Origin of the sequence: Paenibacillus caseinilyticus, from assembly GCF_027533645.1 — a bacterium.
Classification (GTDB): domain Bacteria; phylum Bacillota; class Bacilli; order Paenibacillales; family NBRC-103111; genus Paenibacillus_G; species Paenibacillus_G caseinilyticus.
Genome location: NZ_JAQAGY010000008.1, coordinates 1 through 55,645, shown reverse-complemented (window position 1 = coordinate 55,645; position 55,645 = coordinate 1). Strand labels below are relative to the sequence as shown.

The window sequence follows — 55,645 nt, the reverse complement described above, 5'->3', positions numbered from 1 at the left end:
GGCACCCGCAGCAATGCCGGCGGCATGGGCAAGAAAGGGGCGGCGAGCCTCGCCCTCAAGTCGGGAGCAACGGTGATACCGGCAGCGATTATCGGCGGATACAAGCCCTTCCGCCCGATGAAAGTGGTATACGGTCCGCCGGTCGATCTCAGCGAGTTCGCAGGCGGCGGCTCCGAAGGACTGGAGCAGGCGACGGACAAGATTATGACTACCATCCGCTCGATGGTGAAACAGCACGAATCGAAAAGATAAACCGTGGAATACTTAGGAAAAAGATGAAAGCTAGCTTTTATCCAAATACATTGTCGTCAAGTTGCTAAGGAGGTTATTTAACATGTCAGAAGAAATCAAAAACCAAGAAGTTCAAGAAGAAGTGCAAGGTGCCGAGGTATCGCAAGAAGAGTCCATGGCGGATGTAACATTCATCAAAAAAGGTGATGTCGTCAAGGGCAAAGTCATCAAAGTAGATGCAGACCAAGCGTTCGTGGACGTAGGTTACAAATATGACGGCGTTGTGCCGCTGAAAGAGCTCTCTTCCGTTCAACTCGACGATGCTTCCCAAAACGTGGAGCTCGGTCAGGAAATCGAGCTGAAAGTGCTCACGATCGATGATCACAGAGAAAAGCTGGTTCTCTCCAAGCGTGCCGTTGACGGTGAGAAGTCGTGGGACAAACTGGCTGCCGACATGGAGAATAAGACGATTCTCGAAGCGAAAGTGGCCGAAGTCGTTAAAGGCGGTCTCGTCGTTGATGTGGGCATGCGCGGTTTTGTACCGGCTTCCATGGTTGAGCGCACATTCGTTGAAGACTTCAGCGACTACAAAGGCCGTACGCTCCGCCTTCGCGTGAAAGAAATGGACCGCGAAAAGAACAAAGTCATCCTGTCCCAGAAGGACGTATTGGATGAAGAGTTCGAAGGCAAGAAGAAAGAAGTGCTTGAGAAGCTGTCCGTTGGCCAAGTGCTTGATGGTACGGTTCAGCGTCTGACCCAGTTCGGCGCATTCGTGGATATCGGCGGCGTAGACGGTCTTGTTCATATCTCCGAGATGGCTTGGCACCACGTGGAAAGCCCATCCGAAGTCGTGAAAGAAGGCGACAAGGTTCAAGTGCAGGTATTGAAAGTAGATCCGGCTAACGAGCGCATCTCGCTCTCTATCAAAGCAACCCAGCCAGGTCCTTGGCAGCAGGTAGCAGGCCAAATCAACACGGGCGACATCGTGACGGGGACGGTCAAGCGTCTTGTCCAGTTCGGCGCATTCGTTGAAGTGGCTCCAGGCGTAGAGGGACTGGTACATATCTCCCAGATCGCACACCGCCATGTAGCTACGCCTTCCGAAGTGCTGCAGGAAGGTCAAGAAGTTAAGGTGAAAGTTCTTGACATGAACCCGGACGAGAAGCGTGTCTCCCTCTCCATCAAGGAAACGGAAGAAGCGCCGGCCCGCGAGCCTAGACAAGAGCGCGAGCGTGGAGACCGTGGTGACCGTGAGAGAGGCCCAAGAAGAGAAAGAGAATCCGTCTCGCACGAAGAAGTCTCTTCCCTGAGCCTGACGCTCGGCGAGCGCTTTGGCGACAAGCTGAGCAAATTCAAGTAAGTTCGAAGGCGGAGCCGACGTTCTAGAATAACGAAAAGAGGAAATAGGGTGCGCATACCAAGGAAAATGGAGCATGTTCATCATGCTCTGCAGCTGGGCATCAGCGGAGCGCAAGGCTTCCGCGACATCCGGCTGCTCCCTAATTGTCTTCCCGGCATTTCCTCCGATCTCATATCATTAAGTACCGGAATCGGCGAACTCACTCTGAGCTCGCCGATTCTTATTAATGCGATGACCGGAGGAGCGCGGGAAACCGAGGAGATCAACCGGGAACTGGCCGTGGCCGCACGGGAGACGGGACTCGCGATGGCCGTCGGCTCGCAGATGTCGGCGATGAGGAATCCGGAGGTCGCTGCCTCTTACAGGGTGGTCAGGCAGACCAATCCGGATGGAATCGTCTTCGGGAACCTGGGAAGCGAAGCAACGCTGGAACAGGCACTCCGGGCCGTCGAGATGCTGAGGGCGGATGCCTTGCAGATTCATTTGAACGTAATGCAGGAGCTGATTATGCCGGAGGGGGACCGGGACTTTACCGGGATGCTGGAGAGGATTCGGGCGATAACCGAAGGCGTAGGCGTACCTGTCATCGTGAAGGAAGTCGGTTTTGGCATGGTGCGCGAAAGTGCACAGCGCCTTCTTCAGACTGGCGTCGCGGCGATTGATGTCGGCGGAGCGGGCGGAACCAACTTTGCCGCCATCGAGAATGCGAGAAGAACGCAGCCGATGGAGTGGCTGAACGAGTGGGGCTGCCCGACCGCGGTTTCGCTGCTCGAGGTGCTCGAAGCCCGGCGCTTCGAACCGGGCCGGGAGGCGGCGGTCATCGCTACCGGCGGTATCACCGGAGCCCTTGATATCGCCAAGGCGCTTCTGCTTGGAGCCTCCGCTGTCGGAATGGCCGGTGCGCTGCTTCGGGTGCTTCGACTGGAAGGCACTCCGGCGCTGATCGGCTTTATCGAGTCGCTGCATGCCGAGCTGCGGCTGGTCATGACCGCTCTGGGCGCTTGCTCCATCCGGGAGCTCGGCCGCTTGCCCGCAGTCATCACCGGCGAGACAGCCCATTGGTGCGCCGCCCGGAGCATTGATATCCGTACTTATGCGGGACGCGGCGGTTTGCTTCCCTGTGACTAAAACTAAATATGGAAAGCCATACTACAGAACAAGAAAGACAATAGCTTGTTTCTGCGGGTGAGAGCGAATGAATCCAGGGTATTTGTCCTTATTGCTGATCGTGGTATCGGTGATTCTGATCGCCAGTGGCTGGAAGGATGTACTAATAAGAGGTATTACTCGTACGAGTCTACTTCTTTTTTTTATGGGCTGGCTGCTCGGCATCCAGTGGACATGGGAATCAGGACGCTGGGAGCTGAACGCCGTGCTGCCTGTTCTTGCCGCTCTCTTCCTCGGGGTGCTGCTCCGCTCCCGTGGCTTTCTCTTGAAGCTGCATCTGCTGTCTGTAGGACTTCTTCTGGGATCCGTGCATTTTTTCTTGAAGGAGACGCTGCCGCTTGCTCCGATGCTCGTCTTGATCAGCCCCGAATGGACGACGGCACTGCTCGTCGGACTGCTGGGTGCGGTTCTGCTCCGTTCGCCAACCGGTCAGATCGGTTCGGTCACACTGGGGCTGCTGCTCGGAGAGGCCATGGATTGGTACGCACATAAGGAAGCATGGACCGGAACTATCGGGGGAGCTTTATTCCAGGATGGCTGGTGGCTGACTGTCTATGCGGTGAGAACCAGTTCCATGGTGGTTATGGCGCTGCACCGGACGCTGCGGTCCACCCTCCGCTTCCTTTGGCACAGTCTCAAAGGCGGCAGGGAATAGCTTATCCCCGGGAAGAAGAAGAGGAGGCTCGTTATGTGGCTGTGGATTGTGGAGCAGAAGTATAATGTCGGCATCATCCTGGGAGTCCTGTTCGGTGTTGTCTCGAGGCTTACCATGCTTCGAACCGATTATCGGCAGTACCCCACCTACCCGCACGGGAAGATCATCCATTTGTCGCTGGGCGTTATCGCCGCCGGCCTTGGGTCCGTTGCGGTTCCGGCCCTGCTCGATAAGAATTATACGGCGATGACCTTCCTCGCGATGGCGGCCCAGCAGTTCCGGGATGTCCGCAATATGGAGCGCCAGACGCTCAGCAAGATCGATTCTCTGGAGCTCGTACCGAGGGGGGCTACCTATATCGAAGGCATTGCGATGGTCTTCGAGGGCCGGAACTACCTGGTCATTTTCACCTCTTTCGTCACCGCGTTCTTCAGCATTCTGTTCGCCTGGTACTGGGGGATGGCCGCAGGACTGGTGGCGATGCTGATTACATTTTATTTTAAATCGGGCAAAAGCGTATCGCATATCGCGGAGATCCGTGTCGGCGAGGTGAAGATGGATGGGCCCAATCTGTTCGTAGACGATATCTATATTATGAACGTCGGACTCAGCGATACCCAGAGGGTAATCCGCGAGCAGGCCATCGGTCTGGTGCTAACCCCAAGGAATCCCAACGGACGGGTGACCCTCGCCAACCCGGGACAGCGTCAAGCACTCCTGCACGACGTCTCGACGATCATGGGCGTCTTCCGCGACGAAGGCGAACCTTCGCTGGTGCCGCAGGCCAAGCTGGATATGAAGGACGGCCGGCTCGCCGTACTGCTGCTTCCCCAGGAGAAGGACCCGGGCAAAGCCAGGGCGGTGGCTATGCGTTCTCCGATCCTGGAGAGTGCCGTGCGGATGCCTACGGAAGCGCATGTCGAGCCTGGCGGAAAGGCGGGAGCATAATGGGACGTATACTGGCGGTCATCACGATGGATAAAAGCAAGGTGGCGGGCGGAGCGCCGATCTTCATCGCGGCGAATCCCGAAGAGCAGCAGCAGGTCGCGTTCCGGCTGGAGAAAATCATGGACGCCTCAGCCCACGACCTGCAAAATGGCACGCTGATTATCGTCAAACACGGATAAGGGAGCAGGGGACCGGCAGGCAAACCTGTCCGTCCGAACTCCTGCTCGTTTACTTGCTCCACAAATTTTGGTATAATGGCGTAGCCTGAGCGGCCTCAGCGAGAATTGTGGAACCGCCGAGCCCGCCGGATAGGCAGTGTAGGAGAAGAAGTGCCCCACAGCGGTGCCGCATTGACCGAGTACCTGGTTTCCGTCCGTTTTGCTCCTAACGAGCTCCTTCGCGGATGCGGCAGGTACTTTATTTGTTGAATGGGCTGAAGCTGCCGCCCTGGGGGTCGTTTCACCAGAGAGAGAAAGGAATGAAGCACATGGCAAGGCCCGTTATTGCAATTGTCGGCCGCCCGAATGTGGGCAAATCTACGATATTCAACCGGATCATCGGTGATAAGCTGGCGATTGTAGAAGATAAACCCGGTGTGACCCGGGACCGTTTATATGGCAAAGGCGAGTGGCTGGATCAGGAGTTCAGCGTCATCGATACCGGAGGTATCGAAATTGAGGGGGATGACCATATTCTCCGTTCGGTCCGCGTTCAGGCGGAGCTTGCGATCGAAGAATCGGACGTCATCGTCTTCATGGTGGATGCCAAGGCCGGCGTTACTCCAGCCGACAGCGAAGTCGCCCAGATCCTGTTCCGCTCGCAGAAACCTGTCGTAGTCGCTGTCAATAAGGTGGATAACCTGCAGCGTGCCGACGACATCTATGAGTTCTATTCCATGGGCTTCGGCGAGATTGTGGGCATATCCGGTGCTCACGGCACAGGCATCGGCGACCTGCTTGAAGAGGTCGTGAAGCACTTCCCGGATACGGTGGAGGAAGAGTATGGGGAAGATGTGATCCGAGTCGCCCTGATCGGCCGTCCGAACGTAGGCAAGTCATCGCTCGTGAACGCGATCCTGGGCGAAGAACGCGTCATCGTCAGCGATCTGGCCGGAACGACGCGCGATGCCATCGACACCCCGTTCGAGAAGGACGGACAGAAGTACGTCATTATCGATACGGCAGGGATGCGCAAGCGCGGCAAGGTATACGAGAACACGGAGAAATACAGCGTTATGCGCGCCATGAAGGCGATCGAACGCGCGGATGTCGTTCTCGTGGTGATCGACGGCGAGGTCGGCATCATCGAGCAGGACAAACACGTGGCGGGCTATGCCCACGAAGCGGGTAAGGCAGCGGTGTTCGTCGTGAACAAGTGGGATGCGGTCGAGAAAGACGAGAAAACCATGCACCAGTTCGAGCAGAAGATCCGCGACCATTTCCTCTTCATGACCTACGCGCCGGTCGTATTCCTCTCCGCGAAGACGAAGCAGCGTCTGCATAAGCTGCTGCCGGTAGTGAACACGGTATCGGAAGCCCATGCCATGCGGATTCCGACTCATGTGCTCAACGACGTCATCTCGGATGCCGTGGCGATCAACCCTCCTCCGACGGACAAGGGACGTCGTATGCGGATCAACTATGCCACGCAGGTGGCGGTCAAGCCGCCTACGATCATCTTCTTCGTTAACGATCCGGAGCTCATGCACTTCTCTTACCAGCGTTACCTGGATAACAAGATCCGGGCGGCCTTTGGCTTCGAGGGCACCCCGCTTCGTCTGTTCACGCGGCGCAAATCGGAAGAAGAATAGGGGCGAAGGAATCGTGACAAGCTGGTTGTCGCTGCTGATCGGGTATTTGCTCGGCTCGATCAGCTTCAGCTTCTTGGCGGGCAAGCTGCTTAAGGGGATCGATATCCGCCAGCACGGAAGCGGCAATGCGGGAGCGACCAATACGCTGCGGGTGCTCGGCAAAGGGCCGGGGATCGCAGTCCTGCTGCTTGACGTGCTCAAAGGGATCGCCGCCGTATGGCTAGGCCACGTGCTCAGCGGCGGAGATACTCTGATCATGGTACTCGCCGGGGTGTCCGTCATCATCGGGCACAATTGGCCGGTATTTTTTGGGTTTAAGGGCGGCAAAGGGATCGCTACGACGATCGGCGTTATGGCTACGCTTGCTTTTCTGCCCTCCTTGTACGCCGGCTTGATCGCGATTGTGACCATCCTCATCACACGGTACGTTTCCCTGGGTTCCCTGCTGTTTACGGCATTTCTTCCACTATTTATTTGGGGAATGGGACGCTCCGTTGAAGTGCTGGTACTCAGCTTGCTCCTGTTTGTCTTTGCCTGGGTGAAGCACCGGACCAATATTGTGAAGCTGCTGCAAGGCAAGGAGAACAAGCTGGGAGCCAAAAAACCGTCATAACTTTGTGTACATAGGGGGCCCGAACATGTCCAATTCCACGAAAGTCGCCGTGCTTGTGGCCGGCAGCTGGGGCACGGCGATCGCCTCGGTCCTGGCAGCCAACGGTCATGAGGTACTGCTCTGGTCCCGCAATGAGGAACAAGTACAAGAGATCAATACACAGCATGTCAACCGCCGCTTCCTGGGGGAGGCGGTGCTCTCCGAACGCATCCGCGCGACCGTCTCGATGGAAGAGGCGGCCCAAGGGGCCAAGGCGGTCTTCATCGTAGCTCCTTCCTCCGCCATGCGGGAGATTGCAGCTTCCCTGCGTCCCCATCTCGGGGTGGGTACGATTGTCGTGCACGCCACCAAAGGGTTCGAGACCGGGACGCTGAAGCGGATGAGCGAGGTGCTGGCCGATGAGCTGCTGCCGCTGGATCCAACCCGCATTGTCGTCCTCTCGGGACCGAGCCATGCGGAGGAAGTCATTCAGCAGTGTCCTACGACCGTAGTGGTCGCTTCGCAGGATAAGGAGGCGGCCAAGGCGGCGCAGGCGCTGCTCACTAACTCTTACTTCCGGGTGTACACAACGCCGGACGTGGTGGGCATTGAAGTCGGCGGTGCGCTCAAGAATATTATCGCACTGGGAGCGGGATTGTCTGACGGCTTGGGCTTTGGCGACAATGCCAAGGCGGCGCTCATGACCCGCGGACTTGCGGAGATCGGCAGGCTGGGCGTAGCCATGGGGGCCAATACACTCACATTTGCCGGTCTTGCCGGGGTCGGCGACCTCGTCGTCACCTGCACGAGCAAGCACAGCCGCAACTGGCGGGCGGGCTCGATGCTGGCCCAGGGACTGTCGCTCAGCGAAGTGCTCAGCCGGATGGGTATGGTCGTCGAGGGCGTCAAGACGACGCAGGCGGCTCATAAGCTCTCGCGGCAGTACGGCATTGAGATGCCGATTACCGACGAGTTGTATCTGCTCCTCTTCGAGGGGAAGGATCCGCGCTCCGTGGTAGAGGATCTTATGGGGCGCGACCCGACCCACGAATCGGTGCAGGTCGCCGAATCTACCGGGGACGGCTGGAACTGAGGAGGGCATGCGCCTACACGCCCGGTCCTCTTCCCACATATACTGACTTAGACTTACCGCAGCAGCCGCATTTGGCGGCTTCGCATGAGGGTCCGGGGAGGATTGAGGGAAGATGTCTGGCAATAAGAACATGCCCAAGGACGTTTTGAACGTAGTGAAGAAGAAGACCGGCAAGAACGTGTCCGAGAAGGATATCTATAAACTGGCGAGCGGCGTGAAGCCTACTACAGTGCAGAGCGATGCGCAGCTGAAGCAGCTCATCAAGCAGGTATCCAGCCTCGTGAACGTTCCGGTGTCCGATCAGACGATGAACGAATTGATTCAGGCCATCAAGTCGAGCAAGATGAACACGAGCAATATGGAACAGCTGATGAAGATGATCATGAAGAAGTAAGAGGTTACAATTCCGTGGCATAAGCGGCCGGAAGGCGCGCTTGTGCTTTTTTTGTGATATGATGGAGAATAAGAGCTTTACGACTTTACGAATCAGAGATACAGGGGTTGGAACTTATGTCGCCGCTTGACAAAATGTGGGCATCTTTTATTGCGATCGGCTTGATGGTAGCTGCTTCGCTATTGATTTCATTCGCGAGATCCCGGACCCAGGGAGCCCTTCGGTTCATTCTGTCGCTGGTCGCTTTCCTGATGTTCATTCCGATTCTGCTTTATATGTTCGCATCATTGCTGTGAGGAGAGAAGCCAGACCTATGTTAACATTGAAAGGAAAACGGGGAACGAAGACCGTGAGCCTGGTCACCGGGTTCACGATTGTGGATATGGCGCTGAAGGCCGAGGTGGAATGGGGATTCTCATGCCTGCGGGGGACATGCTCCAGATGCCGGTGCCAGGTGCAGGAAGGAGCAGAGTTCCTGAATGCGCCTACGGATGAGGAGCTGGACAATCTGGGGGAGGACGAGCTGGAGCAGGGATTCCGGCTTGGCTGCCAGGCCGCGATTCGAAGCGAGGGCGATGTTACCGTCGCGCACAAGCCTTATTTCTGACAGACTTTGAATGACCGATTCATGCATCAAGCGCAACTTCAAGAGTAAGGGTGTAGCCGTTCATGAGACAAAACGATACCGATATATATTCCCGGGTGGAGGGTCCGCTGAGTCTTGCCCTGCAGGAGATTGGGGCTAGAAGCAGAGGGCTCGGCGCCTCTTGGCTGATCGGAGGAAGCACGGGGCTGCTGCTGCAGGACGTTCCGCTGGCAGCTCCGCCCCGGGACCTCGACCTCTATGCGGACAAGGAGGCTGCGGCTCTGCTCCATCAAGCGCTGCTGCCTTGGTCTACGGACTTGCAGGAGGAGAGCGAGACGGGGATGTACCGCTCGATCCTCAGCCATTATGAGATTGCAGGAGTGGCTGTCGAGCTCGTCGGGGCCTTCGAGGTCCGTACTGCTGTGAGCCGGTACTGTGTGGAAGCGGATTACCTGCGCGCGAAGCATGCCCTTCTGTTGGACATCGGGCAGGGGATCGAGACGGCGCTTATGCCCTTGGCACATGAGCTGCTGTTCAATCTGCTGCGCGGCCGGCCGGACCGGTATGAAGCGATCGCTGCCGTTCTGCGCAGCCGACAGGATCCGAGAGAGCTTGCAGCGCTGTCGGACCTGCTGTCACGGAACTGGTTCGGCACAGAGGCTGCCGCTTATTGCCGGGCCGTGCTGGGCCGGATTCCTTGGAATGGAGAGGCAGGGGGATGAGCATGAATGCGGAAGTGACTTTCCTGCCGGACGGCAAGAAGGTAACGGTAAGGCCGGGTACCAGTCTTTTGGATGCTTCCCGGCGGGCCCGGGTGACCATCCGGACCCGGTGTGACGGGAAAGCGGCCTGCCTGATGTGCAAGGTGCGTATACCGGAAGGATTAGAATCCGGACTGGCGGAGCCCGGCAAGAATGAACGTTTGAAGCTGGGCGGCCAAGAGAAAGAAGGGTTCCGTCTGGCATGCCAAGCCAAAGTAACGGGAACCGTCAGCGTCGAGATTCCCGAAGATCCGCTGAAGGCGGCGATCCGCAAACAACTCGAGAAAGGGCAGGAGGAGGACTGGTAATGAACTATCCGGTAAGACTGGGGGCGCTGCTCCTGCTCTGCGTGCTGCTCAGCGGCTGTCTCTATCCCAAGGAGATGCGAAAGCAGAATCAGGCGGCCAGCGGCGAGTACCTCCCTGTCGTGCAGAATGCGATCGACGAGTATAAAGCCAAGACCGGTGTTCTCCCTATTAAGAACAGCACGGAGACGACGCCGCATTATGAGAAATACCCGATTGACTTTAAGAAGCTCGAGGGGCGTTACTTGAGCGAGGTACCCTCCAACGCGTTCGAGAAGGGGGGGACCGCTACCTACGTTCTCGTGGACGTGGAGACGAAGCCTACCGTCAAAATGATGGACATCCCTTCGTTCCAGCATGTCCTCGAGCTTCAACGGGATGTGGATTCGTACAAAATCCAAAACGGTGCCCTGCCGTTCGGTGAAGCTTCCGCTCCGGGGTTCTACCAGATTGATTACGGCAAGCTGAACCGGGCGCAGCTGGAGGTGCCCAGCGTCTACACCCGCTCGATGCTGCTGCCGCTCCTCTTGACCGAAGGCGGCGAAGTCGTGATCGACTACGCGCCGGAGATCATGCGGCTGATCGACAAGAAGGGGCTTCAGAGCCAGCTCGACAGCCGGCAGGACCTTCGGGAGCTGCTGGTCCAGGAATCGTACTTTGTGCCGGCAAGATCGGCTCCGTACCGGTGGCAGGACGGCAGTCCTGTCCCGAGCGGGACGCTTCACGACTAACCGTTATTTGAGTCTACGCTCTATCATCCGGGGTCCGGGTGGTAGAGTTTTTTATTATAGATATTGAATATCCTCCGCTTCCCGCTCATATAGTTGTTTGGGATGAGTCAAGGGCGTGTGGGACGAAGTAGCGCTGCGGAAGGGCAGAGAAAAAGATATTTGTGGCGGCCGGCATCATAATTCGCTGTGTCATACATATATTTGTACTAGTCCAAAGCATGTACGAGTTTCGTCTTAAACAACCTGTAGGAGGGATTCTCATTGGAGAAAGTAGATATCTTTAAGGACATTGCAGAGCGTACTGGCGGGGATATTTACCTGGGGGTCGTTGGAGCGGTCCGTACGGGAAAATCGACATTCATCAAGCGCTTTATGGAATCGGTGGTGCTGCCGAACATTCAGAACGAAGCCGACCGGGTCCGCGCTACTGACGAGCTTCCGCAGAGTGCGGCCGGACGGACGATCATGACGACGGAGCCGAAATTCGTACCGAATAATGCAGTGCAGCTGCATGTGGCTGAAGGACTGAACGTCAATGTCAGACTGGTAGACTGTGTAGGGTATGTCATCGAGGGGGCCAAAGGATACGAAGACGAGAGCGGGCCTAGGATGATCAATACGCCTTGGTTCGACGAAGCGATCCCATTCCAGGAAGCGGCGGAGATTGGCACGCGCAAGGTCATCCAGGAACACGCTACGCTGGGCGTGGTGATTACGACCGATGGCTCGATCGCCGAAATTCCGCGGGCATCCTACGTGGATGCCGAAGACCGGATTATCGGCGAGCTGAAGGAGGTCGGCAAGCCGTTCATCGTCATTGTCAACTCCACCAAGCCGCAGAGCGATGCGGTGGCAGAGCTGCGCAGCGAGCTGCAGGCCAAACACGATGTGCCTGTCGTAGCGATGAGTGTGGCGAACATGAACGAAGATGACATGACATCCGTTCTGCGGGAGGTGCTCTACGAATTCCCGGTACATGAAGTCAACGTCAACCTTCCAAGCTGGGTCATGGTGCTGGAAGAGAACCACTGGCTCCGCTCTTCCTTTGAGAACTCCGTACGCGAGACTGTGCAGGATATCCGCAGACTTCGCGATGTCGACCGGGTAGTAGGATCCTTCGAGGAATACGAGTTCATCGATAAAGCGGCGCTGGCCGGCATGAACATGGGGCAGGGTGTAGCGGAGATCGATCTGTATGCACCCGACGAGCTGTACGACCGCATCCTGATGGAAGTGGTCGGCGTAGAGATCCGGGGCAAGGATCATCTGCTGCAGCTGATGCAGGAGTTCACGCATGCGAAGCGGGAGTATGACCACTTTGCGGAAGCGCTCGAGATGGTGAAGACGACGGGCTACGGCATCGCGCCTCCTACGCTGGCGGAGATGGCCCTCGACGAGCCGGAATTGATCCGGCAGGGCGCACGATTCGGCGTCCGGCTGAAAGCGACTGCGCCATCGATCCACATGATCCGGGTCGATGTGGAATCCGAATTCTCGCCGATCATCGGCACCGAGAAGCAGAGCGAAGAGCTCGTGCGCTATCTCATGCAGGACTTCGAGGACAACCCGCTGAAGATCTGGGAATCCGATATCTTCGGCCGTTCCCTTCATTCGATCGTCCGCGAAGGCATCCAAGGCAAGCTGGCGATGATGCCGGACAATGCCCGATACAAGCTGCAGGAGACGCTTGGCCGGATTATCAACGAAGGCTCGGGCGGTTTGATCGCCATCATTTTGTAAGAAGCCGATTTTCGACAAAGAGAGATAAATTCGAACAAATTTGGCGCTAAATCGTGACGATTTGCGAAAATGCACTCCAGCGGGTGCATTTTTTTGCGTTCTGACTTGAAAAAGCGTTAGTCCTGTATTACTATAATCTTGATTTGACTGGCGAAAACCCTGATTCCATGTATATTTTTCGGTGAAACAGCCAACAAAGGAAATAACAGCATCCTATCAGCAGGGGAGGTGAATTCCATGAATAAATCCGATTTGATCAACAAGGTGTCCGAATCCGCTGAACTGTCCAAGAAAGATGCTACGAAAGCGGTTGAGGCCGTATTCGAGGCGATCTCCGAAGCGCTGCAGGGCGGGGACAAAGTCCAATTGGTCGGCTTCGGCAACTTCGAAGTTCGTGAGCGTTCCGCCCGTAAAGGCCGCAACCCGCAAACCGGCGAAGAGATCGAAATCCCTTCGAGCAAAATTCCTGCCTTCAAACCAGGCAAGGCACTCAAGGACGGCATTCAGTAATCTTGGCACTTCATCTACATAAGAGCTCCGGCTCCCAAATAGATCGTACGGAACAAAGGCACTTGGCCCCTGCGGGGACCGGGTGTTTTTTTTAATATACGGGGAGAAGTATTGCAGGAAGAAGATAGGGCGTGCTATAATAAATTTCGCCAAAGCAATCAGCATACCATACATAATCTTCCTGTATCATGGACACATCGTATGCCAATGCATGGCACCCGTACGAATTCGGGGTATGGCGCAGTCTGGTAGCGCGCACCCTTGGGGTGGGTGAGGCCGTGGGTTCGAATCCCGCTACTCCGACCATGAGAGAGACACCGTCGAATCGGTGTCTTTTTCTTTTGCAGGAGGCACGGTACCCCTACGCGTTCCAAGTTGACAGGGCGGGCATTTTTTTGCATGATGAAGAGGAGCTTGGGCTTGCACAGAGAACGGAGGAATGAACGATATGGAACCGAATCAGAATGATTATATTGTCATCAAAGCCAAGGAGAACGGCGTTCAGGTGATCGGTCTGACCCGGGGGCAGGATACCCGTTTCCATCATACGGAAAAGCTGGATAAGGGCGAAGTGATGATTTGCCAATTCACCGAGCATACATCGGCTATCAAAATCCGCGGCAAGGCTTCCGTAATGACGAAGGTGGGCAGCGTCGACACGCAGGAATAATTTTTCGGAGAGGCGCAGGCATAGCCTGCTTTTTTTCGTTGTACAATGATAAGGACAGGGTCATCGCGAGAGAGGTTGCAGATCTCCCAAATCGGTCAAGGAAGGAAGCGTTCCTGGAGTGAAATGGGCTCCCCGTGTCTTTATCATTACGGCCGTTTCGGTGGCCGTTGCCATGCTGCTGGCTTATGTTTCGAAACTGGATCAGACCGCTGCCGTATTCCGCTCGAGCGGGGCCAGGCCGGTTACGGAAGCGACGATCGTGGATGTCGTATCCGGGATGAAGCTGCATCTGCGGATCCGCCGGGTGGAGGTCAGCCACGCGATCGTCTCGGTTGACCTGCTGGCCGCGAGGTCGACGGAGAAGGCGGACATGCTCCAAGACCTCTACGAAATCCCGAAGGTGCTGTTCGGCGCATCGACCAACATCAACCAAGTACTCGTCCGTGTGCTGGACGGCTCCCAAGATAAAGAAGGCTCGCAGGGACCTTTAATCGCCACAGATGCCCGCCGGGAGAAATGGCTTCCGAACGAGCCGAAACTTCATCCCATGAGTACGGAAGAGATCCAGCAGTATCTCGAGACGCATTACCGGACCACCTATACCCCTAAGTGGCAGGAGCGGGACAGACAGAAAAGCTGACGTGAAAACAATGCGAAACAAATCCTGTTGTGCTATAATAGTTTGGATTGGAGAACAGAGATTTGTTTACGGTTCGGAGGCTTACATATGACTACTTATCGGATTCCGGAGATCGCCAAGCATTATTTGGACTACGACATGATCCAGAAGCATACGGACCTGCCGCTGTTCCCTGAGTTTCGAACCCGGCTGCTGTATGCTTTTCTCAATAATCACGGCACCCTCGCCGGTTACAGCGAGCTGTATGCCTTGGTGACGTCGCTGGTCCAGCTCGGGCTCGATACGCATGATATGGTCAGCGTGACCAATGATGTCAAGGAGCAGAAGGCGGCACGGTCCCGTCAGTTGAAAGTCCTGGCAGGCGACTACTTCTCCTCGCGCTTTTACCATCTGCTCTCCCATGCTGGCCGTATCGATCTTATCGGAATCTTATCCGCCGCGATCTGCGAAGCGAACCGGCTCAAAATGGATTTGTATCTCAGGATGAAGGGACCGGGGATGACGGCGGAGGATTATATTGCGCAGTCCGTGGAAGCGAAAATCCAGGTGTTCCTATCCTTTACGGAGCTGCTTGATGAGAGCCCGGAGAAAGGCATTTGGCCACGCATGCTGCGCTTCTTTACGCGCTGTGAATTGCTTTTGCAGGAAATCTCCCGCTCCTTATCATCCCAGCAGTACCGGGAAAGCTGGGGTTTTTGGCATGTGTTGCAAGTCGGCTCGAGGGAAGAGCAGAAGCTGCTGCGTCTGGACCGGCCGGATCCGGCTAAGGTTCGGGCGATCTGGTTAAAGTACCATGTGACATCACAGCTGTATGCCCTGCTCGAAGCCTGCATGAAAGAACTGCAGGATGCCGTTCAGGCCATGGAATCCAGCTCTCTGCAGGAAGAAATGTTCGCGATCGGCGAACCGATCCGGCATTACTTGTCTGCTCCGCGGGCAACGCAGGAAGTGTAGGGGTGACATTAACGTATGCAAAGTACATCCGGGAACAAGTCCCAGGGAAAAAACAAAGAACAATTCGTTCATTCCGTCTTCGAGAGCATCGCGCCGAAGTATGATCTCATGAACGACATCCTGAGTTTCCGCCGGCACAAAGCCTGGAGAAACTTTACGATGAAGAAGATGAATGTCCGGCCCGGCAGCACGGCTATCGATATCTGCTGCGGAACTTGCGATTGGACGATCTCGCTTGCGGAAGCTTCGGGCAGCGGGGCGATGGTAGGGCTTGATTTCTCGCAGAATATGCTGGATGTGGGCGCGGACAAAATCGAACACCTCGGACTGGACAAGCAGATCCGTCTTATCCGCGGCAATGCAATGGAGCTGCCGTTCGAAGACAATACTTTCGATTATGCGACCATTGGTTTCGCACTGCGCAATGTGCCGGACCTCGTTAAGGTCATCGAGGAAATGCAGCGCGTGGTCAAACCGGGGGGGCTGGTGGTCTCGCTGGAACTGTCGAAGCCCACATGGCAGCCGTTCAAAGGCATCTACTACTTCTACTTCCAGCGGGTCTTGCCGCTCCTCGGCAAGCTGATCGCCAAAAGTTACGAGCAGTACAAATGGCTTCCGGAATCTTTGATTCAATTTCCGGATCATAAGCAGCTCGCGGACATTTTCCGCAGGACCGGACTGAGCGGAGTGGAAGCCTATCCGCTGACCGGGGGAATCGCAGCTCTTCATACCGGGCGCAAACCGGCAGCGACCACTGCATCCAAGGGAGATTGAACCGTTATGTGGAGAAAGACCCGAATTTTCATGGAAATGATCAAAATCGAACACACCTTGTTCGCACTGCCGTTCGCCTTCATGGGAGCTCTTCTGGGTTCAGTGGTCGTTGACGGCGTACTGCCGTCATGGGCCACAATCGGCTGGATTCTGCTGGCCATGGTGGGGGCAAGAAGCGCAGCGATGGGGCTGAACCGTGTCGTGGATAAAGTCTTCGATGCGAAGAACCCGCGTACCGCGATGCGGGCGATTCCCGCCGGCCTGATTTCTTCCAAAGAAGCCATTATTTTTATTATCATCTCGTTTCTGTTATTGTTCTACGCAGCCTTTCATCTGAGTCCTCTGGCGGTGAAGCTGCTGCCGGTCGCGGTATTCTTTCTGGTATTCTACTCTTACACCAAACGCTTCACATGGGCATGCCATCTGATCCTCGGCATGACTGTAGCTCTTGCTCCGCTCGGAGGTTGGGTAGCCGTAACCGGCGAATTCTCACTGGCTGCGCTGGTGTTTTATGTGGCCATCATATTTTGGCTGGCGGGCTTCGATATCATCTATGCGTGCCAGGACGTGGACTTCGACCGCAAAGAGGGACTGCATTCGATTCCAAGCCGCTTCGGTGTCGTGAAGGCGCTGAAGATCGCCCGTTGGTTCCATATCGTTACCGCGGCCGGGTTGATCAGCCTGTTTTTCCTAACGGAGTTGACTTGGGTATATCTTCTGGGAATACTTGTCTCATACGCTCTGCTCATGTATGAGCATTTTATCGTCAAGCCGGACGATCTCAGCCGGGTCAATACAGCCTTCTTCACGATGAACAGCACACTGAGCATCGCCGTCTTCGCCTTCACCTTGATCGACCTGGCGGTGCACGTGGGATGAGCAAGCCGTGGGTGGTCGGCATTACCGGCGCCAGCGGTGCCGCCTATGGCGTAAGGCTCTGCAGGTATCTGCTGGAAATCGGCGAGCATGTCCACTTGATCGTCACGGACGCGGGGTGGCGCGTGCTGAAGGAAGAGCTCGGGTGGGATACCTCACGCCGCCCGGAGACGCTGGAGAAGCAGTTCTCCCTCGGGTCCGGACAAGGGACGCTCGACTATGTGCCGAACGGGGATATCGGAGCCAAGACGGCCAGCGGTTCCTTCCGTACCAAGGGCATGATCGTAGTCCCCTGCTCGATGGGGACCCTGTCAGGAATAGCGAGCGGAGCGTCGGATAACCTTCTTGAGCGGACAGCGGATGTGATGCTGAAGGAAGGACGCAAGCTCATTTTGGTGCCGAGGGAAACGCCGCTGCATGCGATCCATCTGGAGAATATGCTCAAGCTGGCGAAGCTTGGCGTCCGGATCATTCCGGCCATGCCTGCATTTTATCAAGGGCCTCAGACCATGGATGATTTGATTGATTTTATGGTGGGTAAAGTATTGGATTGTATGGAAATCGAGCACGAGCTTTACCGAAGATGGGGGACGCCTCACTAGAATAGGGAAGCCGGTATAGTCCGGCAGCCCTACGGATCAACGATAAAACACAGTACGGGTGACGGAATGAAACTGCTTGATTTATATGCAAAACTGAAGAAAGATATCAGCTTCATTGAGAAGGAGCTCGAGCGCAGCATTGATGTGGATCATCCCCTGCTGCGCGAAGCGTCCCTGCACCTTCTCAAAGCCGGAGGAAAGCGGATTCGCCCGGTCATCGTGCTGCTTGGCGCCAAGTTCGGTACCTACGATCTCGCCAAGATCAAGCACGTGGCGGTACCTCTGGAGCTGATTCATATGGCGTCGCTCGTACATGATGACGTGATCGATGATGCCCAGACCCGCCGCGGGCAGCTCACGGTCCGCTCCAAGTGGGATAACCGGATCGCCATGTACACGGGGGATTATATCTTCGCGAAAGCGCTGAGCATCGTGACGAAGCTGCCGGACCCGGCCATACATAAAGTCATGTCGAACGCACTCGTCGAGATGAGCATCGGAGAGATGGAGCAGATCCGCTTTTTCTTCCACCCGGAGCAGCGGGTAAGGGATTACTTGCTGCGTATCAAGCGCAAGACGGCCCTTCTGCTTGCCGTCTCCTGTCAGCTCGGGGCCATGGCCGCCGGGGCCTCGCAGAGCGATGCCCGGAAGCTGTACAACTTCGGCTACTACGTCGGCATGGCGTTCCAGATCGGGGACGATCTGCTCGATATTTGCGGAACCGAGAAAGTGATCGGCAAACCCCCCGGCAGCGATATCAAGCAGGGGAACATCACGATCCCCGTCATTTTTGCTCTGCAGAACCCGCAGCTCCGGCCGCACCTGCAGGAAGAACTGGCCCGCATCGAGGCTTGCGACGGACAAACCGATGTGCGTGGTTTTCTGGATATCATCCGCGCCAGCGACGGCATCACGCGTGCCGAGCGGATGGCTTCGACCTACATAGACAAAGCGATCCGCTCTTTGGACGGATTGCCGAACATCCAAGCGAAGAAAGATTTGGTGAGCATAGCTCATTTCGTGGGGAATCGCTCTTATTGAGGAGAGAGGGTTCGAAATGGCGTGCCTGGATCGCTTGACGCCCTAACGGGACAAGCTGCTGCTTCACCGCCTTTGAACTCTCTGGAGGCACGTCTTTTCGAAAGATCTCTCCCAATAAGTGGATTATATAGTAGTGTTGAGAGGAGATCATAATATGGAAAAGACATTTTTGATGGTGAAGCCGGATGGCGTACAGCGGGGGCTTGTTGCAGAGATTATGGGCCGGTTCGAGCGCAAAGGATTCCAGCTCGTGGCCGCAAAGCTGCTTCAGGTCAGCAAGGAACAGGCGGAGCGCCATTACGCCGAGCACCATGGGAAGCCTTTTTATGATAACCTCATCCGGTTTATCACTTCCGGACCGGTATTCGCCATGGTATGGCAGGGGGACGATGTCATTACGCTGTCCCGTACCATGATCGGCAAGACGAATTCGACAGAAGCCCTTCCGGGCACGATCCGGGGCGACTTTGCCGTGCACACGAACCTGAACCTGATTCACGGCTCGGATTCGCCGGAGAGCGCCGAACGCGAAATTGCCAATTATTTTGCACCGGAAGAACTGGTCACGTACACCAAAACCATACAAAACTGGATCTAAGCGAGGGCGGGGTGACGGGTATGGATGATGACAAGGATTTTTTGGCCTTTGTAAAGAAAGTGAAGGATTATACCAGCATTGATCTTGCACAGTACAAAGAAGCACAGATGCGCCGGCGTCTGGCCACATTGCGGATGAAAAAAGGCTATCCTACCTTCGTTGCTTTCTTCGAAGCGATGACGAAGGACAAGGAACTGTTCTATGAATTTCTGGACCGCATGACGATCAATGTCTCTGAATTCTGGCGCAACCCGAACCGCTGGGAAGTGCTTGAGCAGAAGTTCATTCCCGAGATGATTCACAAATCGCGTAAGCTGAAGTGCTGGAGTGCCGCCTGCTCGACAGGGGAAGAGCCTTATACGCTGGCCATGATTCTGGCAGAGCTCGGGGTGCTCGCGGAGTCTTCCGTTACGGCAACCGATATCGATGACGGGGCGTTGGAGAAGGCGAAGAAAGCCGTCTACTCGGACCGTTCGGTCCGTGACGTGCCTTCCAAATATCTTCAGAAGTATTACCGTCAGGAAAACTTGACGTTCCATATTGCCGATACGCTTAAGCGGGCGATCAAGTTCCAAAAGGGCAATCTTCTAACCGATACGTTCGACACAGGTTACGATCTCATCATTTGCCGCAACGTGATGATTTATTTTACGGAAGAAGCAAAGCATGTGCTCTATCAGAAATTCGCGAACGCGCTCAAGCCGGGGGGCATTCTCTTCGTCGGAAGCACGGAGCAGATCTTCAGCCCGGGGCAGTACGGGCTCGATTCGGCCGAAACGTTCTTCTACCGCAAAACCGGTAAATAGCACGAATAAACCCTGCCAGGGAATCCCATACTAAGAATAGTGCCATAGTTTCGCTGTGCGGCGAAAGCCGTACCAGTGACCTCAGGAGGATTCCCATGGACAAACGCAAGGTCATCACCGCTTACCGCAGAGGGTTCATTACGATGCAGGAATGCGCCCAAATTCTCGGCATCGACTCACCGCATATTCTGGGATTGATGAACGAGACTGATGCCAAGGACAAACGTGCGCTCAAACATCAACCGGTCAGCGGGTAACCTTACTGGCGGGACGTCTACATACGCTGTCAAGGCTGAGAGCCTTGGCAGCGTATTTTTATATCCGCGGATTTGAGGGGATGTAAGGGATGTCCATAAGTCTCATAAGCGGCCTGGCTCGGTAGCTAGGAATCCGGGGAGGATACGGAAGCGGAAGCGATTTCCAGGCAGAGCACATGCGTTATACCCATCTTTCTCGCTTTTTAAACGCGGCGATTCTTGCATTTTCTTGTCAAAGCGTGGGACGTATACTATAATGAGCACATGAGTACATAAAAGCGCTAAAGCGTCCGGGTACCGAACGCGCGTGAGCAACAGGGATTGGACGAAAGGGGAAAATACATGCATGAGATACTTAACAGCAGGTGAAACGCATGGCCCACAGCTGACGGCCATCATTGAAGGGTTTCCAAGTAATGTAAATATTGATTTCGAAGCGGTGAACTTCCAGCTTGCCCGCCGCCAAAAAGGATACGGCCGGGGCCGTAGAATGCAGATCGAGAAGGACACGGCAAACATTGTCGGCGGTGTGCGCCACGGCAAGACTACGGGTGCGCCGATCGCGCTTGTGGTGGAGAATAATGACTGGAAGCATTGGACATCGATTATGAATATCGAGCCGATCGAAGGCAGCGACGAGAGTAAACGCCGCGTGAATCGTCCCCGTCCGGGACACGCTGATTTGAACGGCGGTCTGAAATATAACCAGCGGGATCTGCGCAACATTCTGGAGCGTTCCAGTGCGAGAGAGACAACGATGCGCGTTGCGGTCGGAGGCATGGCCCGCGAGCTGCTGAAGGAATTCGGCATCAAGGTGGCCGGGCAAGTCATCCGGATCGGCGAAGTGGAAGTACAGCGCCAAGAGCTTCCGATCGATGAGCTGATCGCCATCACGGAGGAGTCTCCGCTGCGTGTTACGGATAAGGAAGCGGAAGCGCGAATGATTGCTGCGATCGATGCCGCGAAGGATGACGGGGATACGCTGGGCGGTATCGTGGAGTGCATCATCGAGGGCATCCCTTCGGGCCTCGGCTCCCACGTACAGTGGGATCGCAAGCTCGACGGACGCATCGCTCAGGCCGTCCTGTCCATCCAGGCTTTCAAGGGCGTGGAATTCGGGATCGGCTTCGAGGCAGCCGAGCGCCGCGGTTCCTCCGTCCACGATGAGATCCTGCATGACGAAGCCCGTGGATTCTACCGCGCGACGAACCGCGCAGGAGGCTTCGAAGGCGGGATGACGACTGGAGAGCAGATCGTAGTCCGCGGCGTGATGAAACCGATATCGACGCTGTACAAAGCGCTTCAAAGCGTGGATATCGACACGAAGGAAACGTTCACGGCACAGGTCGAACGCTCCGATACGTGTGCGGTGCCTGCCGCAGGCGTCATCATGGAGAATGTGATCGCTTGGGAAGTGGCGAACGCATTCATGGAAAAGTTCGGCGGAGATTCCATCGAAGAGATCCGCCGCAACTATGAGAGCTATCTGGAGCAGGTCAAGGCGTACTAAGACAACGGTATGCAATCAACCTAACTTCGGAAGCGGGGAGAAACGGGCTATGATCAAGGAACTTACAGTAGATCTTGGCCAGCGGTCGTATCCGATCTATATCGGCGAAGGGCTGCTGGATAATATTGCGTCGTACTTCGAGAAGCACGGGATCAGCAAGGGATCGCCGCTGCTGATCGTGACCGATGCTCATGTAGGCCCGCACTATCTGGAGAAGGCCGTTCAGCGTCTGCAGGCTGCAGGGTACGAAGCTGCTTCCTATACGGTAACCGCAGGAGAAAAGTCCAAATCCCTCGCGGTGCTCGAGGATATTGTCGGAGCGGCGCTGGAGGCTGGACTCGACCGCAAATCCACCATCGTCGCTTTGGGCGGCGGGGTGGTAGGGGACCTGGCGGGCTTCGTGGCAGCCAGCTATATGCGCGGTATCCGGTTCGTCCAGGTGCCTACGACGATCCTCGCCCATGACAGCTCGGTCGGGGGCAAGGTGGCGGTGAACCACCCGCTGGCGAAGAACATCATCGGTGCGTTCCATCAGCCGGAGATGGTGCTCTACGATACCGCGACCTTGCAGTCGCTGCCGGACCGGGATGTGCGCTCCGGTTTGTCGGAGATGATCAAACACGGATTGATCTGGGATGCGGAGTTCACACAGTGGTGCGAAGCGAATGCGGAGCGTCTGGTCGCACTTGATGTGGAGGCGCTGCAGTACGGCCTCTACAAAGGCTGCAGCGTGAAAGCGGCCGTAGTCTCGCAGGATGAGCGGGAGAACGACCTGCGGGCAATCTTGAACCTGGGCCATACGATTGGCCATGCGCTCGAAGCCGTAGCGGGTTACGGTGAGCTGACTCACGGGGAAGCGATCGCCATCGGGATGGTCGGGGCGGCCAAGCTGTCCGTCAGCCTCGGGCATCCGGAGGAGATCCTTACGGTAACGGAGCGGATCTTCGAGAAGTTCGGATTGCCTGTCCGGATTCCCGCCCATATGGATACCGATGCGATCATGCGCGCGATGATGCACGACAAGAAGTTCGGCGAAGGCCGGATGGTGTATATCGTTCCTGTGGCAATCGGGAAAGTGGAGATCAACAAGAATGTGGAGCCTAGTAGGGTCCGGGAGATTGTGGACGAGCTGAAACGGGAGGACTGACGATGTTTGTACGGGGAATTCGCGGTGCCATTACTGTAGAACACAATGAAGAGAACGAGATCCTGAGCGCTACGACCGAGCTGCTACATCAGATCGTGCTTGAGAACGGGATTGTGCCGGAAGAAATTGCCGGCGTATTTATTACGGTTACACCGGATCTGACTGCTGCTTTCCCGGCGAAGACGATCCGGCAGATGCAGGATTGGACGCTTGTGCCACTGATGTGTTCGTTGGAGATTCCCGTTGAGGGAAGTCTGCCGAAGTGCATCCGCTTCATGGTCATGGTGAACACGGAGAAAAAGCAGGATGAGATCGTTCACGTTTACCTTCGGGAAGCGATGCGGCTGCGTCCGGATTTGACAAAATCATAATAGAGGCAGTATAGTTGAAATTAGCCGCAGCTTCTTTCGGATCGAGTCGGAAGAAGGACGGAAGAGCAGAGTAGAGCCGAGTATGAGATCAGTTGAGATGAGATGAGTGGAGTACCATTAGCGGAGCCAGAGCGTTGCAGGACAGAGCCGGAAGAGCATTTTTCATGCCTATTTCTTGCTGTCCGCACCACCGGTTGTCCGTGCCATTCGAGCAATCCATCCCTTTCGACTGACAGCCGCCTCTACATTTATGTAGAGGCGTTTTTTATTGCCGAGAACAGTGAGCAAGATTCCAGAAGAGCCCGAGTAGAGGAGAGATGCAGTATGTATTCACCGGAACTGCAGGAAGTCATCCGCTTGTCCAAGGAGTATAATCTAATTCCCGTTGTGCGCAACCTAATGGCCGATACGGAAACCCCGATCCGCGTGTTTCAGCACTTTTATGAGGAGCCGATGGCGTTCCTGCTCGAAAGTGTGGAGGGCGGCGTGAAATGGGCCCGGTATTCTTTCATCGGCACGGATCCTTTCATGATGATCCGCTCCAAGAACGGTCTAACGACCATTGACGGGCCGCAGGGGCAGAAGACTCTCCGTGAGAAGCCGGTGGATGTGCTGAAAGCTTATCTCCGCGGATACCGCAGTCCGTCACTCCCCGGTCTGCCCCGCTTCACGGGCGGTGCGGTCGGCTTCTTCGGGTACGATCTGCTTCAATATTATGAGAAGCTTCCCGCCCATCGTCATGATGATCTGGGAATGAACGACGTTCAGTTCATGTTCTGTGATCAGGTGATCGTGTTCGATCACTTCAAGCAGCAGCTGAAAATGATTGCGAACGTACATATTCCTCCTCAGGCTACGGACGCGGAAATCGCAGAGGCCTATGAAGCAGCCTGCGCGAAGATTGAAGCAACGGTCGAACGGTTGAAGCGTCCGATTCCCGCATTGTCGATGTCACACCAGGCGATCCCGGATGACGTGGAGCTGGGGGAAGTCCGCTCCAACTTGACCAAAGAGCAGTTTATCTCCAATGTGGAGAAAGCCAAAGAGTATATCCGGGCCGGCGATATCTTCCAAGTGGTGCTATCCCAGCGCTTTGAGATCGAGACGAAAGTCTCTCCCTTGCAGGTATACCGGATTCTGCGGACCATGAATCCATCGCCTTACATGTACTGCCTCAAGATGGATGACGAGGTCATTGTCGGTACTTCCCCTGAAGCGCTGGTGCGTGTGGAAGACGAGAAGGTGCAGACCCGTCCGATCGCAGGAACCCGCCCTCGCGGGCGTACACCGGAAGAAGACCTGCGGCTGGAGCAGGAGCTGCTCGCCGACGAGAAAGAACGTGCGGAGCATCTGATGCTCGTCGATCTCGGACGCAATGACATTGGCCGAGTATCCGAGTTCGGCTCGGTGAAATGCGATACCTTCATGCAGATCGAACGCTATTCGCATGTCATGCACATCGTCTCGAACGTATCCGGTAAGCTAGCCAAGGATAAGGATTTCTACGATGCATTCATTTCCTGCCTTCCTGCGGGAACGGTCTCCGGCGCGCCGAAGCTCCGGGCGATGCAAATTATCGCCGAGCTCGAGCATGAGGCGCGCGGTGCTTATGCCGGTGCGATCGGCTACCTCGGGTTCTCGGGGAATCTAGATACGTGCATTACGATCCGCACCATCATCTTCAAGAACGGCAAAGCCTATGTGCAGGCCGGAGCCGGGATTGTGTGGGATTCGGTGCCGGAGAGCGAATACGAAGAGACGGTGAATAAGGCGAAGGGCATGCTGAAGTCAATCCGAACCGCAGAACAGGTCTTTGCCTCGAAGACGAGCGAATATGCACTGATCAATCAAGATTATTACCAGTAAGCACCCGGTTCGCGGCTTGCCAATTACCGGGCAGATGAGTATAGCTGAGGGGAGCAGAGGATCATGGAACATGAGAAGCTGAGTGTGCAGGGAGCGCTGCACAAGTTGATTGCGGGGGAGCATCTGTCGAGGGCCGAGGCCACAGACGTGATGTCCGTGATTATGGAAGGGGAAGCGACGCCGACGCAGATCGGCGCGCTGCTCACAAGTCTTCGCATCAAGGGAGAGACCATTGAGGAAATTACGGGATTCGCCGATGTCATGCGTGCCAAATCAGGCCGGGTCCGGACCGAGCGGGAGAATCTGCTCGATACGTGCGGTACGGGTGGGGACGGGGCGGACACGTTCAATATCTCGACGGCTTCGGCCATCGTAGCAGCGGCCGGAGGCATCCGCGTAGCGAAGCACGGCAACCGGGCGATGTCGAGCAAGAGCGGCAGCGCCGACGTCTTGGAGGCGCTTGGCGTGAACATCCAGCTCGGCGAGGAGCAGGCGGCCCGTTGTCTGCAAGAAGTGGGCATCTGTTTTATGTTCGCCCAGAACTACCACCAATCGATGCGCTATGTGGCTGCCTCACGCCGGGAGCTCGGCTTCCGTACCGTGTTCAATCTACTCGGCCCGTTGACCAACCCGGCGGGTGCGGACCGTCAGGTGCTCGGGGTCTTCGACAGGGGCAAGACCGAGACGATTGCGCATGTGATGCAAGCGCTGGGGGTGAAGCGTTCGCTGGTAGTAGCGAGCTTCGACGGGCTGGATGAGATCTCGATCTCGGATTCGACTCAGGTGACGGAGCTTCGGGACGGCGAGATCCGCACGTTCGAAATCTCGCCGGATGAGCTCGGACTGCGCACGTATACGCAGAAAGAGATCTCCGGCGGCGACGCGGCAGTGAATGCGGAAATTCTGCGGAGCATCTTTGCAGGGGCGCCGGGCGCCCCGCGGGAGATCGTGCTTGCGAATGCCGGTGCCTGCTTCTACGTGACGGGATTGACCGGAACACTCCAGGAAGGCGTGAAGATGGCGGCGTCCGTGATTGATTCGGGCCGCGCGCAGGAGAAGCTTCAGCAACTAGTCCACTGTACGGGAGAAGTGAGCCATGTTTCTTGATCAAATCGTAACGACGAAAAAGCAGGAAGTCTCCGCTCTGAAGGAGCGCACGACCATCGCCGCAATGGAGAAGATCATTGGGAGACTGCCGGCAACCCTCGGGTTCGAGCGGACGCTCGGTGCAGGGCGGCAGCGGAATATGGGGCTCATCGCCGAAGTGAAAAAAGCGTCCCCCTCCAAAGGGCTGATCCGCGAAGATTTCGAGCCGGTCGAACTCGCCAAGGCATACGAGCGGGCCGGAGCCGACTGCATCTCGGTGTTGACCGATGAGCAGTATTTTCAGGGGGCGAACGCTTATCTGACCCGCGTGCGGGAAGCGGTGAACGTGCCGCTGCTGCGCAAGGACTTCACGATTGATCCTTATCAGATCTACGAAGCACGTTGTATCGGAGCAGATGCCATCCTCCTCATCGCCGCCATACTGACGACGGAGCAAATCCGTGAATACCAGGAAGTGGCTCGGAGCATTGGACTCGATGTCCTGATTGAAGTGCATGACCAAGAAGAACTCGACCGCGTCTTGTCCTTATCCCCCACGATGGTGGGCATTAATAACCGCAATCTTCATACCTTTGTTACGGATCTCGGTACGACCGAAGCCCTGATCCGGCATATTCCGAAGCAAGTTACGGTGGTCAGCGAAAGCGGGATCTCGCGAAGCGAGGAGATCGCCTACCTGGAGTCGGTCGGTGCGCAGGCTGTGCTCGTGGGTGAGCATTTCATGAGGCAGGAGAGCGTAGAAGGCGCGGTAGACGCGCTGCTCGGGATCAGGCCGGGAGCTTCCGCTTCCAAGGAGCTGTAGAGATGGCTCTAGTCAAAATTTGCGGACTGCAAACCCTTGCCCATGTGGAAGAGGTAAGCCGTCTGCCTGTGGATTATATCGGGTTTGTATTTGCGCGCTCGAAGCGTCAAGTGACGCCGGAGACGGCGGGGGAGCTGATCGGCGCCCTCCGCAGCGTTCCGTTAACATCTACACATCGGCCCCAGGCTGTAGGCGTGTTCGTCAATCCTACACTTGGCGAGCTGGCTGACGTGCTGGCGAAGGCCCGGCTGGATGTGATCCAGCTGCACGGAGTAGAGACTCCGACGTTCTGCAGGGAAGTCAAAGAGCGTTGGCCGCAGGTGAACATCTGCAAGGTATTCACCTTAAAGGCTCCGGAAGGCTCCGGCGACCTTGTCCAGGAGTCGGAGAGAGCGGGAGAGGCAGCGGCGGCCCTCCAGTTGGAACCGTACCGGGATGCGGTGGACGGCATGCTGCTTGATACGTTCGATCCCGTATACGGCGGCGGCTCGGGCAAGACGTTCGCCTGGGAGGCCATTCCTGCCTATCAGGCATGGTGCCGGGAAGCCGGCATTCCGCTGCTTGTAGCCGGCGGACTGCAGCCGGACAATGTAGGGGACTTGCTCGGAGCTTACGCACCGGACGGCGTCGATGTGTCCAGCGGCGTGGAGACGGATGGGGTCAAAGATCTGGCTAAAATCGCAAGCTTTGTCGAAAGGGTGAGAGACTTTGTTTAACGGACCGGATGAATTCGGGCGCTTCGGCAAGTTCGGAGGACGTTATGTTCCCGAGACGCTGATGAATGCTTTGATCGAGCTTGAGGATGCTTTCAAGACCTATACCCAAAATGACAAGTTCCAAGAGGAGCTGACCTACTGGCTGCACCGGTATTCCGGGCGTCCTACTTCGCTCTATTATGCGGGAAGGCTCACCGAACACCTGGGCGGCGCCAAGGTCTACCTGAAGCGGGAAGATCTCAACCACACGGGTGCGCACAAGATTAATAATGCGCTCGGGCAAGGGCTCCTCGCCAAATATATGGGCAAAACCAAAATCATCGCCGAAACGGGTGCCGGCCAGCATGGCGTGGCGACCGCTACCGTAGCCGCCCTGCTTGGATTTGAGTGCAAGGTGTTCATGGGCGAGGAAGACATGAAGCGGCAGCAGCTGAACGTGTTCCGGATGAATCTGCTCGGCACCGAGGTCGTACCGGTGACCTCCGGTACGCGTACCCTCAAGGATGCCTGCAACGAAACGCTCCGCTACTGGGTCTCCCATGTGGAAGATACGTTCTATATTCTAGGATCGGCAACCGGGCCCCATCCTTATCCGATGATGGTCCGTGACTTCCAGCGCATTATCGGGGATGAGTCTCGCAGACAGATCTTGGAGGCGGAAGGCCGTCTGCCGGACACGGTGATAGCTGCTGTCGGCGGTGGAAGCAATGCGATCGGCATGTTCTATCCATTCATCGGTGATGAGGGCGTGAAGCTGGTTGGGGTAGAAGCGGCCGGACACGGGGTCGATACCCAGAAGCATGCGGCGACGATGACCAAGGGAAGCAAGGGCGTGTTCCAAGGCTCCTACAGCTATTTGCTTCAGGATGAGTACGGCCAAGTACAGGAGGCTCATTCGATCTCCGCAGGCCTCGACTATCCGGGGATCGGGCCGGAACACTCCCATCTGATGGATACGGGGCGTGCCGAATACGTGCCGATCACGGACAGTGAAGCGATGGAAGCTTTGAAGCTGCTCTGCCGCTTGGAGGGGATTATCCCGGCACTCGAGAGTGCCCATGCCATCGCAGAGACGATCAAGCGCGCGCCGAAGCTGGGCCAAGACCAGATCATTGTTGTCAGTCTGTCGGGACGCGGTGACAAAGATGTGCATACGATTATGAGCCATATGGAAGGAGCTGAAGTTCAATGAACCGGATCGACGCCAAATTCGCCGAGCTTCGGGAGCAAGAGCTCACTGCGTTCATTCCGTTCCTGACCATCGGCGACCCGGATGTACGCACCTCTGTCGATATCATCCATGAGCTGGAGAAAGCCGGTGCTTCCATGGTGGAGCTCGGCGTCCCTTATTCCGATCCGCTGGCGGACGGGCCTGTCATTCAAGCATCCTCCATGCGCGCGCTCAAGGCGAACCGGATTTCGATTCTTGATGTGATCAGTGCAGCCAAGACAGCGAGGGAAGAAGGCAGCGAACTTCCCTTCATCCTGTTTACTTACTATAATCCGGTGCTCCAGACCGGCCTCGAGCGGATTTTTCCTCTTCTGGAGGAGAGCGGCATCAGCGGGATGATCATCCCGGATCTGCCGATGGAAGAGGATGAAGAGGTGCGGACGCTCGCGGAGCGGCACGGTATCCACTTGATTCCGCTGGTCGCCCCGACTTCCAGGGAGCGGGTGCAGCGCATTGCCTCCCGCGCCAGCGGCTTCGTCTACTGTGTCTCCTCGCTCGGGGTGACCGGGACACGCACCGAATTCCATGCCGGGATCGACGAGTTCTTAAGCACCGTCAAAGGGGCGACAACTCTGCCGGTCTCCATCGGCTTCGGCATCTCGACACCGGAGCAAGTGGCGCGCTTCTCCGGGATCTGCGACGGGATCGTAGTGGGCAGCGCGTTGGTACGGACGGTGGAAGCCGCCCTGCCTCTATTGACCGATCCGGAGGCTCGTCAAGAAGGGCTATTGCAAATTCATGATTTTGTGCGTACATTAGTGGGAACCGGATCCGGTATCGCACGGACCCTGAAATCGTAGGACGAGGTGACAGTTCAAATGCAGCCCAAAAAAAATATAGTACATTTGCCGGTATACCAGCCAGGTAAACCGATGGATGAAGTAAAGCGGGAGCTCGGTTTGACGGAAGTCATCAAGCTCGCTTCCAATGAGAATCCGTTCGGCTGCTCGCCCAAGGCGAAAGAAGCCATTGTGTCGGCTGTCGACCAAGCAAGCATCTATCCGGACGGCGGGGCTGTGGACCTTACGGCCGCGGTAGCGGAGCAGCTGGGCGTAAAGCCGAATCAGATCATCTTCGGAGCCGGATCGGACGAAGTGATTCTGATGATCGCCCGTGCGTTCCTGACGCCGGAAGACGAAACGATTACGGCCTTCCCGACGTTCCCGCAGTACAAGCATAACGCGGAGATCGAGGGAGCAGCCGTAATTGAAGTGCCTGTGGATGAAGAAGGCAAGCACGATCTGCAGGCGATGCTCTCCAAGGTGAACGAGAAGACGAAGATCGTCTGGCTCTGCAACCCGAATAATCCAACCGGCACCATGCTCAGCGAAGCGGAAATCATCTCGTTCCTCGAAGCGGTGCCGAGCCGCGTCATGGTGGTTCTGGACGAAGCCTATGCGGAATACAACGTCACCGGCGAATATCCAGACAGCATCTCGCTACTGCAGAAATACGATAACATCGTGGTGCTGCGCACATTCTCCAAGATTTACGGACTGGCTTCCCTTCGGATCGGCTTCGGCGTAGGCCACCCCGATCTGATCCGTTCGGTGAATCAGGTACGCGAGCCGTTCAACACGACCGGGTTCGCCCAGAAGGCCGCCTTGGCCGCAGTGAACGACCAAGCGTTCATCGAGAGCTGCCGTGAATCGAATGCGAAGGGCATCCGGCAGCTGAATGCCGCTTTCGACAAGCTGGGACTTGCCTACTACGAAGCTCACGGCAATTTTGTCATGGTCGATGTGGCGCGTCCGGGCGCCGATGTATTCCAGTCGCTGCTGCGCAAAGGGATTATTGTGCGCCACGATCCAAGCTGGGGCTACCCGACGAAGATCCGCGTGACCGTAGGCAGCGAAGAACAGAATGAGAAGTTCCTGAAGGCGCTGGAAGCGGTACTTGGCGAAGTGGCGGTTTCATGACGAAAATTGCAATCTACGGCGTGGGGCTCATTGGAGGTTCCCTTGCCTTGTGCTTCAAAGGCAAACCGGGCCTGACGGTAGTCGGCCATTCCGGCAATCCCGCTTCGGTCGCCAAATACATGAGGCGTGGAGTAGTCGACCATGCTACGACTTCATTCGAAGAAGCGGCAGCGGATGCGGACTTCATCTTCCTCTGTGTACCTGTAGGCAACCTGGAGGAATACCTGCACAGGCTGGCTTCGCTTCCGCTCAAAGCGGGCTGCATCATTACCGATGTAGGCAGCACGAAGGCGTCGGTGTCCGCCTGCGCCTCGAAGCTTCAGCTTGCCGGAGCATGCTTTATCGGAGGGCACCCGATGGCGGGGAAGGAGAAGTCGGGTGTAGAGGCCGCCTCGTCGCTGTTGTTCGAGAATGCGTTCTATGTCTTGACGCCGGAGCAGGATACGCCCGCGGAGGCGTACGAGCGGCTCACGGCCTTACTGCAGCATACGAAAGCCCAGCTGGTCAAAGTAGAGGCGGGGATGCATGACGAGATCGTCGGCGCGATCTCGCATCTTCCTCATATCATCGCCGTTGCACTGGTCAATCAGATTGCGAAGTATAACGAATCGAACCCGCTGTACCGTGATCTGGCCGCCGGAGGCTTCCGCGACATTACGCGGATTGCTTCGAGTGACCCGATTATTTGGCGGGATATTCTCATCAACAACAAGCGGGTAGTGCTGCAGCTCCTGCAGGACTGGAACCAGGAGATCGCCTCGTTCATCTCCCTGCTAGAGGAGGAAGACGGCACAGGGATCGAGCGGGAGTTCCAGCTTGCCAATACATTCCGGAGCGAGCTGCCGGAGCGCCGCAAAGGCGTCATTCATTCCTTCTACGACATTTATATCGAAGTGCCGGATCATCCGGGCATCATCGGGCAGATTACCACGCTGCTCGGCAGCAACCGGGTGAATCTCAGCAATATCCAGATTATCGAGAGCAGGGAAGACGTTCCGGGCGTACTCCGGCTGTCCTTCCGGGAGGAACACCACATGGATCATGCGGTGGAACTTCTCAAAGAAGACTACGCGGTTCACGTGTAGTCTTCTTTTTTCTATTGAAGGGGAACAGCCTGCCAGTGGGAGAATAATTTCAAAATTAGGGGGAAACGTTTTCAAAAAAAAGTGTTGACTTATTGTAACCGTATACATATAATAAAAGTACAGTATGGTTTCTCTCCACTCCTATCCGAATAATGGCACTATGTGCAACCGCCTGATTTACTCAGGCGGTCTTTTTTTTGTCTGTACGGCATAGCTTGAAAGCGGCGCTTTTCCCCACCCGGCTCCCTGCCCGTTTGGTAATTCCAAGAAACATGTCGAGAAAGCAGGATTTTTCGTGCTTCGCATCGAAACTATAGAGGGCAAGTACTGTAACCAGAAATTTCTTCTGAACAGCGGTGCGATTTCTTCCTAATTATTTTTAAGAATACGCGCAACTTTTCTACTCCCCATGCAGTACAATGAGTAGCATCGCTGGGAGTAAGCAGGATTGTTCAAGGAGGGTCGCTTCGGCATGACCGATTCCCAGTTGATTCGAGAGATCAAAGACGGCAACGTCCAACTATACGATGAACTCATGCGCCGCTACGAGCGCAAGATTCTCGCTTTTATATTTCATATGCTGAAGAGCTCCCAGATGGAGTCGATGGCGGAAGACTTGTGCAACGAGACGTTCTACAAGGCTTACCGCAGTCTGCATTCCTTCAGGGAAGTGGAGGCCACCTTCTCCACCTGGCTCTACACGATTGCGCGCAATACCGTGCTCAGCGAACTGCGCAAACATAAGAATACGAAGGTTTCTTTGGAGCAAAGCGGATATACGCCTCAAACGTCGATTGAAACGCTGCCGGAGCAGACGGTGCTGCGCAACGAGAAAGTCTCACTCGTCCGGGATGCGATCAACAATCTGCCGGAGAAACAGCGTTCCGCGCTGATTCTGCGGGAATACGACCAGCTCGACTACCAGGAGATTGCGAACATACTCGGCCAAACGGTCAGTTCAGTGAAATCTTTGTTATTCCGGGCCCGGGCCAGCGTGAAGCTTCAGTTGGAACCATACTTTCTTGAACCTATTTTTGAGGAGTATGAGGGGATGAATGGCCGATGAAATGTGAAGACATCCATGAATGGCTTGGTATATATTGGGACTTGCCGCAGAATGATCCGGGCCGCGAGCAAGTGGACCATCATATCCGCTTCTGCCCGGATTGTGCCGAAGAGTTCCAGATCTGGCAGGAGAGCACGGAGCTGATCCGAACGGCGGCAGGGCAGGGGGAGCTGCCCGGACCGGCGGTATCCGTATCGTCGAACGTAATGAGCCGCATTTATGCGGACGAGTCCTGGCGTGTGCCTGTAAGCGAGAGGCTGTACGACTTTTCGAGCAAACTGCGGCGCAATGTAACGGCGCTCATCGGACTCAGTATTGCAGCTTTCCTGTTCACGTTCTTCCTCTCACTGAATGCCGATCCTGCCGCGCAGCATCATAAAGCGATGGAAGCGTCCATCTTCGGACGCATCGGTGATCCGGTGGCCGCGGCATCCGGGAGCGGCGAGTCGATGAACGTGCATTCCATGCCGACCGCCGTTGCTTCGCTGAAGGGCTTTAACGAGCCGTTCATGTATTCGGTCGGTCCGATTCATACGGTGCGCGACTACCTCCTATTCGTATCCCTTCTGGGGCTTACGGCTACGCTGCTTACCATGAACTGGCTGTTCCGCACAAGAAAATAGCAGGATCCGCTCCCAGTGGAATATACGAGACTTTGGAGACGATCAGAGCATGGGAGTGAAAGGGAATGACGATTCTCGGATTGATCCGGCACGGCACGACCGAGTGGAATCTGGAGGGCCGGATGCAGGGCCAGATGGATACGCCGCTTGCTGAGGTGGGACGCATGCAAGCCGAGCTGCTGGCGAAACGGCTGCAGGGAGAGTCTTGGGACGGAATCCTCTCCAGCGATTTGATCCGCGCCCGCGAAACGGCTGAGACGATAGCGCGCGAGACGGGCATCCCGCTGCTCGGCACCGATAAGCGTCTGCGGGAGAGGGCTTTCGGGGAGCTCGAAGGCACGACGCTGCAGGATAGAGTCACCCGATGGGGAGAAGGCTGGCGGGAGAAGGATCTCGGCATGGAGAAAGACGAGGAGCTCCTTGCCCGCTGGAATGCATTTTTGCTCGATACGGAGCGGGAGCATCCGGGGAAGCGAATCCTCGTGGTCAGCCACGGCGGTTATATTGCCCCGGTCCTCGCCCGGTTTCTCGGAAGAACGATTGAGGAGCATCTGAAGAATACGTCCCTGACCGTCATGGAACGGCTCGAAACGCAGTGGCGCTGCAATCTGTTGAATTGCACGATGCATTTGAAGGAACTCGAAGAGCGGGTCTGACCTGCAGTAATAATAGGCAAGCCTATGAATAGGAAGGCGGAGAGCGGACGGCGCTCTCCGCTATTTTTTGTGTCCACACGTTTAAAACCGGTACAAATTCCCATAATGAGTAGTAAGAAAGTGTGGCACCCGAAGTGCTGGAGGGACAAAGCATGAATCTTGCCGACATGTTGTGTTACGCGGATATTCATGAGCTCAGCCGCATTGCCGGCACCTATAAGTGCGAGTGCAACGGGCATTCCAAGAATGAACTGATCCAGTCGATCCTGTCTACGGTAGGCCGCAGGGACGTCTTCGAGCATCAGGTGGGCAGTCTGTCCATGGAAGATATCCGCTTCTTGAACTCGCTGCTCTTCGATACGCGGGACACCTTCTCGCTGGAGGAACTGACGGCGAGAGCTCAGCAAAGTCGATTCACAAAGGATGGTGATGACCAGCCGTGGAACCCACGGGAGTCCATCGTGCGCTTCAAACAACGGGGTTGGCTCTTCAGCGGATACTCCCAGCAGACGCGGTACTTATTCCAGGTTCCGGCGGATCTCAAGCGGCGCTTCATCGTTGTGCTGGCCAAGCAGTTCCGGGAGAAGCTGGTTACTACGGAAGAACCGCCGGTGTACCGGGATGAGCAGAAGCTGCTCCTCGAAGATATCTTCGTATTTCTTCAGTATCTCCGCGACACCGAAGTGGCGTTAACTGCGGAGGGCGTGATGTACAAGAGGAATCTATCCGGCATCCTGGATCGGTTCTCCGTAAGGGAAGAGCTCTTAGGGAAATCCGCGTGGAGATTCGGGTACGGCCGGATGTTCCGCGATTACCCGAACCGGTTCTCGTTGGTCTACGACTATTGTTACTACAACGACCTGATCTCGGAGCAGGGCGGACTGCTGACGCTGACCGATCATGGCCTGGCCAGGCTGCAGGAGGGACGGCGGGAGGACCCGGTTCAAGTGTACCGATTCTGGTTAAGGCTGTATAAAGGTCCGGTCCCCCCCCTGCAGTCGCTCGTCCAGTGGCTGAACCGCACCTGCTCGGAGTGGGTGACCTATTCGTCGCTTCTTGGCGTACTTGGCCCCTTAATCCGGCCGTTCTATTATGATTCGGCCGAATCCATTCTGGAGCAGCGTGTGGTCCGGATGATGATGCATCTCGGACTGCTGCGTATCGGTGAGGATCCCGCTCAGGGTCCGGTAGTCCGGATGACGAAGCTGGGCGCAAGCATCGTGGAAGGCACCTATGTGCCGGAAGAAGACAAGATTGACATCCCGTTTGACAAAGCTTGATCGCTCCTGATACAATCGCTCCATTTCAATCCGAAGCAGAGGAGTGATTGGACGCATGCTGCACAGCTATAACGGGATTTCCCCTAAAGTTCACCCATCCGTGTTCTTAGCGCCGGGTGTGCAAATTATCGGTGATGTCGAAATTGAAGAGGGCGCGAGCATTTGGTACAACACGGTGCTGCGCGGGGATTTGGCGCCGATTCGCATCGGAAGGCATTCGAATATTCAGGACGGCTGCATCGGCCACGTCAATACCGGCCAGCCGCTTCATATTGAAGAAGAAGTATCGGTGGGACATGGGGCCATCATCCATGGATGCCGTGTAGGTAGAGGCACATTAATCGGTATGGGGGCTATTGTACTGAACGGCGCCTCTATCGGTGAATATGCTTTAATAGGGGCGGGATCGCTCATTACCGAGAACAAGACGGTACCGCCGTTTACGCTCTCTATGGGATCTCCCGCCCGGACGGTCCGCGACCTGAGGGAAGCGGATCTGGAGCGGATGAAACGAACGATGGAAAGTTATTGCGTCAAGGGCGAGGAATACCAGAGAGGGTAGACTTAGGACCGCTCCTTGAACGTTCTACGACAATTCAGAACGGGGTTTGGAGGTAGGTTTTATGGGCAAAATGAACGTGACAGGTGACATGATGCTAAGTTTGCTCGCCGAGATGGTGTTGGATGAGGCGGTTCGCAGTTATAAGGAGCAGGCATTGACCCAGGAGATCGATGTGGCGCTGGCAACGGGAGACGAAGCCTCTTTTCTTGCCCTGACCACCGAACTGAATTCACTGCGCTCACTGGGGCATTAACCGACGGGTTTTCTTGGCCGCTTGCCGGATTTGCAGCCGGCCTCGGGACAGTAAGACATATGAACGCTGTTCATATGTCTTTTTGTTGTGTTACATTAGGGAGCGGCAAGAAAAACTTACGGAGGAGATATCATGAAGTTCAGTGAAATTTCGGAGGAGCAGTGGGAAGAACTCCGTCCTTATTTGGATACTTGTCTGCTTCCGCTGACGGGTCTTACAGGGAATGAATCCCCCTGGATGACGGCAAAGCTGCTTGAACAACTGCGGGACGCGCTCGATCTCGTGGAGATCCCGTTCCGGGGAAGAACGGTAACCTATCCGGCCCAACACTTTACGGCGGGCAAATCTGCCGCCGCGGAAGGGGAGCTGCTGCGGCAGATTTGCAGGGGGGTGCGAAGCGAAGGGTTCCGGTATGTCGTTCTGGTTACAGCGCAGGAGGAAGAGAGGCTGTCCTCTGCGCTGCTCGAGGCGGCGGAAGCGGACCGGATTCTTCGGTTTACGCCGCAGCGTTTGGCAGCGGAAGGGGCAGGAGCCAAGCAGGCGGCGGCCGAATTGCTGACGACGCTTTGGGCAGGATCCAATCCATAAGAAGCATGTATGAACTGTGAGATTATTGCAAATTCTATGGAAGAACCTGTTTACCGAAATGTCAAATTTCAGTTGTGACAATTTCGTTAAAAGTGTCTTGGAGGCTTCCTATTCCAAGCCGGAATGGCTCCTCTCCATTCTTGACGCACCCTATGACGTAAGCTATTATTAGTTATGTCCTAGTAAATGGTGTAAAGTTATGTCGAACGACTGATATATGTGGCAAAAGGGGGTAGAACGAGAATGAACGATCGCACGAATCAAGAATCGCAGCGTCATGGTGAGAAACCGGTTAAGCGTCGCGAGATGTCAAGACGCCAGTTTCTTTCCTACACCCTCGGTGGAGCGGGAGCTTTCATGGGTGCAGGCATGATAGTTCCGATGGTTCGGTTCGCAGTGGATCCGGTCCTTCAGCCTAAATCCCAAGCGGATTGGGTGAAGGTTGTGGAAGAAGCCCAAGTAACCGACGTACCGAAATCCTTCAAATTCAAAGTGCATCAGGTCGACGGCTGGTACGAGAACGATCCTGAGCTTGAAGCTTGGATTGCAAAAGGCAAGGACGGCAAAGTATTCGCTTTGAATCCAACCTGTAAACACCTTGGCTGCACAGTGAACTGGAATGCTAATCCGGAATACAAGGATCAATACTATTGTCCTTGTCACGGCGCTCACTACACGGCTGACGGCAAGAACCTCGCTGTCGCACCGCTGCCGCTCGATGAGTATGAAGTAAAAATCGAACAGGGCTTTGTATACCTCGGTCAGCTCGGTCCGAACAAACGGGTGTAATAAGGAGGCGTAGCATCAGATGTTTAAAAACGTCTATAACTGGATTGACGAACGTCTGGACATCACGCCGATATGGAGAGACGTAGCGGATCACGAAGTTCCGGAGCACGTTAACCCGGCTCACCACTTCTCCGCTTTCGTTTATTGCTTCGGCGGATTGACGTTCTTTATCACAGTTATTCAAATCTTGTCCGGTATGTTCCTTACCATGTACTACGTTCCGGACATTATCAACGCTTACGCGAGCGTAGACTACCTGCAGCACAAGGTAGCATTCGGCGTAATCGTCCGCGGCATGCACCACTGGGGTGCGAGCTTGGTTATCGTCATGATGTTCTTACATACCCTCCGCGTATTCTTCACGGGTTCTTACAAGGCACCCCGCGAGATGAACTGGGTTGTCGGTATGCTGATTTTCTTTGTTATGCTGGGTCTCGGCCTGACTGGCTACCTGCTTCCTTGGGATAACAAAGCGTACTTCGCTACAAGCGTAACCCTGAAGATCGTGGAATCGGCACCGTACATCGGTCCCTATGCGAAGACCTTCCTGCAAGGCGGCGAGATCGTCGGCGCACAGACACTTACCCGCTTCTTCGCACTGCACGTGTTCTTCCTTCCGGGAGCGCTGCTTGCCCTGCTCGCCGGTCACTTCTTCATGATCCGCAAGCAAGGGATCTCCGGTCCGCTCTAAAAAGCGGCACAGCTTGCTTGTTGCATCTCGGTTGTCATGAAAAATGAGAAGGAGGGGCGAATTGTGGCTCACGGTCCTAATAATGATGAAAAAATCGTGTTTGTCGGGGATTCGCGCGTACGCTCTAAAGCGTCCAAGCTGATTCCTCAAGATTTTTCAGCGTACCCCGGGAGATCGGAAGTATTCGTGCCGAACTTCCTGCTGAAAGAGTGGATGGTTGGCGTTGTGGTGCTCTGCGGAATTCTCGCTTTGGTTATGTCCGAAGCGGCACCGCTCGGCTATCCGGCGGACCCGACCAACACCCAGTTCATTCCGATGCCGGACTGGTACTTCCTCTTCATGTACCAGCTCCTGAAATATCCTTATACATCGGATAAATTTATCGTACTCGGAACGCTTGGTGTTCCGGGCGTATTGTTCGGCGGATTGCTGCTTGCTCCGTTCCTGGACACCGGCAAAGAAAGACGTTTTTACCGTCGTCCGATTGCATCGACACTTATGTTCCTCAGCCTTATTGCCGTTACGTATCTTACGATTACTTCTTGGTCCCACTACCAGCATGAGCTTAAGGAGAAGAACATCATCCCTGAGCACATCAAGCGGGAAGAAGAAATGCATGCAAGTAAGGGAACGGCCGGCGGTCAAGGCGGCGGCGCCAAGAAGCCTGCGGCTTCTGCTGCTGCGATCGTGGCTCCGGATGATCCGGCAGCAGCGATCTATCAGAAGTCAACTTGTATCTCCTGCCATGGCGGAGATCTCAAAGGGATGCCTTCTGCCAAGATCCCTGCCCTTCGCGGTGTAGGCGATTCGCATGACAAAGCTGCGATTCTTGGCATCATGAAGAATGGCCAAGGAAACATGCCTCCGCAATATGATGCTAACATCGGCAAAGGCTTGTCCGACGCCGATCTCGACAAGCTCGCTGATTGGCTTTCGAAGCAAAAAGCAGCACAATAAACGATTTAAAAACCTGGCCGTATTCATCGGTCAGGTTTTTTTCAAAGAGGGCGAAAGACAAGACATTCGGCAGTCGTATGAGTCTTAGGATGGAGACTGCTATAGGGAGGATTAGGCTTGGCTCCGTTTCGCTGGACCTATTGGTTTTCAAGAGCGTTTTTGACTAGCGGTTTCATGCTCTGGAGTCTGTTCTGGATTAACCTGCTGGGGACGGTATATGGTTATCAGTGGTACTGGAAGCAGCTCTTGTATACGACCCATGAAATGAACCTGGGATATCTGCTTCCCTTCGTTCCGGATAGTCCGACGGCGAGCTTATTCTTTACTATATTCATATGGTTTCTGATTCGGGACCGCAGAAGAGGGGGAGAGGCGCCATCCGCGCCTGTCGGTGCCTGGAGAGGGATCGTAGAAGTGTTCGCCCTGGTGACCTCTTTTAAATACGGAATATGGGCGGTGGCGATGATCTGGGCGGCCGCCTACCAAGGCGACGCTCCGGTGTGGCAGGATTGGATGCTGACCTTCTCCCATCTCGGCATGGCCGCGGAAGCACTGCTCTATGCGGCACTATACCGCTACCGCTGGATCTCCATTGTTCCGGTCGCCGCATGGGTTCTGCTGAACGAAGCCGTCGACTATGGGATGGGCGTCTATCCGTGGCTGCCCGAAGTACTGGAGGATGACCTGGTTTCTGTCGCCTTGTTCACGCTTGGCATGAGCGTGATCAGTATAGGGATCGCGGTAGCGGTGCGGTTATGGAATCGTACCGGAAAGCGTCCTGCCGGCTAAGGACAAAAGCGGTCTAAACCCGGACAAACCTCCATAAGATGTCCTAGGAGGGGATGACGGTGTTCGGTGACCGGAGAGGAAGAAGAATCGGCCTTATCATCCTGCTGGCGTGCTGTTTGCTGCTGGGCGCGGGCTGCAGCACCACCAGTACAGGGGAGCCGTCTGCCGGGGTTGAACCGACGGAGGCCCAGCGGCAACAGTTGGAATTATTGAACCAAACAGCGGAGGGAATGTATCAGAAGGTGCTGGCGGGAGATGTATCCGGCGGCAGAATGGCACTGGCGCAGCTCAGCGATCAGATTCCACAAATCCGCTTTGAAGGAATCACTACCGTAGAAGGCATGAATGCGCTGACGCAGACCTTAACGGAGACGAAAAAAGTGTTCCAGGCTGTCCGGTACAATCCGCTGCAGGGACAAACGGCGGCGACTAGGCTGAGGCTGGCCGCGGATGCTTTGATGAATAAGAACCAGCCGTTGTGGCTCGGGCATTACAAGACACTGCAGGATGATGTGAATGCGGTGGAAAAAGCCTCGGTAGAGGGGAATCGGGGGATGATGAAAGAGGGGGCCGACGCACTCAGGCAGCACGTGGAGGTGATTCACCCCTCGCTGATCATCTCGAGAGATGCGGCAGATGTGGCCCGATTGGATTCGCTCGTGACTTTCATCGGCAGTCAGACGGACGGGACGGCGGAACATATCCGCAACGTCCAGAATGCCGCTGCTCCGCTCCGGCAGACGATTGACAAGCTGTTTATGAAGAAAGAAACGACAGCCTATCTCCCCTACCCTGAACCGCCGCATCCGATCCTATGGACCTTGACCTTCGGTTCGGTGATCTTGGCTGCCCTTGCGTTCGCCGGGTGGAGGCTATCGAAGAAAGACGGGGGCCTTGTTCCCGTCCGGCGGGGCGGCGAAGAGACCTTCTAGGTTCCCTCCCCCGGCCGGTACAGGAACAGAAACAGCGGCTCAGCCATTAGGCTTGAAGCCTTCGCCTACGACATCGTGTACCTTCGTGATGATGAGAAACGCGAGGGGATCGATCGAGTGGACGAGGTCTTTGAGCCTTTTCATTTCGGTACGGGATACGACACAGTAGATCACGTTCTTGGGCTGGTTCGAGTACGCGCCGAAGGCCGGGAAGATGGTCGCTCCCCGGTCGAGCTCCCGGGTGATGACTGCGGCCACTTCCTCCGAACGGTTCGATATGATCGTGAAGGCTTGAGTGGCATAGGATCCTTCGATCATGACATCGATCAGCTTAGAAGCAATGAACACGGCCACGAATGTATAGAGGATCTTTTCGACCGGCAAGAAGAACACGGAGAGTCCGATGACCACTACATCGATCATAAGGATGGTCCGGCCGATGCTCCATCCTTTCCATTTGTGAGCGATTCTTGCAAGGATGTCCGCGCCGCCAGTCGTTCCGCCATAGCGGAAGACGATGCCAAGGCCCGTACCCAAGGTGACGCCGGTATAGGCAGCCACCAGGAATAGGTCGTTCTCCGTCTTGAAGGGTACGAGCCAGCCGGTATGGATGAGCTCTTCCATGATCCATAGGAAGAAAGAAACGGAGAGGGTACCGACCATGGTGTAGAGCATCGGCGTACGGCCTAAGAAGCGCCAGCCTACGAAAAACAACGGGACGTTCAGCAGCAGGGTGGAGATGGAAGGCTGCAGTCCGAAGATATATTTGAGCAGCAGCGCGATCCCAGTCACGCCGCCTTCCATAATTTCGTTCGGGATCACGAAATAATGAAGACCGAATGCATAAATGGCCGTGCCGAACAAAATCGGAATAATGGTTTTGATGATCGATTGGATATGTGCCATGATAGACCTCCCGGGAATCGGTCGGCATGGATGCCGGACCTACATAGAGATTACCCTATTATAGCAAAAATCATTTGTCATTCGGCCTTCTTTTGCGTTAACATGGTACTAATGTCCGATCCTGCGGACTGAACAATGGTGTAAGGTTGGTGAAGGCGATCTCATGGCCGATAAAACGCTAAAGGACCTCCAAACCGAGGTCGATGCATACATATCCCAGTTCAAAGAAGGGTATTTCCAGCCCCTTACGATGCTGGCCCGCATGTCCGAGGAGGTCGGGGAACTTGCCCGCGAAGTCAACCACAGGTTCGGAGAGAAGCCGAAGAAGCCGGGGGAGGAAGACAACTCCATAGAACTCGAGCTTGGGGATATTCTCTTTATTACGATTTGCTTCGCAAATTCGCTCGGGATCGATCTGAACGAGGCGCATGACAAAGTCATGCATAAATTCCGCACCCGGGATGCGAATCGCTGGACGAAAATCAACACCGAACCCGAAGCCTGAACATATGCTGTACCATCCCCCTGTTCGAATCCGGCTTAAGGTTTCGGACGAGGCGGCACCCCGTTGAGAGGAGAAGGCGGATGGACGGCGAAACGGCGATTCGTAAAGCTTACGAATCGATTCTGAAGCATGATTTCGAGCAGGCGGTCGCATGGTTCGAGAAGGCCATCGCGCTGGATCCGGCGCATCCCGCATATCATTATAAGCTCTCGATCACCTATGCTAGAAGCAACAAGCTGGAGAAAGCGATCGAGCATGCGCAGCAGGCGGTGGCGTTGGATGGGCATGACGAGCATTATGCGTTTCATCTGCAGCATTTGCAGGCGAAACGGCTGCTCTTCACGGCGGAGAAGCTGTTCGACGAACCGGAAGAACGCCTCTGGATGGCGGTCGAGCTGTTGAAGCAGGCCGTGGAACTTGATCCGCTGTCCGTGGAAGGGTTTCTCCTTCTCGGGATGGCCTATCACAGGCTGGGCGAGTATGCACACTCGCTGCGGAGCCTCAAAGAGCTCTTGAAGCTGGATCCCCAGCACGCGATCGGCCGGAGGTTGTACGCAGACTATGAACAAAAGTGGAAACAATATATGAAGAACGCTTCCCCTAGGGGAATGCAGCCCGAAAGGAACGAGAATTCTGATGAATGAAGTCATTACGGTAGCGGTAGCCGGCGCCAGTGGACGAATGGGGCGCGAAGTAGTCAAGATGGTGCTGGGTGACCCGGCACTGAAACTGGCGGCGGCTGTCGCCCGGTCTGTCGAAGGTCAAGATGCGGGGAAATTGGTAGGACTCGAGGCCTGCGGGGTTGAGGTAAAAGGCAGCTTGGAGCAAGCGTTGGCTGAGTCAAAACCTGATGTACTGGTTGATTTCACTACACCTCATTCGGTTGTCCGCAACACCCGTCTGGCCATTGAATATGGCGTCCGCCCAGTGATGGGGACGACGGGGTTCACTCCCGAAGATATCGCCGAATTGGACAAGCTGTGCCGCGATAAGGGAATCGGCGGACTGATCGCTCCTAACTTTTCCATCGGTGCCATTCTCATGATGAAATTCGCAGCGGAAGCGGCCAAGCATATGCCGCATCTGGAGATCATCGAGTATCACGGCGACCAGAAGCTCGATGCCCCCTCGGGCACGGCCATCAAAACGGCGGAGCTCATCTCGGAAGCCCGTCAGGAACTCCGTCAGGGGAATCCCGACGAGAAAGAGACGATCGAAGGATCACGCGGCGGGTATTACAACGGATTCCGCATACATAGCGTTAGACTGCCGGGGGTATTCGCCCAGCAGGAAGTCGTGTTCGGGGCTTTCGGCCAAACCTTGAAGATCCGTCACGATTCGTATGACCGTGCGGGTTATATGCCGGGTGTGAATACGGCGGTCAAGAAAGTCATGACCCATACCGGCCTGGTATACGGATTCGAGCATTACATGGACTAGCCGTCAGGAGGACACGGGAAGAGACCGGTAGTGCGGTTTCTTGACCGCGGTCCTCGTTTTGTAGGACGGAGAATCGCGGCACGAACGAATAACGAGCTTGGCTGGATACCGGAGAGGAGCAGGAAGCAGAGATGAGCATGAAGATTGCATTGATCGCGCATGACCGTAAGAAAGACGAGATGGTAAATTTTGTAACGGCATATGAAACGGTGTTCCAGCATCACGAGTTGTATGCTACAGGCACGACCGGCTCCCGGATTATGGAGCGGACGAAGCTGAGCATCCACCGCTTCATGTCGGGACCGCTGGGGGGGGACCAGCAGATCGGGGCTCTTGTAGCCACCAATGAGATGGATTTGATCATCTTCCTGCGTGACCCGCTCATGGCGCAGCCCCACGAACCGGATATTATTGCCCTGCTGAGGCTGTGCGATGTTCAGGGCATTCCTTGCGCCACCAATATTGCAACCGCCGAGATTCTGGTGAAAGCACTGGACCGCGGCGACTTCGGCTGGAGAGAACTCGTACATAAGTATAAGCCGGGGATCGACCATGAGTGATAGGCTGGATTTGTTGATTTTCGGTGCTCATCCGGATGATGCGGAGATCGGTATGGGCGGTACGATCGCCAAAGCGACGGAGCGGGGGCTGCGGGTCGGCATCTGTGACCTGACCCGGGCGGAGATGTCCTCCAACGGAACAGTCGAGATTCGGCAGGCAGAGGCCGAGGAAGCCTCCAAGAGCCTTGGACTCGTGCACCGCAGCAATCTGGGACTCCCGGATCGCGGGCTCGAGCTCAGGGCGGAGCTCGTCGACCGGATTGTGCTGGAGATCCGCCGCTGGAAGCCGCGTGCCGTGTTCGCCCCTTACTGGGAGGACCGGCATCCGGATCATATCGCCTGCAGCCGTCTCGTACAGGAAGCGGTATTCAATGCAAAACTGCGCAAGTACTTGCCGGAGGCTGAAGCGCATGCAGTACAGGATTGCTATTTTTATTTCATAAACGATGTGACGGTGCCGGATGTCATGGTGGATGTCAGCTCCGTCTACGAAAGCAAACGCGCTTCTCTGCGTGCGTACCGTTCCCAGTTCGAAGCGGCCGGCGCAGGCAATGATTATGTGGCCACCCCGCTCAATCAAAATTATCTTGAGCGAGTGGAAGCCCGGGACGCACTGCTTGGGCAAAAGCGTTCGGTAGTTTACGCAGAAGGGTTCATATCCAAGCTGCCTTATATGGCAGACTTATTGTAAGGAAGCTCGGCAGATAAAGAGGGGAGGCACCATCTTGAAGAACCGGCTAAAAATCGGAATTACCTGTTATCCTACCTTGGGCGGATCGGGCGTCGTAGCGACGGAGCTCGGCAAGCTGCTGGCGGAGAAGGGGCATGAGGTGCATTTTATTACTCACAGCATGCCTTTCCGTCTCGGGAAGTTCGACCGCAACATTTTTTATCACGAAGTCGAGGTTAACGACTATTATGTGTTTAAATATCCTCCTTATGACCTCTCGCTGGCCAGCAAGCTCGCTCAGGTAGTGAAGCTGCAAGAGCTGGATTTGCTTCATGTGCATTACGCCATTCCTCACGCGGTCTGTGCGCTGCTGGCCAAGCAGATGGTCGGCGACCAGCTCAAAGTCGTTACCACGCTGCACGGGACAGATATTACCGTACTTGCCCAAGATGAGTCGCTGAGCGATCTGATCGCTTATGCCATCAACGGCAGCGATGCGGTAACTGCGGTCTCCGATGATCTCATCCGTGAGACCCGGAAGCTGCTCGGGATTACGAAGGAGATCGACCTTGCCTATAATTTTGTGGACAAGCGCGTCTATTATCCGCGCGAGGTAGCTGCGCTCCGCAAAGAATTCGCCCATCCGGACGAAAAGATACTTATTCATATCTCGAACTTCCGTCCAGTCAAGCGGGTGACCGACGTAGTCGAGATCTTCGACAGGGTGAGGAAGGACGTGCCGGCCCGGCTGCTTTTCGTGGGCGAAGGTCCGGAGCTTTCCAAAGTGCTGTGCAAAGTGAAGGAGAAGGGTCTGCTCGACCGGGTGACCTTCTGCGGCAAGCAGGATGACGTCGCCCAGCTCCTCTCGCTGGCCGATGTGATGCTGCTTCCGTCGGAGAAAGAGAGCTTCGGACTCGTAGCTCTCGAAGCGATGGCCTGCGGCGTACCTACGGTGGCTTCGAATGCGGGAGGTATTCCCGAACTCATCACACATGGGGAGTCGGGGTATCTCGCCGAGATCGGCGATGTGGAGGCTATGGCGGAGTATGCGCGCAGGATCTTAACGGACGAAGCCCACGCTGCCAAGCTGCGGGAGGCCTGCCTCCACCGGGCAAGGTATACGTTCTGCAACGACGTGATTACGCGGCAGTACGAAGAGATTTACTATAGGGTGCTGGGCCGGCCGATGCCAGAGGATCTCCGGAAGAAGCCGCTCGAATGTTAAGGAAGCGTGCGGGAAGATGAGCAGACAGACCAAAGAAGCGGCACTGGGCATCATCAAGCGGCTGGGCGTGCAGGGGCACCAGGCTTACCTTGTCGGGGGCTGTGTCCGTGACGAGATGCTGGGCAGACCGGTAAAAGACTACGATATCGCGACTTCCGCAAGGCCGGAGCAGGTACAGGCACTCTTCGAGCGTACCGTGCCGACCGGTCTGCAGCACGGGACGATAACGGTCTTAGCCGGCCGCGAGCCGTATGAAGTGACGACCTTCCGCAGGGAAGGAAGCTACGAAGCGTTCCGCCGCCCGTCGGAGGTGGAGTACATCGACTCGCTGCTGGAAGACCTGCAGCGGCGCGACTTTACGATGAATGCTATGGCATTGGACTCGGAGGGGGTACTTGTCGATCCGTTCGGAGGCATGGACGATCTGCAGCAGGGGCGTCTGCGCTGCGTCGGCGAAGCCGAGGAGCGGTTCCGCGAAGACGCCCTGCGGATGCTGCGCTGCCTAAGATTTGCTTCCGAGTATGGCCTGCAGGTGGAAGGCATGACGTGGAAGGCCCTGCTCCGATCTATGCCGCTGCTGCAGCATATTGCGATGGAACGCTGCCGGATGGAACTCGAACGCATGTTCGGCGGCGCCGATCCGAACCGGGCGCTCTCTTTATTGGCTGAGAGCGGGGCTCTCCGCCAGACGAAGACGCCGCTCGAACTTGCGAAGCTGGACGAAGTTCCCGGAGGCTCGTGGCCGGATCTGCGTGAACTTCCCTCGGCGGATGAGCGGATCGTACTCTTGTTCCTCCGGCTCGGGTTGTCTTCCTCGGAACTGCGGGAGGACATGAAACGGATGACGTTCTCGAATGCACAGATAGAGGCGGCATACAAGACGGCGGAAGCGCACCAATGGCTTTGCGAGAGGGCATGTGCGGATTACACGGATAACGCTGCGAGGGAGGCCTGGCTTCGGGCATCGCTGCGGACCGGAAGAGAGGCCTTATACCGGCTGAGACGGATCTATACATTGGATGGCGAGCGTCTGCCGGGCTTGGCTGATGGAGAAGGCGGAGCGAACGCGGCGGCGTACCTTCGCGCCTGGATCCATAGCGGTGAAGCTTGGCTGGAAGCCATGCCTGCGGGAAGTCTTAAAGATCTGGAGGTCAGCGGACAAGAGGTGGTCCAGCATTTGGAGACGAAGCCGGGTCCTTGGACCGGCCAGGTGCTGAACCGACTGCTCGAGGAGGCTGCCCTTGGCTGGCTTCCTAACGAGAAGAACCGGCTGCTCTCCGCGGCGAAGCCGATATACGAATCTTTACAGAAGAAGGGACGCACATGACTGAGCGTTTAGTGGAGCTGCTCGAAGCATCCCCAGGAGAATTTGTGTCCGGCGAAGAGATCAGCGAGAAGCTGTCAATCTCCCGCACGGCGGTATGGAAGCGGATTGAGAAGCTCCGTGAAGAGGGGTACCGCTTTGAAGCCGTACCCCGCAGGGGGTATCGGCTCATTGGCAAACCCGATAAGCTGGACCCGGCCGCCTTGGCCGGGCTGCTGCAAACCGAAGTGTTCGGCAGGAGGATTCACTACTATCAGGAAGTGGACTCCACACAGACGGCGGCGCTGGCTCTATTGGCGGAGGGAGCGCCTGAGGGTACGCTCGTAGTGGCCGAGAGACAGACTGCCGGACGGGGACGGCAGGGCAGACCGTGGATTTCCCCTAAAGGCAAAGGGCTGTGGATGAGTCTCGTGCTGAAGCCATCGGGACTACCGATCTCCTGCACTCCCCAGCTTACGCTGCTCGTAGCCGTGGCGTTAAGCCGCGCGGTCCGTGCCGAAACCGGACTGGAAGCCGGGATCAAATGGCCGAACGATCTGCTGATCGGCGGCCGCAAGATTTCCGGGATTCTGCTGGAATCGAGGGCGGAAGATGCTAGTCTGCAGCACATCATTGCGGGTGTCGGCATAAGCGTGAATCTGACGGCAGAGGATTATCCGGAGGGGCTCCAGGAGACCGCGACCTCCCTGGCGATCGAAGCAGGACGGCCCATCGACCGCCCCCGGCTTCTGACTCGGTTCCTGTTCGAATGGGAGCAGTTGTACCGGCTCTACATGGAACAAGGCTTCGCGCCCATCAAACTGCTGTGGGAAGCCTTGACCATATCCCTGCACCGGACAATCCGCTGTCGTACACCTCAAGGATTTGTAGAAGGCTACGGGGAGGGAATCGACGAGTTCGGTGCTCTTCTCCTTCGTCTTCCGGATGGAACCATCCGCCGTTTGATTTCGGGGGATGTCGAATTTAGATGACATCGCACGTAATTTTTGGTATAATCATGATGTTGGAGGCGGTATCTTCACGGAGCTGCACTTCACGCATGTTGTCCTTTCACTGATTCCTATCATCCACAACTTCATAGCAGCACCCAGCAATATGTCGGATTCTGCTCTGAGCCCTTCGGGGACCGAGACAGAAGGATCATATGATGAGTTCAACATGTGAACCTTTCGCCTCGGTATCTTCTTTTTGATACCCGGCCGGAAGGTTTTTTTGCTTTGTGCCATACTACTTTTATGAGATGGGTGCCGGTTTCAGCGTGTGGCGAACGCCGTAAGCCGTCACCCCCCCCGGAGGTGCTTATCCATGTCCAACCGCAAACCGGTAACAACAGCCAAGCTGCAGAAGATGAAGATGGACGGAACGCCGATCAGCGTCATCACCGCTTATGATTATCCTTCCGCTCTGCTGGCGGATCAGGCGGGAGTGGACGTCATCCTCGTCGGCGATTCGCTCGGCAACGTCGTTCTTGGCTACGAATCGACGATTCCCGTGACCCTCGATGACATGGTCTACAGCACCAAAGCGGTGACCCGCGCCGTCCACTCCAGTTTTGTCGTAGCGGACCTGCCGTTCATGACCTATCATGGGAGCCTGGATGCTACGCTGGCGAACGCCGCCAGACTGATGCAGGAAGGCTTGGCGAAGGGAGTCAAGCTCGAAGGCGGCGCCGAGATTGCGCCTGCCGTTCGCGCACTCGTGCAGGCCGGCATCCCGGTCATGGGTCATCTCGGACTGACGCCGCAGTCGATCCATCAGATTGGCGGCTTCAAAGTGCAGGGCAAGACGTCCTCCCAGGCCCAGAAATTAATCGACGATGCCTTGGCTCTCCAGGAGGCGGGGGCCTTCTCGATCGTCCTGGAGCTGGTAACAGACCAACTCTCGGCTATCGTGACCGAGAAGCTGGATATTCCGACGATCGGCATCGGCGCGGGTGCGGCCTGTGACGGACAGGTGCTGGTCTACCACGACCTGCTCGGATACGGGGAAGAATCCCATCCGAAGCGGTTTGTGAAGACTTATGCGAATATCGGAGAGATCATCCGCTCCAGCATCCGCCAGTACGTGGAGGAAGTGAAGGACCGCAGCTTCCCAGGACCCGAGCATGCCTTCCATATGGACGACGAAGCGGCTGCTGCGCTGTATGGAAGCGGCGGGGCTGCACAGAGGGCGTCCGAACCGGAACCGGAATCCGAACCGGAGAAAGTGCCCGTGAAATAAATACGAACGGAGCAGGTAGCTATGGAAACCGTAAAGCATATCGATAACCTTCGCCAGACGCTGCGAACGAAGAGGGAGCAGCAGCCAGCGCTGCGAGTCGGATTTGTTCCGACCATGGGATTTTTGCACCGGGGGCATGCGTCTCTGCTGGAGACTGCACGCAAGGAGTGCGACTTTGTCGTTCTGAGCATTTTTGTCAATCCGCTGCAGTTTGGTCCGAATGAAGATTTTGAGCGTTATCCGCGCAATGAAGAGAAGGACCTTGCACTGGCGGAAGCCTCCGGCGTGGATCTGGTCTTCTTCCCGCAGGTGGAAGAGATGTACCCGGCGGCCACCAAGACCATCGTATCCGTTTCCGGAGTCACCCAAGGGCTTTGCGGTGCTTCCCGCCCGGGTCATTTTGACGGCGTGTCGACGGTGGTGACCAAGCTGTTCAACATCGTTCAGCCGGACCGGGCTTACTTCGGATTGAAAGACGCCCAGCAGGTGGCGGTGATCGAACAGATGGTGTACGATCTGAATATCCCCGTAACGATCGTCCCGTGTCCGATCATCAGAGAGGCCGATGGATTAGCGCTGAGCTCGCGCAACGTGTACCTAAGCGACGAGGAACGCCGGCAGGCGCTGGTCCTGTCCGCATCGCTTCAAGCGGCGGAGAAGGAGGTCGAGGAGCAGGGCGCCTCTATTTCTGCAGCCAAGCTGATGGAGAGAATACGGGAAGAGATCGGGCGGGCGCCGCTCGCCGATATCGACTATGCGGAAGTATTGACTTATCCGGCCCTGGAAGCCTTTGAGACGCTCGAAGCGGGGCAGCGAATCATTATAGCTTTGGCGGTACGCTTCGGCCGTACGCGCTTGATCGATAACCGGATCCTGGAGATCCGGTAAGGGAAACGAATTTCGTAATCATCTGAGGAGGCGGCGCATCATGTTTCGCACGATGCTGAAATCCAAAATTCACCGGGCTACGGTGACCGAAGCTAATTTGAACTATGTGGGGAGCATTACCATCGATTCCGATCTGCTTGATCTGATCGATATGCTGCCCAACGAGAAAGTCCAGATCGTGAACAATAACAATGGGGCCCGGTTCGAGACATACATCATTCCAGGCCCCCGCGGCTCCGGTGTCGTATGTCTGAACGGCGCGGCGGCGCGTCTTGTCCATCCCGGCGATACGGTCATTATTCTTTCTTATGTCATGCTCTCCGATGAAGAAGCGCGCAAGCATGTGCCGCAAATTGCCATCATGGGGGAGAACAACCGGGTGGTCTCCGTGCTGAAGGAAGAAATTCATTCCACGGTGCTGTAGGCTTGAATGAAACGGGACGGGGAAACGCACAATGTAATTACAGTAGACGAAGCGTAAGGTGGGATCAGCCGTGTTCAAACATCTTTTTGCTTCCATGAACGAGATGCTGAGCGAAGTCATGGCGGAGTACCCGTCCTCCACCGGCGTGAAACGAAGAGAGCTGCAGGAAAAGCTCCGTGCGCTGAAAGCCATGAGTGACGCTTGCATTGAAGAGTGGCTGCAGTTCGAGGAATCGATGGGCCAAGGGATGCGTACAGCCGGCATGACGTTAAGCGGAGGAGATCCGCTGGACCCGGAGCTGGCAGGCAAACGTACGGAGCTGTTCATCCGGGGCCAAGGCTTTTATAAACTTCATATGTTTGACGAGGCGATAGCGGAATTCGGGGAATTGATCCGGCTGCAGCCCGATTTTAATTTGGCCCGGATCTACCTTGCAATGTCTTATTTGCGCAAAGGTGAAATGACCGAGAGCTACACCCACTTTCAGTTTTTGTCCCAGCTGACGGAGAACCAACAGATCAAAGCCATTTCTTATAATGCGATGGGCTGCATTCAGGCGCAGCAGCAGAATATGGACAAAGCCTGTGAATTTTTTAATATGGCTTACCGGACCGACCCGGCCAGCGTACAGCCGCTTCTGGAACTTGGCGTATGCAGCGAGGGCGGCGGGGGATTGCACTTTGACATTGCCCCCAGCCGCGAGCCCCTGTAGAAGTTCCCTCTAAGTTTGCTATTCCCTTTTGCCCGCAAGATTGGTATTCTAAAAGGGAGAGTGGGAATGAAGGGATTGACACAGCACCTATGAAATTTGCGGTTCTGGATTTTGAAACGACCGGGAGCACGACTGCGGATCGAATAATCCAAGTCGGGCTCTTTATTATAAATGACCAAGAAATTACGGCCAGGTATACTTCTCTCGTAAACCCGGGTATGAGTATACCTGTTGTCATTACAACGCTTACGGGGATTACCGACGAGATGGTGCAGGATGCCCCCTCACTGGATGCCGTCATGGCCGAAGTGGTACCCCTTCTGGAGGAGTCCGTTCTTGTCGGACATAACATCGGCTTCGATCTCGCTTTTTTGCAGCGGGCGTTGGATGAAACCGGGTATTTCCCGTTTGACGGCCGTGTGCTTGATACCATGGACGGTCTCCGTGTTCTCTTCCCTGGCCTCGGCTCGCTTCAATTATCGATGGCCTGCAGCGCACTCGGCATTGTCCACGAACGGCCTCATCAAGCCGACAGCGATGCCGAAGTCACGGCAGCGATTTGGATTCGCTGTATAGAGCGGTTTCAAGAGATGCCGCTGCTCACGCTGCAGCGGATGGAGATGGTGTTTGCCGAGTCCGCAAGCGATTTTGGCTGGTTCGTACAAGAGATGCTGCAGTATAAAGAACTGCATTCGCCCTTGGATCCGGAGGCGGACCGGTATTTCAGACAGTTCGCTCTGAATGTGGAAGAGTGGGGAGATGAGGAGCCGGTGCGGGAGCCGCAGGATGCTGCCCTCCTGCCGGATGACTTCGGCGCATTCTATGACGGTCTGAGGGATACGCTGCAACAAAAATTCTCAGCCTACGAAGAACGCGAAGCCCAAGTGCAGATGATTCATGAGGTCGAAGAAGCTTTCGAGAAGAGCAGGCACCTTATCATTGAAGCCGGCACGGGAACAGGCAAATCGCTCGGCTACTTGATTCCCTCTCTATACTATGGAATCAAACACGAAGAGAAGGTGATCGTGTCCACCCACACGATCAATCTGCAGGAACAGCTCCGTGAGCGGGATATCCCGCTCCTCCATGAGCTGTTCCCTGTCGGGTTTGAAGCGGCTGTCCTCAAAGGCCGCAGCCATTACCTGTGCCTGCGCAAATTCGAGCAGAAGATGAATCTGCTGGATTTCGAGCAGGGGAAGGAGGACCGGGTCACGGCCTCCCAAATGCTCGTGTGGCTCGGTGAAACGAAGAACGGGGATGAAGAGGAACTCCATCTCGCAGGACGTGGACGGTCGTTCTGGCACTCGGTCGCCAGCGATACCGAATCGTGCCTGAACCGGGCCTGCCCCTGGTTCAAGCGCTGCTTCTACCACCGGGCACGTCACCATGCCAATGGAGCAGATGTCATTATAACGAACCACTCTCTGTTGTTCACGGATACGAAGGCCGAGAACCGTCTGCTTCCTTCCTATAAGCACCTGGTGATTGACGAAGCGCATCATTTTGAAGATGTGGCAGGCAAGCACTTGGGTATCGAACTTCATTACCACGGATTATCGAATGCAATCTCCTGGCTGTACAAGGACAGCCGGACCGGCCAGTTGTCGGCCCTTCGGTTCCGTCTGCAGCGTCATGAGGACGAGAAAGCCCAGGCTTGGTGCGTCTTGATCGATCAGGCGGTGGAGAAGCTGCTTGAACTCCGGGAAGAATGGGAGGGCTTATCCGAGCTCCTGTACCAGCTTCTTGCTTCACGGAGCGATCCATCCCAGCAGCAGGAGGGAGGCTCTCTTGTATACCGTCTCCGGAAGGAGAGCCTGCCGGCAAGTTGGGACAAGCTGGAGCTGCTTGAAGAGAACATGATGCTTCACTTCAATGAAACGCTGAAGAAGGCCGAACGGCTCGTTACGGATCTGAAAGAGGTACAGGACGACTACGATGTCCAGGGTGTGCTGACCGACCTTAGCGGTTCCATCAAGGAGCTGAACCGGCAAAGAGATGCGCTTCATTTCTTCATGACGATGCCGGACGAGAATTATGTGTACTGGATAGAAGCGGGGCTTTTCAACAAAAACCGCTCCATACAGCTCTCTTCCGTACCGATCGACGTGAGTTCGATGCTCCAGCAGCAGTTCTTCGGCGTCAAAGACAGTGTGATCCTGACTTCCGCGACCTTGTCGGTAGGCAAGTCGTTCGATTATACCTGCGAGCAGTTAGGGCTGAAAAAGGATGAGAACGAAGGCCACCTGCGAACGGTGCAGCTGCCATCTCCGTTCAACTACCGGGAACAAGCACTCGTCGTCATTCCAAGAGACTTTCCTACCTTGAAAGGGGCTGCAGGCGAGAAGGATTTCCTGGACAGGCTCATTCCTTCCCTTGCCGAAGTGGCTCTTCAGACGCGTGGACGAATGCTCGTTCTTTTTACTTCGAACCGTATGTTGAAGCTCGCCCACGCCGGTCTGAAGGACAGCCTGGCTACCTTCGGCATAACGGTACTTGGGCAGGGAGTGGACAGCAGCAACCGGAGCAAGCTGACAAGAATGTTCCAGAAGAGCCCGGCCTGTGTTCTGCTCGGAACCAGTTCATTCTGGGAGGGCGTCGATATTCCAGGAAGTGCACTGACGTGTCTGGCGATTGTCCGGCTGCCTTTCCAACCGCCCAACCATCCATTGGTGGAAGCGAAGACGGAGAAGCTGAAGCAGCGCGGCATGAATCCGTTCATGAAGCTATCGGTTCCCCAAGCCGTGATCCGGTTCAAACAAGGCTTCGGGCGTCTGGTCAGAACAGCAGCGGATAAGGGAATCGTCATCATCTATGATACACGCGTGATCGATACCCAGTATGGGAAGTATTTTCTGTATTCACTCCCGGGTCCCAAGATCGAGCACATGAACGCGGGCCAGCTTGTGCCTAGAATAAAGCAGTGGATGGGTGAGAACGAAGCATGAAGACGATGAAAATATCGGAAGCGGTCGTCCGGAGGCTGCCTGTCTACCTTAGATTTCTGAACGAACTCAGCAAGAAGAATGTCCAGACCGTCTCTTCCCAGGATCTCGGGGTGAAGCTGGATTTGAATCCGGCCCAGATCCGCAAAGACCTGGCTTATTTTGGGGAATTCGGCAAAAAGGGCATTGGGTATGATGTGGATTACCTTATCGAGAAAATCCGCCAGATCCTGAAGATCGACAAAGTAATCCCTGTCGCCTTGGTAGGAGCAGGAAATCTGGGACGCGCCTTGTGCAACTATAACGCCTACCTTAGGGACAACATGAAGATTGTGGCGGTATTCGATGCTCAGGAGACCAAGATCGGCGAGTCGATCAATCATCTCAAAGTAAAATCGATGGCGGAACTGAACGATGTGATTCGGGAAGCGAAAGTCCGCATAGGCATCATTACCGTGCCCGCGGCCGAGGCGCAGCAGGTTGCCGACCGGTTTGTGGATGCAGGTGTGGAAGCCATCTTGAATTTCGCTCCGCTCATCATCAAGGTGCCTTCGGACATACGCATACACCATGCGGATTTCACCACGGAGCTGCAGAGCTTGGCTTATTATCTGGACTAATATTCCTTTACATGGACCAACAAGAAAAAAGCCCGGAGCGCGATGCGAGGCCACTGAAGAACTAACGCTTTTTCATCGGGAGTCTCATAGAAGTTACAAAAAAGACATCTGCCTCCATTTTTTAGGGAGCAGATGTCTTTTTTAATGGCTCAAAACGGGTTTGCCCGA

The 55,645-nt window shown here is 55.8% G+C and carries 65 protein-coding genes and 1 tRNA gene (1 of these 66 cut by a window edge); 65 read left to right on the top strand and 1 reads right to left on the bottom strand.

Annotated features, from left to right (window positions below; translation table 11 throughout):
• The 51 genes from O9H32_RS13805 to O9H32_RS13555 form a co-directional block, all read left to right on the top strand.
• Window positions 1-252, top strand: the final stretch of a protein-coding gene (locus O9H32_RS13805) for a lysophospholipid acyltransferase family protein (protein ID WP_269866691.1). It extends 333 nt beyond the left edge of the window; 252 of the gene's 585 nt are visible here — the last part of the coding sequence; its start codon lies beyond the left edge, outside the window; its stop codon occupies window positions 250-252.
• 82 nt (window positions 253-334) lie between these two features.
• The gene (gene rpsA, locus O9H32_RS13800; RefSeq protein ID WP_269866690.1) at window positions 335-1,591 is read left to right on the top strand and encodes a 30S ribosomal protein S1; all 1,257 of its coding nucleotides are present in this window, start codon (window positions 335-337) and stop codon (window positions 1,589-1,591) included.
• A gap of 66 nt (window positions 1,592-1,657) precedes the next feature.
• Window positions 1,658-2,719 (top strand): type 2 isopentenyl-diphosphate Delta-isomerase, encoded by a 1,062-nt coding sequence (gene fni, locus O9H32_RS13795; protein ID WP_269866915.1) that lies wholly within the window; start codon window positions 1,658-1,660, stop codon window positions 2,717-2,719.
• A 67-nt stretch (window positions 2,720-2,786) separates the two neighbouring features.
• A complete protein-coding gene (locus O9H32_RS13790; protein ID WP_269866688.1) occupies window positions 2,787-3,413 on the top strand; it encodes a YphA family membrane protein in 627 nt (208 codons plus the stop codon).
• A gap of 33 nt (window positions 3,414-3,446) precedes the next feature.
• On the top strand, window positions 3,447-4,361 hold the full coding sequence (locus O9H32_RS13785; protein ID WP_269866687.1) for a YIEGIA family protein: 915 nt from the start codon (window positions 3,447-3,449) through the stop codon (window positions 4,359-4,361).
• On the top strand, window positions 4,361-4,540 hold the full coding sequence (locus O9H32_RS13780; protein WP_269866686.1) for a capping complex subunit for YIEGIA: 180 nt from the start codon (window positions 4,361-4,363) through the stop codon (window positions 4,538-4,540). Before O9H32_RS13785 ends, O9H32_RS13780 begins: the two co-directional genes overlap by 1 nt.
• Window positions 4,541-4,848: 308 nt before the next feature.
• Window positions 4,849-6,171 (top strand): ribosome biogenesis GTPase Der, encoded by a 1,323-nt coding sequence (gene der / locus O9H32_RS13775; protein ID WP_269866685.1) that lies wholly within the window; start codon window positions 4,849-4,851, stop codon window positions 6,169-6,171.
• Between the two features lie 13 nt (window positions 6,172-6,184).
• Complete coding sequence (plsY, locus tag O9H32_RS13770; protein ID WP_269866684.1) at window positions 6,185-6,784, top strand: glycerol-3-phosphate 1-O-acyltransferase PlsY; 600 nt, start codon at window positions 6,185-6,187, stop codon at window positions 6,782-6,784.
• A gap of 25 nt (window positions 6,785-6,809) precedes the next feature.
• A complete protein-coding gene (locus O9H32_RS13765; RefSeq protein ID WP_269866683.1) occupies window positions 6,810-7,856 on the top strand; it encodes an NAD(P)H-dependent glycerol-3-phosphate dehydrogenase in 1,047 nt (348 codons plus the stop codon).
• Between the two features lie 112 nt (window positions 7,857-7,968).
• Window positions 7,969-8,250 (top strand): stage VI sporulation protein F, encoded by a 282-nt coding sequence (locus O9H32_RS13760; protein ID WP_269866682.1) that lies wholly within the window; start codon window positions 7,969-7,971, stop codon window positions 8,248-8,250.
• Between the two features lie 116 nt (window positions 8,251-8,366).
• Window positions 8,367-8,546: a DUF2768 family protein gene (locus O9H32_RS13755; protein WP_269866681.1), complete on the top strand. Its 180-nt coding sequence runs from the start codon at window positions 8,367-8,369 to the stop codon at window positions 8,544-8,546.
• 17 nt (window positions 8,547-8,563) lie between these two features.
• A complete protein-coding gene (locus O9H32_RS13750; protein ID WP_269866680.1) occupies window positions 8,564-8,857 on the top strand; it encodes a 2Fe-2S iron-sulfur cluster-binding protein in 294 nt (97 codons plus the stop codon).
• Between the two features lie 62 nt (window positions 8,858-8,919).
• On the top strand, window positions 8,920-9,558 hold the full coding sequence (locus tag O9H32_RS13745; RefSeq protein WP_269866679.1) for a nucleotidyltransferase family protein: 639 nt from the start codon (window positions 8,920-8,922) through the stop codon (window positions 9,556-9,558).
• Window positions 9,555-9,905, top strand: a complete 351-nt coding sequence (locus tag O9H32_RS13740) for a 2Fe-2S iron-sulfur cluster-binding protein (RefSeq protein ID WP_269866678.1) — start codon at window positions 9,555-9,557, stop codon at window positions 9,903-9,905. The genes O9H32_RS13745 and O9H32_RS13740 overlap by 4 nt, the downstream gene beginning before the upstream one ends.
• The gene (locus O9H32_RS13735) at window positions 9,905-10,633 is read left to right on the top strand and encodes a hypothetical protein (protein ID WP_269866677.1); all 729 of its coding nucleotides are present in this window, start codon (window positions 9,905-9,907) and stop codon (window positions 10,631-10,633) included. The genes O9H32_RS13740 and O9H32_RS13735 overlap by 1 nt, the downstream gene beginning before the upstream one ends.
• Window positions 10,634-10,894: 261 nt before the next feature.
• A complete protein-coding gene (spoIVA, locus tag O9H32_RS13730) occupies window positions 10,895-12,373 on the top strand; it encodes a stage IV sporulation protein A (protein WP_269866676.1) in 1,479 nt (492 codons plus the stop codon).
• 237 nt (window positions 12,374-12,610) lie between these two features.
• Window positions 12,611-12,883 carry an HU family DNA-binding protein gene (locus O9H32_RS13725; RefSeq protein WP_269866675.1) on the top strand — a complete coding sequence of 91 codons (273 nt, stop codon included), beginning with the start codon at window positions 12,611-12,613 and terminating at the stop codon, window positions 12,881-12,883.
• Window positions 12,884-13,112: 229 nt separating this feature from the next.
• Window positions 13,113-13,189: transfer RNA gene (locus O9H32_RS13720), tRNA-Pro, on the top strand.
• Window positions 13,190-13,331: 142 nt separating this feature from the next.
• The gene (gene mtrB / locus O9H32_RS13715; protein ID WP_269866674.1) at window positions 13,332-13,553 is read left to right on the top strand and encodes a trp RNA-binding attenuation protein MtrB; all 222 of its coding nucleotides are present in this window, start codon (window positions 13,332-13,334) and stop codon (window positions 13,551-13,553) included.
• A gap of 118 nt (window positions 13,554-13,671) precedes the next feature.
• Entirely contained in the window at window positions 13,672-14,193 is a 522-nt protein-coding gene (locus tag O9H32_RS13710) for a hypothetical protein (protein WP_269866673.1), read from the top strand.
• Window positions 14,194-14,280: 87 nt separating this feature from the next.
• Complete coding sequence (locus O9H32_RS13705) at window positions 14,281-15,147, top strand: heptaprenyl diphosphate synthase component 1 (RefSeq protein WP_269866672.1); 867 nt, start codon at window positions 14,281-14,283, stop codon at window positions 15,145-15,147.
• A gap of 15 nt (window positions 15,148-15,162) precedes the next feature.
• Window positions 15,163-15,921: a demethylmenaquinone methyltransferase gene (locus O9H32_RS13700; protein WP_269866671.1), complete on the top strand. Its 759-nt coding sequence runs from the start codon at window positions 15,163-15,165 to the stop codon at window positions 15,919-15,921.
• A 6-nt stretch (window positions 15,922-15,927) separates the two neighbouring features.
• Window positions 15,928-16,800, top strand: coding sequence for a UbiA-like polyprenyltransferase (locus O9H32_RS13695; RefSeq protein WP_269866670.1), 873 nt, complete (start codon window positions 15,928-15,930; stop codon window positions 16,798-16,800).
• The gene (locus O9H32_RS13690) at window positions 16,797-17,399 is read left to right on the top strand and encodes a UbiX family flavin prenyltransferase (RefSeq protein ID WP_269866669.1); all 603 of its coding nucleotides are present in this window, start codon (window positions 16,797-16,799) and stop codon (window positions 17,397-17,399) included. Before O9H32_RS13695 ends, O9H32_RS13690 begins: the two co-directional genes overlap by 4 nt.
• Before the next feature lie 66 nt (window positions 17,400-17,465).
• Window positions 17,466-18,440: a polyprenyl synthetase family protein gene (locus tag O9H32_RS13685; protein ID WP_269866668.1), complete on the top strand. Its 975-nt coding sequence runs from the start codon at window positions 17,466-17,468 to the stop codon at window positions 18,438-18,440.
• A 154-nt stretch (window positions 18,441-18,594) separates the two neighbouring features.
• Complete coding sequence (gene ndk / locus O9H32_RS13680; RefSeq protein ID WP_269866667.1) at window positions 18,595-19,038, top strand: nucleoside-diphosphate kinase; 444 nt, start codon at window positions 18,595-18,597, stop codon at window positions 19,036-19,038.
• 20 nt (window positions 19,039-19,058) lie between these two features.
• A complete protein-coding gene (locus tag O9H32_RS13675) occupies window positions 19,059-19,844 on the top strand; it encodes a CheR family methyltransferase (protein ID WP_269866666.1) in 786 nt (261 codons plus the stop codon).
• A gap of 95 nt (window positions 19,845-19,939) precedes the next feature.
• Entirely contained in the window at window positions 19,940-20,101 is a 162-nt protein-coding gene (locus O9H32_RS13670; RefSeq protein ID WP_269866665.1) for a hypothetical protein, read from the top strand.
• Between the two features lie 346 nt (window positions 20,102-20,447).
• Window positions 20,448-21,611: a chorismate synthase gene (aroC, locus tag O9H32_RS13665; protein ID WP_269866664.1), complete on the top strand. Its 1,164-nt coding sequence runs from the start codon at window positions 20,448-20,450 to the stop codon at window positions 21,609-21,611.
• A 49-nt stretch (window positions 21,612-21,660) separates the two neighbouring features.
• Window positions 21,661-22,758: a 3-dehydroquinate synthase gene (aroB, locus tag O9H32_RS13660; protein WP_269866663.1), complete on the top strand. Its 1,098-nt coding sequence runs from the start codon at window positions 21,661-21,663 to the stop codon at window positions 22,756-22,758.
• A gap of 2 nt (window positions 22,759-22,760) precedes the next feature.
• Window positions 22,761-23,129: a chorismate mutase gene (gene aroH, locus O9H32_RS13655; RefSeq protein WP_269866662.1), complete on the top strand. Its 369-nt coding sequence runs from the start codon at window positions 22,761-22,763 to the stop codon at window positions 23,127-23,129.
• Window positions 23,130-23,453: 324 nt separating this feature from the next.
• Window positions 23,454-24,995, top strand: a complete 1,542-nt coding sequence (trpE, locus tag O9H32_RS13650) for an anthranilate synthase component I (RefSeq protein ID WP_269866661.1) — start codon at window positions 23,454-23,456, stop codon at window positions 24,993-24,995.
• 63 nt (window positions 24,996-25,058) lie between these two features.
• Window positions 25,059-26,102, top strand: coding sequence for an anthranilate phosphoribosyltransferase (trpD, locus tag O9H32_RS13645; protein WP_269866660.1), 1,044 nt, complete (start codon window positions 25,059-25,061; stop codon window positions 26,100-26,102).
• A complete protein-coding gene (gene trpC / locus O9H32_RS13640; RefSeq protein ID WP_269866659.1) occupies window positions 26,092-26,904 on the top strand; it encodes an indole-3-glycerol phosphate synthase TrpC in 813 nt (270 codons plus the stop codon). Before trpD ends, trpC begins: the two co-directional genes overlap by 11 nt.
• Before the next feature lie 2 nt (window positions 26,905-26,906).
• Window positions 26,907-27,620, top strand: coding sequence for a phosphoribosylanthranilate isomerase (locus tag O9H32_RS13635; protein ID WP_269866658.1), 714 nt, complete (start codon window positions 26,907-26,909; stop codon window positions 27,618-27,620).
• A complete protein-coding gene (trpB, locus tag O9H32_RS13630) occupies window positions 27,613-28,812 on the top strand; it encodes a tryptophan synthase subunit beta (protein WP_269866657.1) in 1,200 nt (399 codons plus the stop codon). Before O9H32_RS13635 ends, trpB begins: the two co-directional genes overlap by 8 nt.
• Window positions 28,809-29,651 carry a tryptophan synthase subunit alpha gene (trpA, locus tag O9H32_RS13625; protein ID WP_269866656.1) on the top strand — a complete coding sequence of 281 codons (843 nt, stop codon included), beginning with the start codon at window positions 28,809-28,811 and terminating at the stop codon, window positions 29,649-29,651. The genes trpB and trpA overlap by 4 nt, the downstream gene beginning before the upstream one ends.
• 18 nt (window positions 29,652-29,669) lie before the next feature.
• Window positions 29,670-30,770 (top strand): histidinol-phosphate transaminase, encoded by a 1,101-nt coding sequence (hisC, locus tag O9H32_RS13620; RefSeq protein WP_269866655.1) that lies wholly within the window; start codon window positions 29,670-29,672, stop codon window positions 30,768-30,770.
• Window positions 30,767-31,855, top strand: coding sequence for a prephenate dehydrogenase (locus tag O9H32_RS13615; RefSeq protein ID WP_269866654.1), 1,089 nt, complete (start codon window positions 30,767-30,769; stop codon window positions 31,853-31,855). Before hisC ends, O9H32_RS13615 begins: the two co-directional genes overlap by 4 nt.
• A gap of 472 nt (window positions 31,856-32,327) precedes the next feature.
• Complete coding sequence (locus O9H32_RS13610; protein ID WP_269866653.1) at window positions 32,328-32,921, top strand: RNA polymerase sigma factor; 594 nt, start codon at window positions 32,328-32,330, stop codon at window positions 32,919-32,921.
• Window positions 32,918-33,544: an anti-sigma factor family protein gene (locus O9H32_RS13605; RefSeq protein WP_269866652.1), complete on the top strand. Its 627-nt coding sequence runs from the start codon at window positions 32,918-32,920 to the stop codon at window positions 33,542-33,544. The genes O9H32_RS13610 and O9H32_RS13605 overlap by 4 nt, the downstream gene beginning before the upstream one ends.
• 65 nt (window positions 33,545-33,609) lie before the next feature.
• The gene (locus tag O9H32_RS13600) at window positions 33,610-34,200 is read left to right on the top strand and encodes a histidine phosphatase family protein (protein ID WP_269866651.1); all 591 of its coding nucleotides are present in this window, start codon (window positions 33,610-33,612) and stop codon (window positions 34,198-34,200) included.
• 152 nt (window positions 34,201-34,352) lie between these two features.
• Window positions 34,353-35,480 (top strand): hypothetical protein, encoded by a 1,128-nt coding sequence (locus tag O9H32_RS13595; protein ID WP_269866650.1) that lies wholly within the window; start codon window positions 34,353-34,355, stop codon window positions 35,478-35,480.
• A gap of 55 nt (window positions 35,481-35,535) precedes the next feature.
• Window positions 35,536-36,042, top strand: coding sequence for a gamma carbonic anhydrase family protein (locus tag O9H32_RS13590; protein ID WP_269866649.1), 507 nt, complete (start codon window positions 35,536-35,538; stop codon window positions 36,040-36,042).
• Window positions 36,043-36,130: 88 nt separating this feature from the next.
• On the top strand, window positions 36,131-36,295 hold the full coding sequence (locus tag O9H32_RS13585; RefSeq protein ID WP_406627312.1) for an IDEAL domain-containing protein: 165 nt from the start codon (window positions 36,131-36,133) through the stop codon (window positions 36,293-36,295).
• A 132-nt stretch (window positions 36,296-36,427) separates the two neighbouring features.
• Complete coding sequence (locus tag O9H32_RS13580; RefSeq protein ID WP_269866647.1) at window positions 36,428-36,883, top strand: DUF2487 family protein; 456 nt, start codon at window positions 36,428-36,430, stop codon at window positions 36,881-36,883.
• A 243-nt stretch (window positions 36,884-37,126) separates the two neighbouring features.
• A complete protein-coding gene (locus tag O9H32_RS13575) occupies window positions 37,127-37,672 on the top strand; it encodes a ubiquinol-cytochrome c reductase iron-sulfur subunit (RefSeq protein WP_269866646.1) in 546 nt (181 codons plus the stop codon).
• Window positions 37,673-37,691: 19 nt separating this feature from the next.
• Window positions 37,692-38,363, top strand: a complete 672-nt coding sequence (gene qcrB / locus O9H32_RS13570; RefSeq protein ID WP_013916530.1) for a menaquinol-cytochrome c reductase cytochrome b subunit — start codon at window positions 37,692-37,694, stop codon at window positions 38,361-38,363.
• 63 nt (window positions 38,364-38,426) lie between these two features.
• The gene (locus O9H32_RS13565; RefSeq protein ID WP_269866645.1) at window positions 38,427-39,320 is read left to right on the top strand and encodes a menaquinol-cytochrome c reductase cytochrome b/c subunit; all 894 of its coding nucleotides are present in this window, start codon (window positions 38,427-38,429) and stop codon (window positions 39,318-39,320) included.
• Between the two features lie 174 nt (window positions 39,321-39,494).
• Window positions 39,495-40,109 (top strand): DUF1405 domain-containing protein, encoded by a 615-nt coding sequence (locus O9H32_RS13560; protein WP_269866914.1) that lies wholly within the window; start codon window positions 39,495-39,497, stop codon window positions 40,107-40,109.
• Window positions 40,110-40,162: 53 nt separating this feature from the next.
• Window positions 40,163-41,041, top strand: coding sequence for a sporulation protein YpjB (locus O9H32_RS13555; RefSeq protein ID WP_269866644.1), 879 nt, complete (start codon window positions 40,163-40,165; stop codon window positions 41,039-41,041).
• Between the two features lie 39 nt (window positions 41,042-41,080).
• Here O9H32_RS13555 and O9H32_RS13550 read toward each other — a convergent pair whose 3' ends face one another.
• Entirely contained in the window at window positions 41,081-41,947 is an 867-nt protein-coding gene (locus O9H32_RS13550; protein WP_269866643.1) for a YitT family protein, read from the bottom strand.
• A gap of 163 nt (window positions 41,948-42,110) precedes the next feature.
• On the opposite strand from O9H32_RS13550, the gene O9H32_RS13545 reads away from it, so the two are divergent.
• The 14 genes from O9H32_RS13545 to O9H32_RS13480 all read left to right on the top strand — a co-directional run bounded on the left by O9H32_RS13545 (window position 42,111) and on the right by O9H32_RS13480 (window position 55,477).
• Entirely contained in the window at window positions 42,111-42,452 is a 342-nt protein-coding gene (locus tag O9H32_RS13545) for a nucleotide pyrophosphohydrolase (protein ID WP_269866642.1), read from the top strand.
• A gap of 80 nt (window positions 42,453-42,532) precedes the next feature.
• Window positions 42,533-43,096 carry a tetratricopeptide repeat protein gene (locus tag O9H32_RS13540; protein ID WP_269866641.1) on the top strand — a complete coding sequence of 188 codons (564 nt, stop codon included), beginning with the start codon at window positions 42,533-42,535 and terminating at the stop codon, window positions 43,094-43,096.
• Entirely contained in the window at window positions 43,089-43,892 is an 804-nt protein-coding gene (gene dapB, locus O9H32_RS13535) for a 4-hydroxy-tetrahydrodipicolinate reductase (protein ID WP_269866640.1), read from the top strand. Before O9H32_RS13540 ends, dapB begins: the two co-directional genes overlap by 8 nt.
• A gap of 137 nt (window positions 43,893-44,029) precedes the next feature.
• A complete protein-coding gene (mgsA, locus tag O9H32_RS13530; protein ID WP_269866639.1) occupies window positions 44,030-44,452 on the top strand; it encodes a methylglyoxal synthase in 423 nt (140 codons plus the stop codon).
• Complete coding sequence (bshB1, locus tag O9H32_RS13525) at window positions 44,445-45,143, top strand: bacillithiol biosynthesis deacetylase BshB1 (protein WP_269866638.1); 699 nt, start codon at window positions 44,445-44,447, stop codon at window positions 45,141-45,143. Before mgsA ends, bshB1 begins: the two co-directional genes overlap by 8 nt.
• 34 nt (window positions 45,144-45,177) lie before the next feature.
• Window positions 45,178-46,347, top strand: a complete 1,170-nt coding sequence (gene bshA, locus O9H32_RS13520; protein WP_269866637.1) for an N-acetyl-alpha-D-glucosaminyl L-malate synthase BshA — start codon at window positions 45,178-45,180, stop codon at window positions 46,345-46,347.
• Window positions 46,348-46,363: 16 nt separating this feature from the next.
• Window positions 46,364-47,674: a CCA tRNA nucleotidyltransferase gene (locus O9H32_RS13515; protein ID WP_269866636.1), complete on the top strand. Its 1,311-nt coding sequence runs from the start codon at window positions 46,364-46,366 to the stop codon at window positions 47,672-47,674.
• The gene (locus O9H32_RS13510; protein ID WP_269866635.1) at window positions 47,671-48,642 is read left to right on the top strand and encodes a biotin--[acetyl-CoA-carboxylase] ligase; all 972 of its coding nucleotides are present in this window, start codon (window positions 47,671-47,673) and stop codon (window positions 48,640-48,642) included. The genes O9H32_RS13515 and O9H32_RS13510 overlap by 4 nt, the downstream gene beginning before the upstream one ends.
• Window positions 48,643-48,976: 334 nt before the next feature.
• Window positions 48,977-49,891 (top strand): 3-methyl-2-oxobutanoate hydroxymethyltransferase, encoded by a 915-nt coding sequence (panB, locus tag O9H32_RS13505; RefSeq protein WP_269866634.1) that lies wholly within the window; start codon window positions 48,977-48,979, stop codon window positions 49,889-49,891.
• 21 nt (window positions 49,892-49,912) lie between these two features.
• Window positions 49,913-50,779: a pantoate--beta-alanine ligase gene (gene panC / locus O9H32_RS13500; protein WP_269866633.1), complete on the top strand. Its 867-nt coding sequence runs from the start codon at window positions 49,913-49,915 to the stop codon at window positions 50,777-50,779.
• A gap of 40 nt (window positions 50,780-50,819) precedes the next feature.
• Window positions 50,820-51,203, top strand: a complete 384-nt coding sequence (panD, locus tag O9H32_RS13495) for an aspartate 1-decarboxylase (protein WP_269866632.1) — start codon at window positions 50,820-50,822, stop codon at window positions 51,201-51,203.
• 70 nt (window positions 51,204-51,273) lie between these two features.
• Complete coding sequence (locus O9H32_RS13490; protein WP_269866631.1) at window positions 51,274-51,915, top strand: tetratricopeptide repeat protein; 642 nt, start codon at window positions 51,274-51,276, stop codon at window positions 51,913-51,915.
• A gap of 89 nt (window positions 51,916-52,004) precedes the next feature.
• Window positions 52,005-54,860: an ATP-dependent DNA helicase DinG gene (gene dinG, locus O9H32_RS13485; RefSeq protein WP_269866630.1), complete on the top strand. Its 2,856-nt coding sequence runs from the start codon at window positions 52,005-52,007 to the stop codon at window positions 54,858-54,860.
• A complete protein-coding gene (locus tag O9H32_RS13480; protein WP_269866629.1) occupies window positions 54,857-55,477 on the top strand; it encodes a redox-sensing transcriptional repressor Rex in 621 nt (206 codons plus the stop codon). The genes dinG and O9H32_RS13480 overlap by 4 nt, the downstream gene beginning before the upstream one ends.
• Window positions 55,478-55,645: the final 168 nt, after the last annotated feature.

Excerpts from the sequence above, each read along its gene's own strand:
- O9H32_RS13515 (WP_269866636.1), top strand. The coding sequence starts at position 46,364 with ATGAGCAGACAGACCAAAGAAGCGGCACTGGGCATCATCAAGCGGCTG.
- aroH (WP_269866662.1), top strand. The coding sequence starts at position 22,761 with ATGTTTGTACGGGGAATTCGCGGTGCCATTACTGTAGAACACAATGAA.
- O9H32_RS13685 (WP_269866668.1), top strand. The coding sequence starts at position 17,466 with ATGAAACTGCTTGATTTATATGCAAAACTGAAGAAAGATATCAGCTTC.
- aroB (WP_269866663.1), top strand. The coding sequence starts at position 21,661 with ATGATCAAGGAACTTACAGTAGATCTTGGCCAGCGGTCGTATCCGATC.
- O9H32_RS13605 (WP_269866652.1), top strand. The coding sequence starts at position 32,918 with ATGAAATGTGAAGACATCCATGAATGGCTTGGTATATATTGGGACTTG.
- bshB1 (WP_269866638.1), top strand. The coding sequence starts at position 44,445 with ATGAGTGATAGGCTGGATTTGTTGATTTTCGGTGCTCATCCGGATGAT.
- O9H32_RS13555 (WP_269866644.1), top strand. The coding sequence starts at position 40,163 with ATGACGGTGTTCGGTGACCGGAGAGGAAGAAGAATCGGCCTTATCATC.
- mtrB (WP_269866674.1), top strand. The coding sequence starts at position 13,332 with ATGGAACCGAATCAGAATGATTATATTGTCATCAAAGCCAAGGAGAAC.
- der (WP_269866685.1), top strand. The coding sequence starts at position 4,849 with ATGGCAAGGCCCGTTATTGCAATTGTCGGCCGCCCGAATGTGGGCAAA.
- trpD (WP_269866660.1), top strand. The coding sequence starts at position 25,059 with ATGGAACATGAGAAGCTGAGTGTGCAGGGAGCGCTGCACAAGTTGATT.
- panC (WP_269866633.1), top strand. The coding sequence starts at position 49,913 with ATGGAAACCGTAAAGCATATCGATAACCTTCGCCAGACGCTGCGAACG.
- O9H32_RS13750 (WP_269866680.1), top strand. The coding sequence starts at position 8,564 with ATGTTAACATTGAAAGGAAAACGGGGAACGAAGACCGTGAGCCTGGTC.
- dapB (WP_269866640.1), top strand. The coding sequence starts at position 43,089 with ATGAATGAAGTCATTACGGTAGCGGTAGCCGGCGCCAGTGGACGAATG.
- O9H32_RS13585 (WP_406627312.1), top strand. The coding sequence starts at position 36,131 with ATGATGCTAAGTTTGCTCGCCGAGATGGTGTTGGATGAGGCGGTTCGC.
- O9H32_RS13600 (WP_269866651.1), top strand. The coding sequence starts at position 33,610 with ATGACGATTCTCGGATTGATCCGGCACGGCACGACCGAGTGGAATCTG.
- O9H32_RS13695 (WP_269866670.1), top strand. The coding sequence starts at position 15,928 with ATGTGGAGAAAGACCCGAATTTTCATGGAAATGATCAAAATCGAACAC.
- O9H32_RS13540 (WP_269866641.1), top strand. The coding sequence starts at position 42,533 with ATGGACGGCGAAACGGCGATTCGTAAAGCTTACGAATCGATTCTGAAG.
- hisC (WP_269866655.1), top strand. The coding sequence starts at position 29,670 with ATGCAGCCCAAAAAAAATATAGTACATTTGCCGGTATACCAGCCAGGT.
- trpC (WP_269866659.1), top strand. The coding sequence starts at position 26,092 with ATGTTTCTTGATCAAATCGTAACGACGAAAAAGCAGGAAGTCTCCGCT.
- O9H32_RS13725 (WP_269866675.1), top strand. The coding sequence starts at position 12,611 with ATGAATAAATCCGATTTGATCAACAAGGTGTCCGAATCCGCTGAACTG.
- O9H32_RS13615 (WP_269866654.1), top strand. The coding sequence starts at position 30,767 with ATGACGAAAATTGCAATCTACGGCGTGGGGCTCATTGGAGGTTCCCTT.
- trpA (WP_269866656.1), top strand. The coding sequence starts at position 28,809 with ATGAACCGGATCGACGCCAAATTCGCCGAGCTTCGGGAGCAAGAGCTC.
- O9H32_RS13595 (WP_269866650.1), top strand. The coding sequence starts at position 34,353 with ATGAATCTTGCCGACATGTTGTGTTACGCGGATATTCATGAGCTCAGC.
- dinG (WP_269866630.1), top strand. The coding sequence starts at position 52,005 with ATGAAATTTGCGGTTCTGGATTTTGAAACGACCGGGAGCACGACTGCG.
- O9H32_RS13755 (WP_269866681.1), top strand. The coding sequence starts at position 8,367 with ATGTCGCCGCTTGACAAAATGTGGGCATCTTTTATTGCGATCGGCTTG.
- O9H32_RS13785 (WP_269866687.1), top strand. The coding sequence starts at position 3,447 with ATGTGGCTGTGGATTGTGGAGCAGAAGTATAATGTCGGCATCATCCTG.
- O9H32_RS13675 (WP_269866666.1), top strand. The coding sequence starts at position 19,059 with ATGGATGATGACAAGGATTTTTTGGCCTTTGTAAAGAAAGTGAAGGAT.
- O9H32_RS13545 (WP_269866642.1), top strand. The coding sequence starts at position 42,111 with ATGGCCGATAAAACGCTAAAGGACCTCCAAACCGAGGTCGATGCATAC.
- O9H32_RS13635 (WP_269866658.1), top strand. The coding sequence starts at position 26,907 with ATGGCTCTAGTCAAAATTTGCGGACTGCAAACCCTTGCCCATGTGGAA.
- O9H32_RS13700 (WP_269866671.1), top strand. The coding sequence starts at position 15,163 with ATGCAAAGTACATCCGGGAACAAGTCCCAGGGAAAAAACAAAGAACAA.
- O9H32_RS13790 (WP_269866688.1), top strand. The coding sequence starts at position 2,787 with ATGAATCCAGGGTATTTGTCCTTATTGCTGATCGTGGTATCGGTGATT.
- qcrB (WP_013916530.1), top strand. The coding sequence starts at position 37,692 with ATGTTTAAAAACGTCTATAACTGGATTGACGAACGTCTGGACATCACG.
- O9H32_RS13560 (WP_269866914.1), top strand. The coding sequence starts at position 39,495 with ATGCTCTGGAGTCTGTTCTGGATTAACCTGCTGGGGACGGTATATGGT.
- O9H32_RS13580 (WP_269866647.1), top strand. The coding sequence starts at position 36,428 with ATGAAGTTCAGTGAAATTTCGGAGGAGCAGTGGGAAGAACTCCGTCCT.
- O9H32_RS13705 (WP_269866672.1), top strand. The coding sequence starts at position 14,281 with ATGACTACTTATCGGATTCCGGAGATCGCCAAGCATTATTTGGACTAC.
- fni (WP_269866915.1), top strand. The coding sequence starts at position 1,658 with ATGGAGCATGTTCATCATGCTCTGCAGCTGGGCATCAGCGGAGCGCAA.
- O9H32_RS13510 (WP_269866635.1), top strand. The coding sequence starts at position 47,671 with ATGACTGAGCGTTTAGTGGAGCTGCTCGAAGCATCCCCAGGAGAATTT.
- O9H32_RS13690 (WP_269866669.1), top strand. The coding sequence starts at position 16,797 with ATGAGCAAGCCGTGGGTGGTCGGCATTACCGGCGCCAGCGGTGCCGCC.
- O9H32_RS13590 (WP_269866649.1), top strand. The coding sequence starts at position 35,536 with ATGCTGCACAGCTATAACGGGATTTCCCCTAAAGTTCACCCATCCGTG.
- O9H32_RS13670 (WP_269866665.1), top strand. The coding sequence starts at position 19,940 with ATGGACAAACGCAAGGTCATCACCGCTTACCGCAGAGGGTTCATTACG.
- trpE (WP_269866661.1), top strand. The coding sequence starts at position 23,454 with ATGTATTCACCGGAACTGCAGGAAGTCATCCGCTTGTCCAAGGAGTAT.
- ndk (WP_269866667.1), top strand. The coding sequence starts at position 18,595 with ATGGAAAAGACATTTTTGATGGTGAAGCCGGATGGCGTACAGCGGGGG.
- O9H32_RS13480 (WP_269866629.1), top strand. The coding sequence starts at position 54,857 with ATGAAGACGATGAAAATATCGGAAGCGGTCGTCCGGAGGCTGCCTGTC.
- O9H32_RS13610 (WP_269866653.1), top strand. The coding sequence starts at position 32,328 with ATGACCGATTCCCAGTTGATTCGAGAGATCAAAGACGGCAACGTCCAA.
- O9H32_RS13780 (WP_269866686.1), top strand. The coding sequence starts at position 4,361 with ATGGGACGTATACTGGCGGTCATCACGATGGATAAAAGCAAGGTGGCG.
- O9H32_RS13740 (WP_269866678.1), top strand. The coding sequence starts at position 9,555 with ATGAGCATGAATGCGGAAGTGACTTTCCTGCCGGACGGCAAGAAGGTA.
- O9H32_RS13550 (WP_269866643.1), bottom strand. The coding sequence starts at position 41,947 with ATGGCACATATCCAATCGATCATCAAAACCATTATTCCGATTTTGTTC.
- panD (WP_269866632.1), top strand. The coding sequence starts at position 50,820 with ATGTTTCGCACGATGCTGAAATCCAAAATTCACCGGGCTACGGTGACC.
- O9H32_RS13765 (WP_269866683.1), top strand. The coding sequence starts at position 6,810 with ATGTCCAATTCCACGAAAGTCGCCGTGCTTGTGGCCGGCAGCTGGGGC.
- panB (WP_269866634.1), top strand. The coding sequence starts at position 48,977 with ATGTCCAACCGCAAACCGGTAACAACAGCCAAGCTGCAGAAGATGAAG.
- mgsA (WP_269866639.1), top strand. The coding sequence starts at position 44,030 with ATGAAGATTGCATTGATCGCGCATGACCGTAAGAAAGACGAGATGGTA.
- aroC (WP_269866664.1), top strand. The coding sequence starts at position 20,448 with ATGAGATACTTAACAGCAGGTGAAACGCATGGCCCACAGCTGACGGCC.
- O9H32_RS13760 (WP_269866682.1), top strand. The coding sequence starts at position 7,969 with ATGTCTGGCAATAAGAACATGCCCAAGGACGTTTTGAACGTAGTGAAG.
- O9H32_RS13575 (WP_269866646.1), top strand. The coding sequence starts at position 37,127 with ATGAACGATCGCACGAATCAAGAATCGCAGCGTCATGGTGAGAAACCG.
- O9H32_RS13735 (WP_269866677.1), top strand. The coding sequence starts at position 9,905 with ATGAACTATCCGGTAAGACTGGGGGCGCTGCTCCTGCTCTGCGTGCTG.
- O9H32_RS13745 (WP_269866679.1), top strand. The coding sequence starts at position 8,920 with ATGAGACAAAACGATACCGATATATATTCCCGGGTGGAGGGTCCGCTG.
- rpsA (WP_269866690.1), top strand. The coding sequence starts at position 335 with ATGTCAGAAGAAATCAAAAACCAAGAAGTTCAAGAAGAAGTGCAAGGT.